The sequence below is a fragment of the Corallococcus praedator genome, assembly GCF_003612125.1.
Lineage (GTDB): Bacteria > Myxococcota > Myxococcia > Myxococcales > Myxococcaceae > Corallococcus > Corallococcus praedator.
In genome coordinates this window covers 1-43,246 of the sequence record NZ_RAWI01000032.1, presented here as the reverse complement: position 1 = coordinate 43,246, position 43,246 = coordinate 1, and the positions used below count along the sequence as shown (strand labels likewise).

Sequence of the window (43,246 nt, the reverse complement as noted above, 5' to 3'; positions counted from 1 at the left end):
GCCCTGGCTCTTCCCGCCCCTCCTTTTCGCAACACGACACTGCGCCGCGCGGCGGTTGGCCGCACACCTCCTCACGTCCATCCCTGGAGGGATGACGCAGGCCGCGAGCCCCGGGCTCGCGACGCGATCTCCATGGGCGCCCACGACCCGGAGGCGCTAGGGTTGCGCCCCCTCTTTCACAAGCGAGCGAACGCATGGCCCAGGCCCTCTACGACATCCCCCTCACCGCCATCGACGGCACCGCGCGCAACCTCGGCCAGTTCAAGGGCAAGGTCCTGCTGGTGGTGAATGTCGCCTCCAAGTGCGGGCTCACCCCGCAGTACGAAGGCCTGGAGAAGCTCTACGAGCAGAAGCACGCCCAGGGCCTGGAGGTGCTCGGCTTCCCCGCCAACGACTTCGCCGGACAGGAGCCGGGCACCGAGAAGGAGATCCAGGAGTTCTGCACCCTGAAGTACGACGTGAAGTTCCCGCTGTTCTCGAAGATCGCCGTCGTCGGCGAGAAGAAGCACCCGCTCTACCACGAGCTCACCCGCGCCCTCCCCGACGCCACCGGAGAAGGCCCCATGCGCGAGAAGCTCAAGGGCTACGGCATCCAAGCCAACCCGAAGCCGGAAGTGCAGTGGAACTTCGAGAAGTTCCTCATCGGCCGGGATGGTCGCGTCGCGGCCCGCTTCGCCCCGGACGTGACGGCGGAGGATCCGCGCCTCGTCCAGGCCATCGACGCGGCGCTGGCGCAGCAGGCCTGACGCGAAGGGGGCTCAGGGCGCGGGGATGAACCGCAGCTCCCCGGGACGCAGGGCGCCCCCCAGGTGCTTCAACCACCCCTCATACTCGGGGTCATAGGAAGCGCGTCGGAGGTAGACGTCTCCGAACGCACCGGAGGTGGGCGAGGCGCGCAGCCACAGGTCCAACGCGCCGTCGTCTCCCATTCGCGCCACGCCGACGGCGCCCGGTGGCGGCGTCCCCGGCAGCGGAGGCAGGGGCTCGACCCCGTCCTCGGGTGAGGCCTGGAGGTTCTGGATCTTCTCCCGCACCGAACCCAGCAGCCACGCGTCCATGTCCGGCAGCGCGCGCAGCCGCGGCTCCTGCGCATCCAGCCGCCCGCTCAGCGCGGGAAGCACCTGGGTGCGGAGGGTCTCCACGGCGCGCGCGTCCCAGCCGAGGTAGCGGGTGCTGCTCTGGAGCGCCAGTCGCAGCCGGCCCAGGTCCTCCATGGACGCAAGGGCCTGGGGCCGGGCCAGCCAGGTTTCATAGAACGCGCGGAGGAACCACTCCTGGTCGTGCCGGATCACCGGCACCGCCTTGCTCCACTCGAACGCGGGAGCGAGTCCGACCTCCCCCAGCTTCCAGGTCTGGAAGCCCATCTGCTCATCGAAGAACTTCGAGAACTCCGCCCAGCGGGCTTCGACCCCGGGCTGGGATTCAATGAAGTCGCGGCAGCGGCGCATGTCCTCCGCGGAGGCGCGCGGATCCCGCGCCACCAGGTCGCACACCTTGTGCCTCGCCCCACCGTCGACCTCGGCGCGGAGCGCGGCCAGCGCCGCCCGTGCCTCCTGCTCGCGGTGGCGTGACGTCGACCCCTCGCCGCCCATGACCGCCAGGAAGGCCGCGCCCGCGCACACCACGAGCGCCACCAGGGGCAGCCCCAGGCCCAGCGGCACCGCCTCCCAGGGACGGTCCGACAGGAAGCGCCGCCAGCCGACCCAGAGCGTGACGAAGGTGGGGAGGACCGCCAGGGCGAAGGCCAGCAGGTTCAACGCCTGATGGAGCGGCGTGGCGTTGTGGCGGTACGCCTCGCTGCTGAAGGCCAGGGTGAAGAAGGCGCCAATCACCAGTGCCACGCCCAGGGCCAGCTCCCCCAGCAGACACACTCCCGCGAAGACAGCGCCCATCGGATGTTCCCCTCAACCCACGGACCAGGGCCCCATGCTCCCGGTCGCGTCGCCCCCGAACCTAACCGAAGCGGGGGACACGCTCCTCCGTCCGGACCGGCACCTTGTCAGCGGCGGCGGCGCGGCGCGGGCTTGGGGGGACGGAGGTCCTCCTTGCTCTTCGGCAGCTTCGGCCCCGAGGCGAGGTCGAACTCGTAGGTGGCACCGAGCAGGAGGCGGAACTGGTAGATTTCACTCAGGCCCTCGGTGACGGCGATGCCCGCGACGGCCTCCAGCACCAGACCGGGGAACGCCTCGTGGCGGACCACGGGAAGGATCTCCACCTGGGTGGCATTGTCCCGCCAGACCGGGGTGATGACGTCCTCGAAGTAGAGGCGGCCCACCACCTCCAGCCCGAGCATCGTGAACTTGTCGAGGTTGTAGGTGGCCGCCAGCGCGAGCTGGACCGCGTCCGGGACATCGAATTCGGGCAGGCTGCCCCGGTCTCGCGTGCCCTGGTGCAGGTAGCTGCCGTTGAGCATGAAGCGCAGGTCCTTGCTCGCGCGCAGCTCTCCGATGAGGGTGCCCTCCCAGTCCCAGGTGCCGTCGGAGAGACTCGGGAGGATGCCGTCCTCGTCGCTCGGCCCCGTGGGCAGCGTGACGCGCCCGTAGGCCGCCAGCGCTGCCGTGCTGGACTCCAGGAACGTCCACTGGAGCCCGAGGGGAATGTCACCGAAGGCGAGCTTGAAGTCGTCGTCCCCGGGAAGTCCCAGCGCCAGCAGCTCCACGTAGAGGTTGGCCTCCAGGTTGTCGACGATGCCGAAGCGCAGGCTGGGCGATATCTGCTGGTAGGGCTGTGACTCGTCGAGATCCAGGGCGAAGAAGCCCTGATAGCGCAGGCCCAGCTCCAGGTTGCCGCTCTTCGTGGTGGACGCGGTGCGCGTCACCATGGCGCGGTAGGGCCGCGCCCACGCACTGGACACGAAGAGCAAGCTGGCGAGGACGACGAGTGGCAGACGGGCGTTCATGGGGCAGGAAGCTAGTCGACGCACCCGTGACGGCGCACGCACGTCCGCTCAGGGTGTGGAAGTGCGCTGCCACCGCGAAGACGATCTTCTAGGGGTCGGCACGATTGCCGCGACATCGTGGCGAATCAGAGCGACACCTGGGGCTCCAGGAAGGGAGCGAACACCATGGCTGGAATCAAGCACCGCACCGTCGAGACAAACGGCATCCACCTGCACCTGGCCGAGGCGGGCGAAGGCCCCCTCGTCCTGCTCCTCCACGGCTGGCCGGAGTCCTGGTACTCGTGGCGCCACCAGTTGCTGGCGCTCGCCGCCGCTGGCTACCACGCGGTCGCGCCCGACGTTCGCGGCTACGGACAGAGCGACAAGCCTCGGGAGATCGAGGCGTACAGCATGAAGCACCTGATGGCGGACTTCGTCGGCCTGCTCGACGCGCTGGGGGAGAAGACGGCGGTCGTGGTCGGCCACGACTGGGGTTCGGCGATGGCGTGGAACCTCGCCGCGCTCCACCCCGACCGCTTCCACGCGGTGGTCGGCATGAGCGTCCCGCACATGGGCCGCACGCCGCTGCCGCCCACGCAGCTCTTCAAGAAGGTGTTCGGAGAGAAGTGGTTCTACATCCTGTACTTCCAGCAGCCCGGGGTCGCCGAGGCGGAGTTCGAGGCGGACATCCCGCGAGCGGTGCGCATGATCCTCGCCGGTGTCCCCGGCTTTGATCCGCAGTCCCCCATCGTCCAGGCCCGGAAGAAGGACGACGGGTTCCTCACGGGGGTGGCCGCGCCCGAAACCCTGCCGGACTGGCTCACGGAGGAGGACATCGCGTACTTCGCGAAGGAGCTGGCCGGCAGCGGCTTCCGGGGAGGGCTCAATCGCTACCGCAACATGGATCGCGACTGGGAGGAGCTGCCCGAACTCGCCACGGCGAAGATTGAACAGCCCGCCCTGTTCATCATCGGGGAAAAGGATCCGGGACGCGCCTTCGCCCCCGTCGAGGCCATGAAGGCGCTGGTTCCGAACCTCCGGGAGCCGCTCGTCCTCCCCGACGCCGGCCATTGGATCCAGCAGGAACGTGCCCCGGACGTGAGCGCCGCGCTGATTGGCTTCCTGAAGTCCCTGCCCGCCTGAGGCCCCTACGGTGACTCCCGCGGGTGGGACTCCAGCCCGCGAAGGGGAGCGTCCTGGCCCGATACGATGAAGGGTGCCCAGTGGTGGGGATGTGGCTTCGCGGCACGCAGCCAGTGCATGGCCTCGCGCAGCGCGGCGGCTCGTCCCCTTCCCGCGAGCAGGTGGCGGTAGTAGGCCTCCATCAGCTCCTGCGTGGTGTCGTCCTTCACCTTCCACAGGCTCATCACCACGGTCTCCGCCCCGGCCACCACGAGCGCCCGGCGCAGCCCGTAGACGCCCTGGCCCAACTGGATGTCCCCGCGTCCCGTATCGCAGGCCGACAGCACCACGAGCTGGGTGCCCCAGAGATCGAGCCCGGCCAACTCCAGCGCTGTCACCAGCGCGTTCTCGGGTGGAGCCGCATGGGGGCTGGAGGCGTCAGGGGCCAGCGCGCGCGCACCCGCGAAGAGGAGGCCGGAGCGCAGCAGGGGATCCTTCGGAGGCGAGGCGGCGGTGTCATCCCCCAAAGCACCGAAGTGGACCACGGAGCGGGAGTTCGGGGACACGGCAGCGTCCTGCAGGAAGAAGCCGTGGGTGGCCAGATGCAGGATGCCAGGGGACGACAATCGCAGCAGGCGTTCCTTGGTGGCCTCGGGGCCCAGGAAGAGCTGGGCCTGGGGAAACAGCCGTTGGATGCTCTCTGCTTCCCTGCGGGTGCCCGGAAGCGGAATGACGTCCCAGTCCCTGTGCACCGGGCGCTCGTGCAGCGAGGAGAAGAAGCGCTCCATGGAGGCGGAGCGCTCGGCCACCGCCGAGGTCTCCGCCTGAGAGGATGCGGGGGCTTGCACCGGAGCACCGAAGGCCGGGTCGGCGAGGACGACGACGGAGTCCGCCGGGGCGATCTGCTGGGGGCGCGGCAGCAGGTCCTTGCCGGAGGTGAGGTAGGTGAAGTCAAAGGCATCCACCAGGAACTGCTTTCCGTCGTGCAGGGCGGCGAAGGGCACCAGGGCCAACTGTCCATCCGGCGCGAGGAAGAGGCGTCGGGTCTTCCCCAACAGCGGGAGCAGGGGTTGGAACGCGAGCCGATAGGCCGACCGGGCCTTGGCCTGGAAGCCGGCGTCCTGGTTGGCCAGGGCATCTCGCAGGCTCGAGGCGGCCAGGTCCAGGGAAGCGGCCGGTCCCAGGTCCACGGTGCGGATGGTCGCATCCGGGAAGAGGACCAGCGCCAGGTAGCGCAGGGGACCAGGACTCGAGGACTCGGGCACGCCGGGTCTGGGCACGAGGGGGTGCTCCGCGTAGGTGATGAACTCGACGAGCGCGCCGTCCCTGGGCAGGGCCTGGGCGACACGGTCGACGATGTCCGCGGGAGATGGCAGCGCGGTCAGTGCGCGCAGCGGTGCGGAGCGATGGGCAAGAGCGGCCTCGAGCGCGTCACCCTCCCGGGCCAGCTCCTTGAGCTGTTGTTGATAGGCCGCGGGGGGCAGCGAGCCCGGACCCTGGAACGTGAGGCTGGCAAGTCGGGTGCGCAGGCTCCGCAAGCGCTCGAAGGTTTCGAGCTCCCCCGCGCCCAGGCTCCGGTAGACAGCGCGGGAGATGTTGGCGGTCTCCTCGATGGAGCGGCCCTTGAGGAGCAGGGCCGCGCTCAAGGCCAGGCGCCTCACGTGGGCGTTGTCGGGATGGGCGCGCAGCAGCGCATAGAGACGTTCCTCATCGGCGCGCAGGAACCGGAGGAAATGGCTCAGGCGCGCTTCCGAGAAGTCGAGGGCCTCCTGACGCAGACGCAGCTCCGACATGGCGAAGGCGCGCGTGAAGAGCGGTAGGGCCTCGGGGAGGCGATGCCGGCCCAGGCGAAGCAGTGCAAGGTCATTGAGCGTTTCGGCGACGTCGGGGTGGTTGTCGCCGAAGGCCGCCTCCCGGATGGCGAGCGCACGCTGGGAGAGAGGCTCCGCCCGGTCATACAAACCCTGCCGCGCGTAGAAGTTGGCGAGGTTGTTGAGCGAGGTGGAGACGGCGGGGTGGTCCTTGCCCAAGGCCACCTCCCGGAGGGCGAGCGCACGTTGGAAGAGGGGCTCGGCCCGGCCGTACGCGCCCTGGATCGCATAGATGCTGGCGAGGGAGTCGAGCGGGGCGGCGACATCAGGGTGGCTCTTGCCGAGGGCTGCCTCATCGATGGCGAGGGCGCGCTGGTAGAGCAGCTCCGCCCGGCCATACAACCCCTGGTCCGCGTAGAGGTTGGCGATGCGGTTGAGCGAGGTGGCGACGTCAGGGTGGTTCTTGCCGAGGACCTCCTCCTGGATCGCGAGGGCACGCAGGTAGAGCGGCTCCGCCCGGTCGTACAACCCCTGCGTCGTGAAGAGCAGTGCGAGGTTGTCGAGCAGGGCGGCGACGGTGGGGTGGCTCTTGCCCAGGGTTGCCTCCTTGATGGCGAGGGCGCGCTGGTAGAGCGGCTCCGCCCGGCCGTACAACCCCCGGGTCATGAAGAGCAGGGCAAGGTTGTGGAGCGAGGAGGAGACAAGGGGGTGATTCTTGCCGAGAGTCGCCTCGCGGATGGCGAGCGCGCGCTGGTGCAGCGGCTCCGCCCGGCCGTACAACCCCTGGGTCAAATAGAGGTTGCCGAGGTTGTTGAGCGTTTCAGCGACGCTGGGGTGGCTCTCGCCGAGGGTCGCCTCGCGGATGGCGAGCGCGCGCTGGTAGAGCGGCTCCGCCCGGTCGAGCAAACCCTGTTTCGCGCAGAGATTGCCGAGGTTGCTGAGCGACTGGGCGACGTCGGGGTGACGGGCGCCGAAGGCCGCCTCCCGGATGGCGAGCGCGCGTTGGTAGAGCGGCTCCGCCCGCTCGTACAACCCCCGGTCCGAGTTGAGGTTGGCCAGACTGTTGAGCGAGATGGCGACACGGGGGTGGCTCTTGCCAAGAGCCGCCTCGCGGATGGTGAGCGCGCGCAGGTAGAGCGGCTCCGCCCGGTCATACAGCCCCTGCTCCGCATAGAGGATGGCGAGGAAGTGGAGCGCGTCAGCAACGAGCGGGTGATGCTCACCGAGGGCTGCCTCCCGCAGGGCAATGGCTCTCAGCAAGAGGGGCTCACCCCGTTCGTACAACCCCTGGGCGTCGTAGAGAGAAGCGAGGTTGTAGAGCGTCTGGGCGACGTCGAGATGGCTCTTCCCAAGGGCCGCCTCGCGAATGGCGAGTGCGCGTTGAAGCAGGGGCTCCGCCTGCTCCAGGTGCGTCCCATCCAGCCGCCAGGAGAGCTCGCCTATCAGGTCCAGGGCGCTGGCGACGTCAAGATGCGTGCTTCCGAGCACGGCCTCCCGAAGAGTGAGTGCCTGCTCCGCCCGTGCAAGGGCGTCAGAATACCCGCCTGCGTCCTTGAGCTTCAGCGCGTCGTCAAACGCCGCCTGCGCCTCCAGCAGCCGCGCATCCGGCTTCACTTCGATGACTCCCCCTCCCGTCGCGCAACAGCAGAGAACCCCCAACATCCACAACCATCCGAGTGCCTGACGCATCCTTGTCTCCTGTTTCAGATGGGCGATGCACGCTGCCCGCTACCTGGGAGGGAACGAAGCACAGACGCGCACGCCGACCCTGGCGTCGCGCGCCGTGGGATCACCGGGTGAGAGGTCCGCGCTCGACGCAGCGAAGGCGTCGTAATACCAGGAGCCCCCCCGGAGCACGACGCTTCCGAACTCCGGCGTCGCGGACCGCGTGAGTTCATAGGCATTGCCAGCCATGTCCTCCAGGCCGAAGGGGCTCACCGATGCAGGGTGGGAGCCGACCCCATCGGGGCCGAAGGCCATGGGCGACCGGTCGTAGGTTTCGTCGATGTTGGCGTCATCTGGCTGCAATTGGTCGCCATGCGGGTATTGCCGGCCATCCGCGCCTCGGGCCGCGTACTCCCACTCGTGCTGGCTGCACAGGCGCGCTCCCGGCAGTCGCTTCGTGCGGTGGAGCCAGTCGAAGTAGCCCTCCAGGTCCTGGGCGGAGACGCCGGACAGGGGAAACTTCCTCCAATCGCCCGCGGTTCTCCGGGTCCGCCCCGGATAGACAAAATCCTCGCCCACCCTCGCCGTGCGGAATGTCTCGCTTGAGCGATAGAAGGTGAAGAGCCAGCCAGCGCCAGGATGCCGCCGCAGGGTGACCGCCCCACCGTCGCCGAAGTGGGGTTGTTCGAGGATGCGCCTCGCGGGCGCCTCCGGAGGCAGGTCGTCGAGGTAGGTCATCCAATCCCCGAACGTCACCTCCCTCCTGCCAATCAGATATCCCTCGTTGAAACAGCGCCGATGCATCGGCGGACTGAATGAGAACTTCCGCACCTCCTCCGCCCCGGCGCGGCCCAGGAGGAAACAGCCCGGCGGGACGTAGGCATGACCTTCAGGCAACGCGGAGGGCAGCGCGAGGCGGACCGTCTCGGAGGCCCCGTGCGTGAGGAGCAGTGGCAACTCCACCGGCACGGAGTCCGGCCGCGTGAAGCGAAGCACATAGGAGCCCTCGGGAAGCTGGAGCCGGGCAATGGGGGTCGGGCCCAGGGGAGCGAAACCTGGAACGGACTCGCGGCGGAGCCTCCCGTCCTCCTCCTGGGTGTAGCGCTCGAGTTCGACCCGAGCGCCAGGAGGGGTGGTCACCAACTCAAGTTCAGCCGGCGCCCGGAGCCGTCGCAGCCACTGCGCCCCCTCCTTCGAGGTGTCCGCCTCCTGCTCCAGGCGCCGCACCCACGCGTCACGTTCGCGACGCTGGTGGAAGTCCTCGGCGAGGAGGATGCGTTCGTAGGTGACCTCCGCGATGAGCTGGCGCGCGTCCCCATGGCGGGGGTCCCGCTCAAGGGTCCTGTCCAATGCCTGGGTGGCGCGGGCGTAGGCCGCATCGGACGCGTCGCGCAGGACGAGCACTTCGGTCCATTGCCGCTCGGCGGCCTTCCTGAGTCCTCCGGAGTCCGGCGGGCTCTTGAGGTCCACGGAGGGTGGCGCCCGGTTGTCGAACAGCGCCAGGGCCTCCTCACGCCGCATGCGGGCCTCCTGGGCGAGGGCACGGCCCCCGGCGAGCGACTCGCGCGCCGTGCCAAGCTCCTCGGCGCTCAACCGCGCCTCCACCAGGTACGCCAGCAGCCGATGACCGCCGGAGGCGAGGACGGCGAGCGCGACGACGAGCCCCGCGAGCCGGCGCCTCCAGCGCTCGCGCGTCACGGCGCGGCGGGAGGTCAGGAGGAAGGAACGCTCGCGCGCGCCCAGGGTGGAGAGCTCCAGCAGCCGCACCTCCTCCAACTGCCGCTGTCCCCAGAGGGCGTCACTGGCGTGAAGGAGGCGCTCCCACTCCGCGCTGGCCGTCTCCACCCGCTTGCGCAGCGCGCGCTGGCCGATGTCGTCATCGAGCCAGTCGCGCAGCGTGCCCCAGCTCGCGATGAGCGACTCGTGCGCGATCTCCCAGCGCGGCTGGCCGCCCAGGGTGCGCGTGTGCAACAGGCGGCCCTCGACGAGCGCGCGAAGGGCGGCGCGCGAGGACCCATCCGAGGACTCGACGAGCTCCTCCTCGCCACGCTCGCTGCGCGTCCCCTCCGCCGTCACCAACCGGAGCAGGAGTCGCCGCGCCGACGCGTACTCGGCGGGCCCCAGTCGCCCGAGCACCCCGTCGGCATGGCGGGACAGGGCCCCGGCCACCCCGCCCATCGCATCGAGCGCCTCCCGGGTGATGCGGCCCTGCTCCGGATTGCGCCGCTCCCACAGCTCGGCGAGCGCGAACTGGAGGAGCGGCAGGCTCCCCACGCCGGGCGCCGTGGAGGTGACGAGCGCCTGGAGGACTTCACCGGATTCGAAGGCCACGCCCCGGCTGCGCGCGGGACCGACGATCGCCTCGCGAACCCCCTCTTGCGACAGGGGGCGAAGGATGTAGAGGGCCCGCTCGGCCTCTTCGCCCAGGCCGGGCAGCGCGCACAGGCGGGTCAGGAAGTCGCCGCGCACCGCCAGCAGCACGCGCACCCCCGACGACGGCAGGGCGAGTTCCCCGAGGAGGCGGGCCACATGCGCCGCCTGGACCGGCTCGGAGAGCGTGAGGAGCTCCTCCAGTTGATCCATGAAGAGCAGCAGTCCGCGCCCGCGAGAGTGCGCCTCGCGCAGCGCCGGTCCCAGCCAGCCCGGCGTCCGCGCGAGCGCGGTCACCAGCTCCGCCTCCTTCCGGCCGAGCAGCGGCGCGAGCGCGGCGGCCAGTGCCTCGAGCGGGCGGTGACCGGGCCACAACGTGACCGTGGTCTGCTCACGCCCCGCGTCCAGGGCGCCCGCGGCCACCCGAGGCAGCACGCCGGCGCGACACAACGAGGACTTGCCGGTCCCGGAGTCTCCGGCGACGAGGACCAGGGGCTGGGTGCGCAGGCGCTCGAGCACGGCGCGGATGTCCGCCTCGCGCCCGAAGAACAGCGAGCGGTGCTCGGCCTCGAAGGGCGCGAGGCCGCGATAGGGATTGCCGGAGGACAGTGGCGCGGGCGCGCTGATGCGCTCGAGCCGCTCCAGGGCTTCGCAGAGGGCCTCCGCCGAAGCGAACCGGTCCAGGGGATTGGCCGCGAGGCACCGCGTGATGAGCGTGGCGAAGTCCGGGTCGATGTCGGGCCCGAGCACGGCGCGAGGAGGAGCCACCTGCTGTCCCCGGGAGGTGCGCTGGGGCACCTCACCCGTACACAGTTCGTGGAGGACAAGGCCCAGGGCATAGAGGTCGCTGCGAGGCGTCGCCGGGGCTCCGGCGAGCAGCTCGGGCGCCAGATAGGGCAGTGTCCCGACGAGGGGCTGCGCGCTGGACGTCAGGGCCGTTCCCACCTCGAAGCGCTCGGCCAGGCCGAAGTCGAGCAGCTTCACCTCGCCGTCCCGGGTGACCAGGGCATTGGACGGCTTCAGGTCGCGATGGAGCACGCCCTGTCGGTGCGCCGCCGCGAGCCCCCGGGCCAGTCCGACGCCCAGGGAGAGCACCCGGCGCCACGGCACCGGCAGGGGCAGCTCCGCGAGGCTCTGGCCCACGACGTACTCGGAGACGATGTACGGGTGGCCGTCCACCTCGCCCACGCTGAACACGTTGACGATGTTGGCGTGCTGCAGGCGCGCGAGCGCCCGGGCCTCGGTCGCGAAGTGCTCGCGGACCCGGGCGTCGGGCTGGCTTGAGGCAATGAACTTCACCGCGACACGCCGATCCAGCGACGTGTCATGCGCCAGGAAGACCACGCCCATCCCGCCCCGGCCAATGAGCGCTTCGAGTCGGAACGCGTCAAAAACGTCGGGTGGCGTCCAGGAGGGCACTGGCTCCCGCGAGGCGTCCGCCGGCTCGCGGATCTCCGAGGGCGCTTCCCCCGAGGGCTGGATGCCGGGGGTGAAGGTGGCCAGGAGGGTCCGGCAGTCGTCGCAACGGGTGGCGTGCTGATGGACCCGGGTCAGTTCCTCGTCTGGCAACCGAGCTTCGAGGAGCTCCACCAGGACCTCATCCGTCAGACAGCCGGAGGGGAGCGGATACCTGGGTTGGGAAGTGTTCAAGGGGGCCACGGAGCGGGTGCCCATCAATGGCTGGCGTTGAAGGCAAAGACGAAGTGCGTAGGATGGACCTTCGAATGGAACAGGTGTCCGAGCACGTCGCGACGTTTCTCAAGCATACCCAGGTGCGCTTCGTCCCCCCTACAGAGGTGGAAGCCGCGTCGCTTGACGCGCTGCTGCTCAGCGCGTGGGAGGAGGCTCGCGCGCAGTGGCCCACCGTAAAACTCTCCCTCAATCAATTCGTCATCCATGTCGCTGAACGATTGCCCAAGGTGAGTCCCGACAGCCCCATCGCGCCGCTTCTCAAAATGCTGTCCCTGGCGGAACTCTACCTCACGTGTGGATGTCTTCAGGGTCTGGCCTCCGCGCAGGAGGCCTTCGAAAAAAGCTACCTCGCGAAGCTGCCAGGCAAGCTGCGGGGTCTGAGACAACCCGACGCGATGATCGACGACGTGTGTCAAATCACGCGCGTGAAGTTGTTGGTCACCACCCCGGAGAGCGCTCCCAGGATTGGTGAGTACTCGGGGCGCGGCGCGCTGCTGAGCTGGGTGCTCGTCACCGCCGGACGCATCGCCAACAAGCTGCGGGCCGCGGAGAAGCCCTCGTCCGAGGACAGCGCGGAGGAGATCCTCAAGATGCTGCCGGGGCAGGGAGTGGACCCGGAGCTGGACGTCATGAAGCGGCGCCACCACGCCGAGTTCCGTCAGGCCGTGCATGAAGCCGCCTCCACGCTCTCCGCCGACGAGCGCCACCTGCTGCGCCTCCACTTCGCGGATCAACTCTCGACGTACGAGCTGGCCTCGCTCTTTCGCGTCAATCAATCCACCGTCTCCCGCTGGTTGAAGAGTGCACGGCAGCGCGTCTACGAGGAGACCCGGAGCCGTCTGCAGGAGCGGCTGGGCCTCTCCACCCTGGGCTTCAAGAGCTTCCTGGCGTTCATCGACAGCCAGCTGGACCTGAGCATCAGCCAGATATTGGAGGAGAAGGGCTGACACGGGGGACGTGCTACGGGGCCTTGGCCGCGGAGGCAGCGCCCTTCGGGGCCGCGAACGTCAGGTTGCGCAGCAGCGCGGCCTCGGGGCTCACGTTCATGCGTCGCACCGTGCAGTGCTCCCCTACCCCTTCGCCTGGAGCACCCACCCCGTCTGTCTGGAAGCGGTTGGGGCACTCCTGGAGGATGGTCGCCAGCGCGCGGCCGTCACGGGTGCGCGCCAGGCAGGTGGCCCCGTCGGGTGCCCACGCCGCCTCGAAGGAGGCCTTCGCGGGATCCCATTCCCCCCGCTCCACCATGCCGAACCGGTCATAGACGTCGATGGTGGTGCCCTGGTGCGTGTGGCTCTGGCCATTGCCACAGTAGTCCGCGCGCGCCATACGGGTGCAGGCCTGGTGGAGGTCCGCCAGCGGCTTCCCGTCGCGGCGGTCCCAGGGCTTGTAGCCCCACTGGATGCACTTGGTGATGGCGCCGTTCTCACAGGCGAAGGTGAGCTTGCCCGGGGCGTCCTGGTGGGCCCCACTGGCATCCCAGACGCCACCCACCGCGAGGGCCCGGGGGCTCGCCACGCGGCCCACGGCGACGCAGGGGTTCTCCCACTCCTGGGCCACCGCGTTCCATGCCTCGATGCGGTAGAAGATCATCCCAGGGTCCTCGGGGGAGGGTTCGGCGGCGCAGAGGGCCACCTCCACGGGCTTGCCGTCGCTGTCCGTCCCCTGCAGCACGCTGCCGACGACGCCGCGCAGGGCATCCCCAGCCTCTGGCGCGGGAGAGGCGACCAGGTGCCCGCCGTCGAGCCGCAGGGCCGTCACCCCCGCCTCCGCCCGGCGCAGGGGCGCGAGGTCCGCCGAGACGAGCACGCTGCTGCGCTCCTCGGCCACCTTCTCCGTGTTCCAGTCCCGCCGGGTGCCCCACAGCATCGTCCCCTGGGGCCTGGCGATGCGGCTGCCGGATTGGGCCTGACAGCGGCGCGCGTAGCGCTCGGCGTCCGAAACCCGGCCCGCGGACCGCATGGGGGAGGGCTTCGCGGAGGCCGGAGGACCCGCGTGCGCCAGGGAGGGAAGCTGAAGGAACAGACAGACCAGCAGGAACTTCTCCATCGCGTTTTCTCCGTCGCGTCCATGGGCAGGACAGCTGGACCACGATGAAGAAGAGCCAGGGACTTGAAGAGTCATGCACGGAATCCGCAGGCTGTCCCGTGGCCCCCCAGCCTGGCGACCGCCGCGTGACACCGCCAGGGAACTGGGGCTCACTGCCCGTGTCTGCATTCAAGGGGGAACCATGAGGTGCATGCTCGGGTGGATGGTGGTCGTCGTGCTCTGCTGTTCGGCGGGGGCGGCGACAGCGGAGGCGCCGGGGGATGCGAGGCTTCGCGAGGCGCAGGCTGCTTTTGACGCGGCGACGAAGCTCATGGACGCAGGCCGCTATCCCGAGGCGCATGGACCGGCCGCGCAGGCGCTCGCGCTGAGGGAGTCCGCTCTTGGAAGCACGCATCCAGACGTCGCCGGCGCTCTGGACCTCGTGGGGGAACTCTATCAGCGGCAAGATGACGTCCCCCACGCGGAGCCCCTGCTTCAACGCGCGCTGGCCCTGCGGGAAGCCACGCTCGGCAAGGCCCACCCGGACGTTGCCCTGACGCTCACCCTCCTGGGCATCCTCTACAAGGACCAGGGGCTGTACGCTCAGGCAGAGCCCCTCTTCCTGCGCGCACTCACCCTCCGGGAGACGGGCCTTGGCGCCGCACATCCCCTCGTCGCCAGAACGCTGAGCAACCTCGCCAACCTCTACTCGGACCAGGGAGCGAACGAGCGGGCCGAGCCCCTCTACCTGCGCGCGCTCACCATCCGGGAAAAGGCCTTCGGCAACAACCATCCCCAGGTCGCCACATCGCTCAACAACCTCGCAATCCTCTACAAGGACCAGGGGCTGTACGAACGGGCCGAGCCCCTCTACCTGCGCGCGCTCGCCATTCGGGAAGAGGCCCTCGGCAAGAACCATCCCGAAGTCGCCGCATCGCTCCACGGCCTCGCCAACCTCTATGTGGGTCAGGGTTTGTACGAACGGGCCGAACCCCTCTTCCTGCGCGCGATCGCCATCTTCGAGGCGGCCCTCGGCGACAAACACTCTCACGTGGCCTCCTCGCTCGACGACCTCGCCAACGCCTACTCGGAACAGGGGTTGCACAGCCGGGCCGAACCCCTCCACCTGCGCGCGCTCGCCATTCGGGAGGAGGCCCTCGGCAAGAACCATTTCGAAGTCGGCGTCTCGCTCAACAACCTTGCCCTGCTCTATATGGAGCAGGGGTTGTACGAGCGGGCCGAACCCCTCTTCCTGCGCTCGCTCGCCATCCTGCGAGCAGCGCTCGGCGACAACCACCCTCTCATCGCCACCTCGTTCGAGAACCTCGCACTCCTCGCCAAGGAACAGGGGTTGTACGACCGGGCCGTGACCTTCCATCAGCGCGCGCTCGCCCTCCGGGAGGTGGTGCTCGGCAAGAACCATCCCGACCTCGCCACAACGCTCCACAACATCGCCAACGTCTATCTGGACCAGGGAGGGAATGAGGACCGGGCCGAGCCCCTCTTGAAACGCGCGCTCGCCATCCAGGAAGCGGCGCTCGGCGACACCCATCCCTTCGTGGCCTCCTCGCTCGCAAGCCTCGCCAGGATCCACCTGTCCCGAGGAAGGTATGAGCGGGCCGAGCCCCTCTGGAAGCGTGCACTCGCCATCCAGGAAGCAACGCTTGGCGACACCCATCCCAGCATTGCTCAATCGCTCCACGGCCTCGCCCTGCTCCACCTGGCCCGACATCGCCGCGCCGCGGCCCTGCCGCTCCTGACGCGCGCCTTCGACATCTCCGAACAGCGGCTGCGCCAGGAGGCGCTCGACTTCTCCGAGTCACGACTGGCCCATTTCCTCCAACTCCTGCGCGCGGACGAGCAGGGGCTCTACGCCGTGCTGCGCGCCTGGCCCCAGGACGCCAGCGTGCGGCGTCTGGCCCTCAGCGCCGTGCTCCTGCGCAAGGGCCGCTCCGTCGAGGAGACCGCGGAGATCTCCCGCAGCCTCTCCCGAAGCCTGGGAGCCAGGGACCGCGACACCTTCGAGCGGCTGCGAGGCCTGCGCACCCAACGGGCCGCCCTTTCGCTCGGGGGCCCCGGCGAGCTCACTCCGGTGGACTATCAGCAGCGCCTCAAGTCGCTCGCCGACCAGGGTGATGCCCTGGAGGCCGACCTCGCCAAACGCTCCGCGCCCCTGCGCGCGCTCACCGCGCTCCCACCCACCGCCGAGATCGTCGACCGGGTCGCCGCCTCCCTGCCGCGCGATGGCGCCCTCATCGAGTTCATCGCCTACGAGGACAGTCCCGTCCTCCCCACTCCCGGCAAGCCCCGCGCGAAGAAACCGGGTCCGCTCCGATACCTGGCGCTGGTGCTCTTCCCCGACGCATCCACGCGGGCCCTGGACCTGGGCCCGGCGGCGCCCATCGACCGCGCCGCCACGCGCCTGCGCGATGCACTGGCACGCCGCGACGTCCAATCACAGGCATCCGCCCGGGCGCTCCACGACATCGCGTTCCGGCCCCTGCTGCCGCTGCTGGGCAACACCCGCCGGCTCTTCCTCTCGCCCGACGGACATCTGGGCCTCGTCCCCTTCGCCGCGCTCCACGACGGACGCGACTATCTGGTCGAGACCTGGGACTTCACCTACCTCACCTCCGGCAAGGATCTGCTGCGGCGTCCCCAGGACACCTCCGCCGTGTCGTCCGTCGTCGTCTTCGCCGACCCGGACTTCCAGGCGGCACCTGGAACCGCGCCCCGGGCCCCTTCGCCCGCGGAGCGTTCCGCCCCCCTCGAGCGCTTCTTCTCCACCTCGCGCGCGGAGGACATCGCCGCCACCCCCTGGGCAGCGCTCCCGGGCAGTCGCGCGGAGGCCGAGGACATCCAACGCCTCCTCCCCCAGGCCCAGCTCCTGCTCGGACCCGAGGCCACCAAGGAGCGGCTGCTCCACCTGCCCACGCCCGGCGTGCTGCACCTGGCCACCCACGGCTTCTTCCTCGACGACGCCCCCGCGCCCAGCGACTCCAGGGCCGTGGTCCATTTTGGTGTGTTGGGAGAGGGAGCCCTCACGCGCCCCGTTCCGGATCCGTTGCTGCGCTCGGGGCTGATCCTGGCGGGCGCCTCCGCACCAGCTCCTGACGCGGCCAGGCCTCCGGCGGCCAGCGCGATGGTGACGGCCCTGGAGCTGGCGGGCCTGGACCTGTGGGGCACCCAGCTCGTGGTGCTGTCCGCGTGCGACACCGGACGGGGCGACGTGAAGCCAGGCCAGGGCGTGTACGGCCTGCGCCGCGCCTTCTTCGTGGCCGGAGCGGAGACAGTGGTGATGAGTCTCTGGAAGGTGAACGATGGGGCGACCCACCCTCTCATGGAGGCCTACTACCGCCACCTGCTGTCGGGGCAGGGCCGGGCCACGGCGCTGCGCGAGGCGATGCGCTCCTTCCGGCGGACGTGGCCCCATCCCCACTACTGGGCCCCCTTCATCACCGTGGGCAGCGATGCGCCCCTGCGCGCGCTGGCGACTGGCGCTCCATCCCATCCGGACGCGAAGCCCACGGAGGCTCGCTGATGGTTGGCCGTCCGCGGGCCTGGAACCCGTGGAGCCAGGCGTCAGGGGCACCCGACTCGAGGCCGCGCAACGCGGATGAAGCACTGTCCGGCAACACCCCATCCGACTCCAGGCTGGCCGCATCCGGGCCCAGGGTGGACCGGGCCCCCGAAGTGATCCGCGAGGCACCGCCCCCGAGGCACTGCTTGAACAGGGTGAATGAGACGTTCGTGGTGCCCCCGGGCTGAAGGCTGGGTCTGGGCCCTGGCGGAAGCCGCTGCGAGCAGGAACACGAGTGAGAAGAAGATCGCCGCGGCGTTCAGACTCATGCTCTCGACACTCATCGTGTGACCTCTTGCAATGAAAGCCTCCCGCCTGCCAGATCGACGGCCATAGGCTGAGTGCCCCCGCGAAGGGACAGAGCTGATTCGGGGAAGAATGATGCAGGGAATCCGCGGGCTGCTCGCTGAATCAGCCGCCTGTGCATCATTTGCCGCGTCGCCGGCTCCCCTGTGGTGAAGGAGCCCCAGGCACCTTCACTCCAAATGACGAACTCCTTTGAGGTCAGGATCCTTCGAGCGCCAGAAGAGCTTGGCCATTACCGAAGGCTGCTCTTCGACGCCTACATCCACGAGGCAGGCTGGAATTTCCATCCAGCCAATCCATCCGGAATCCGGATATCGGGTCATGAACTGCGGGATGACCGGGATGACATCGCCATCTGTTTCGGCGTCTTCCAAGAGGACAGGCTGATTGGGGGCGCCAGGCTCTGCGGGAGGCACCAGGGCCAATTCGAGATCCACGGCTACCAACCCCATCGGGACCTGACCTTCCTGAACGCCCCCAATCTGATCGAGGCGAGCCGAGCCGTCCTGCGCTCCGAGTTCAGGGGCAGCGGCGTCTTCCCGTTGCTGGTTCGCCATCTGTTTGAGTTCTGCGAGAACAACCAGTTGTCGGTCTTCACGGTCACCAGCGACCCGTCCGTGATCCGGCTCTACAAGCGGATCGGGATGCCAGCGGTCGAGGGTTGCAGGTTCAAGTTCGAACCCGAGGATCCGGCGGAGGCGCAGCTGTTCCTCGTGGACTCACGGGGCGTGTTGGACACCGTCCTCAAGAACCTGACCCGTTGAACAGGGAGGCGGGAGTCGGTGCGGGTGCCGCGGCGCCCCCCGAAAATCCCTGCATCATTTTCAGATGTGTTGGCTCATTCACATGGGTGGGGGAATTTTCTCGGTCCCATGAAAGCGAACCCGGGGTTCGTCTGACCGAGGCGCGGAGCCGCTACGGCTCCGCGTGACCGAGCTTCATCCGCGCAGCCCCATGTCACTCGCGACGTGACGCCAGAAGAGCTGCGTGGCGCGGCTTGGAAGACGTGCGTCCTGAAGGAGCACTTGCATGTCAGTTTCATCTGTTGGTTTCCCGCGCACGTGGCGGACGCTGCGGAAGGCGGCCGTCGTCCTGTCGGCCCTCACCTTCGGCATCACCGGCTGCAGCACCCAGCCCTCCACCCCTCAGCAGCAGGAGCAGGAGGACTCCGCCACCGCCTCCTTCTCCATCAAGGCCTCGGATTTCTACGACGCCTCCGGCGCCTCCAGGGGTGGCTCGCGCTCCGCCTTCTCCCCGCGCGCCTCCCAGGTCTTCTCCTTCACGGATGTGAGCACCCTGCGCATCGACGTGAAGGACAAGGCCACCAACAGCCCGCTCTACGTCAACTTCGACCTTCGCAACGAGGCTGGCGAGTGGAACGGCACGCTGCCCTTCCTCCCCAGGGACAAGACGCTCGTCTTCTCCGCCAGGGCCCTCAACGCCTCCGGCACCCTGCTCTTCCACGGCACCACCGAGCAGACCCTCGCCATCGGCGGACAGTCCATCATCATCGTCCTGACCGCCGCCAATGACGGTCGCGCCATCTCCATCCCGCGCATCCGGAAGATCTCCGTCCCCTCCGCCTTCGGCTCCGACCAGAGCGGCAATGTGTCCTTCACCGTGGAGGCCAACACCGGAGAGAACCTCGACTACGAAATCATCTCGGCGGGGGGAAGCGGGACCTTCTATCCACCGACGGGCTCCATCTCCCTGGCGGCCACGGTGGGCACCTTCGTCAGCCAGTACGCTCCGCCCACCGTCTCCTCCAACACGGAGTTCGAGCACACGGTGAAGGTCACCAACGAGGCAGGCCACTCCGTCTCCACCACCTTCAAGACCCGGGTCAAGCCGCCCGGCACCACCGATGGTGTGATCGACACGGGCATCCAGGTGCTCTTCAACCCGGTCATCAACACGCTGAATTCGAGCCGTGTGCTCGGCACCGGAAACGTCATCTTCCAGGCCTCCGTGGCCGACAATGAAGCCGCGTCTTCGCTCCAGTACGCCTGGAGCTTCGCGCCCGCCTCCGGCACCAGCTTCGACCCGCTGCCGAGCTTCTCCGGCGCCACCAACCCCGCCACCCTGCGCGACTACACCACCGCCGTGCAGGGCATCATCACGCTCGAAGTCACCGATGGCGATGGCGGCAAGACCACGCTGCGCTACCCGCTCACCCCCAACCAGTTCCCCGACAACCCCACCGTCGAGGGCGGGCTGACCGGCATCAACTCCATCCGCGCCGGCGAGTCCCACACCTGCGTTCTCTTCAACAGCGGCGCCCTGCGCTGCTGGGGGCGCAACACCCTCGGCCAGCTGGGCTACGGCAACACCTTCACCGTCGGCGACAACGAGCAGCCCTACACCGCGGGGGATGTGGCGCTGGTGGGCGTGGGAGCCAGGCTCGCCCTCGGCGGAAACCATACCTGCGCCCTGCTGGACACCGGACTGGTGCGCTGCTGGGGCCAGAACACCCATGGCCAGCTCGGCTACAACACCACCGAGCACGTGGGGGATGGCGAGGCCATCGCCAGCTATGGCTACGTCAACCTGGGCGGCATCGCGGTGAAGCTCGCCGCCGGTTACGAGCACACCTGTGCCCTGATGAATACCGGCAAGGTGCGCTGCTGGGGCCGCAACAACTACGGCCAGCTCGGCCGGGGCGACACCCAGGACGTCGGCGACGACGAGCAGGTTTCCGAGCAGGGCAGCGACGTGGAGGTGGGCGGCGCGGTGAAGAACATCGTCGCCGGTGGCCATCACACCTGCGCCCTGCTGGACACCGGCGACGTGCGCTGCTGGGGCTACAACGGCCATGGCCAGCTGGGCTACGGCGACACCGAGACGGTGGGCAACAACGAGCACCCCTCGGTGGCCGGGAGCGTGGCGGTGGGCGGCCCCGTCATGCAGCTGACGGCCGGCGAGAACCACACCTGCGCCCTGCTCAACACCGGCAACGTGCGTTGCTGGGGCTACAACGGCTTTGGCCAGCTGGGCTACGGCAACACCAACACCCTCCGCGCGCCGACCGGCGATGTGGTGATGGGCGGCCAGGTGCTCCAGGTCTCCGCGGGCAAGCAGCACACCTGCGCCCTGCTGAGCACCGGCGACCTCAAGTGCTGGGGCAGCGGCGCCAGCGGCCGGCTCGGCTACGGCAGCGCCGCGACGCTGCTCGCGCCTCCCGCCTCCGGCGTGGACCTGGACGGCTCCACCGCCTTCCAGGTGACGACGGGCGCCAGTCACACCTGCGCCCTTCTGAGCACGGGGGCCGCCCGCTGCTGGGGTGACAACGCCTTCGGCCAGCTCGGCTACGGCAACGTCCTGGACATCGGCGACAACGAGTTGCCCTCCTCCGCGGGCGACATCCAGGTCCTCGCGCCGTAGCTCCCGCTCCCCATGGCTTCAGGGCGAGGGCTCTCGTGGGCCCTCGCCCCTTTTTCGTGCCCAGGCAGGTGACCTCCATGAAGAACGCCTCTCCTCGACTTCTGTTGGCGCTCGCTCTGGCGCTGCTCACGGGCTGCTCCGCCGCTTCCGACACCGGCGCGGCCCGGCTCGCCGTCTTCCTTCCCCACGCTGGCACTTCCGCCATCGCCCGCGTCTCCGTCACCGCCAGCGGCGCGGACATCCCTTCGGCGTCCGTGGACCTCGCTCCCGCCTCCAGCGTCCAGAGCGGCCGGCTCGGCGATATCCCCGTGGGCTCGCATCGCTCCTTCCTCGCCCAGGCCTTCGACGCTTCGGGCGCCCTGCTCTTCCAGGGCTCCGCCTCCGGCGTCTCCATCTCCGCCGGGCAGTCCTCCTTCATCGGCATCACCCTCCAGGAGCCCAACGCACCCCCGGCCTCCCTGAATGAGCCTCCGGTCATTGACGCCCTGGTCGCCTCCTCCACCTCCGTGCGCGTGGGCAATGCCCTCTCCCTGGCGGTCTCAGCCCATGGGCTCCACCCGGACGAGCCCCTCTCCTATGCGTGGTCCTCCTCCTCGGGCGCCTTCTCCTCGGCCTCCGCCAGCTCCACCGCGTGGGCCGCCTCCAACGACCCCGGCACGCAGACCCTGACGCTCACCGTGACGGACTCCGGCGGCCTCTCCGCCAGCGCCTCCCTGGACGTCACCGTCCTCGCTGGCGATGAGGAGGGCTCGGCACAGGTCACCCTCTCCTTCAACAGCGCGCCCCGGGTGGACTCCCTCGGTGCCACACCCGCGCGGCTGGCCGTGGGGCAGAGCACCGCTGTCTCCGTTTCGGCCTCGGACCTGGAGGGCGACAGCCTTTCCTACGCCTGGAGCGCCTCCTGCGAGGGCTCCTGGGCCAATGCCTCCTCAAGAGCCGCCCGGTTCATTCCCTCCGCGCTCCCCGCCGGCAATTGCAACAACTGCGAGCTCACCGTCGCGGTGTCCGATGGGCGCGGCGGGCAGAGCACCGGCACCCTGTCCCTGTGTGTCGGCACGACTCCCGAGCCCCACCACTTCAATCCCTTCATCCTCCGCTCCTACAGCTCCACCCTCCCGTGGGAGCACATCTCCGCGGCGCAGGTGCTCACCTACGAGGTGGCGGCCAGCGACCCCGAGGGCTCCGCGCTCTCCTTCTCCTGGGCCGCGAACACGGGCTCGCTGGGCACTCCGGCCAACACCGCCTCCCAGAGCCGCACGACCTGGACGGCCCCCTCCTGCGTCGGTGGAGACACGACCCCCATCATCACCGCCACCGTCACCAATGCCTTCAACCTGACGGCCACGAGCAGCTTCACGGTGATGGGGCTGCCCACCTGCATCCTCTCGGAGTGGGTGCCGACGGACGCCATGGCCGCGGCTCGCAGGGACTCCACGGCGACGCTGCTGCTCAATGATCAGGTGCTCGCCGCGGGGGGACAGAACACCACCGCCCTCGCGACGGCCGAGCTGTACACCGCGACCGCGGGCACCTGGAGCTCCGCCGGCGTCATGCGCTCCGCTCGCTACCTCCACACGGCCACGCGACTGCAGAACGGCACCGTGCTCGTCGCGGGGGGCTACAACAGTGGGAGCGGCTACCTCGCGGCGGCGGAGCTGTACACCCCGGGCTCGGGCACCTGGAGCGCGACGGGCGCCATGCGCGCCCCCCGCTATCTCCACACGGCGACGCGGCTGCTCAACGGCAAGGTGCTCGTCGCGGGCGGCTTCAACAGTGCGAGCGCCTACCTGGGGACGGCGGAGCTGTACGACCCGGCCTCGGGCACCTGGAGCACGACAGGCTCCATGGCTTCGCCCCGTGGGTACCACACGGCGACACTGCTGCCCGACGGCAGGGTCCTCGTCGCGGGGGGCCGAGGCACCAGCTTCCTGGCGACCGCGGAGCTGTACGACCCGGCCTCGGGCACCTGGAGCACGACGACCGGCGCCATGGCCTCGATCCGCGCCAGCCATGCGGCGGCTCTGCTGACCAACGGCAAGGTGCTCGTCGCGGGGGGAAGCAACACGAGCACCTCGCTGGCGACCGCGGAGCTGTACGACCCGGCCACGGGCACCTGGAGCGCGACGGGTCCCATGGCCTCGCCTCGCTCCAGCCATGCGGCAGCGCTGGTGCTGAACAACGGCAGGGTCCTCGTCTCGGGGGGACGCAGCGGTAGCTCCTCCCTGGCAACAACGGAGGTCTACCTCCCGGCCTCGGGCACCTGGAGCGCGTCGGGTTCGATGACCTCACCTCGCGCGAACCACACGGCGACCCTGCTCCCCAACGGCAAGCTCCTCGTCTCAGGGGGCGTCCGCGGGAGCACGCCTCTCTCGACGGCGGACCTCTATGCACCCTGAGCCCCGCTGCTTCCTTCCCTCCTCCACGAGGTCTGCCTCATGACAAAGACATCCACCCGCCTGGGGCTGGCACTCGTGCTGGCATTGCTCGCGGGCTGCTCCGCCTCTTCCTCCGGTACCGGCGCCTCCCAGCTTTCCGTCTCCGTGCCCCAGGCGCTCGCCGCCTCCGTCACCCGCATCTCCGTCACCGCCAGCGCCGCGGATTTCCCCTCCGTCTCCGTGGACCTCGCCTCTACCGACGGCGCGTGGGGCGGCGTGCTCGGCAACATCCCCGCGGGCTCCAACCGCTCCTTCCTCGCCCAGGCCTTCGACACCTCGGGCACCCTGCTCTTCCAGGGCTCCGCCTCCGGCGTCTCCATCGTCGCCAACCAGACGGCCCTCGTCGTCATCACCCTCCAGCAGGTCAACGCGCCGCCTCCCTTCCTCAACGAGGCTCCGCTCATTGACTCCCTGGTGGCCTCTTCCACCTCCGTCACCGCGGGCGGCTCGCTTTCCCTCGTCGCCGCCGCGCACGACCCCAACCCAGGCGACACCTTCTCTTTCGCCTGGTCCTCCACCGCGGGCGCCTTCTCCTCGGCCACCTCGGCCTCCACCTCCTGGACGGCGCCTGCCTCCACCGGCCTCCAGACGCTCACCTTCACCGTGACGGATTCCCAGGGCCTCGCCTCCTCCCTCTCCCTTTCCGTCTACGTCACCGACAGCGGGGCGCAGGGCTCCGCGCTCATCTCCATCTCCCTCAACACCTCACCCCAGGTCACCGCCCTCAACGCGTCCCCCACCCAACTGGCCGTGGGGCAGACCACCTTCGTCTCCGCCGTGGCCTCGGACCTGGATGGCGACAGCCTCTCCTACGCATGGAGCGCCTCCTGCGAGGGCTCCTGGGCCAACGCCTCCTCCAGCTCCGCCCAGTTTACGCCCTCCGCGCTTCCCGCCAGCGCCTGCAACAACTGCGGCCTGACGGTCTCTGTCTCCGACGGACGTGGCAGGCAGAACACCGGCACCGTGGCCCTGTGCGTCCGCGAGACCTCCACCCACCACTTCAATCCCGTCATCGTCTCCTCCTCCAGTTCCTCGAACACCGCCTCTCCCGGGCAGGTGCTCACCTTCCAGGTGACGGCTGGCGATCCCGAGGGCTCCGCGCTCTCCTTCTCCTGGGCGGCCAACACCGGCTCGCCAGGCATCCCGACCCACGGCGCCTCCACGAGCAGCACCTCCTGGACGGCCCCCTCCTGCGTCGATGACGGGGTGACGCCCGTCATCACCGTCACCGTCACCAACGCCTTCAACCTCACGGCCACCCGGAGCTTCCCGGTGACGGGGCTGCCGGTCTGTGGCTCCTCGGAGGAGCACTCCCCTCCCATCATCCTCGCCGCCTCCGGCTCCTCGGACACCGCTTCTCCCGACGAGGAACTCACCTTCATGGTGTTGGCCAGTGACCCCGAGGGCTCCGCCCTCTCCTTCTCCTGGGAGGCCAACACCGGCTCGCTGGGCACACCTGACGATGGCGCCTCCACCAGCGGCATCTCCTGGACGGCCCCCTCCTGTGTCGATGAGGGAATGACGCCTGTCATCACCATCACCGTCACCAACGCCTTCAACCTCACGGCCTCCTGGAGCTTTTCGGTGATGGGGCTGCCGGACTGCTCCACCTCGGAGGAGCACGCCCCTCCCGTCATCGTGTCCTCCTCCAGTTCCTCGGGCACCGCGTCTCCCACCCAGGTGCTCACCTTCGAGGTGGAGGCCAGCGACCCCGAGGGCTCCTCGCTCTCCTTCGCATGGACCGCCAACACCGGCTCGCTGGGCACTCCGACTCATGGCGCTTCCACGAGCAGCACCTCCTGGACGGCACCCTCCTGTGCCGATGACGGAGTGACGCCTGCCATCACCGTCACCGTCACCAACGCCTTCGGCCTCACCGCCACCCGGAGCTTCCCGGTGACGGGGCTGCGCAGCTGTGGCACCGAGGGCTGGGCCTTGACGGGCGCCATGGCCTCGCCTCGCTACGAGCACACGGCGACGCTGCTGCCCAACGGCAAGGTGCTCGTCGCGGGAGGAAGCCAGGGCGGCTTCCTGGCCACGGCGGAGCTGTACGACGCGGCCTCGGGCTCCTGGAGCAACACCGGCTCCATGGCCTTGCCTCGCCTCCTCCACGCCGCCACGCTGCTGCCCAACGGCAAGGTGCTCGTCTCGGGCGGACAGAGCGTCGGCCGCAACCTCGCGGAGGCGGAGCTGTACAACCCGGCCTCGGGCACCTGGAGCACGACGGGCTCCATGGCCTCGACCCGCTATGGCCATACGGCGACGCTGCTGCCCAATGGCAAACTCCTCGTCACCGGAGGCGTCAGCGACGGCGTACGTCTGGAGACGGCGGAGCTGTACGACCCGGCCTCGGGCACCTGGAGCACCACGGGCGCCATGGCCTCGATCCGCTATGGCCACACCGCGACGCTGCTGCCCAATGGCAAACTCCTCGTCACCGGTGGCATCGGCGCGAGCGACTACGAGGCGACGGCGGAGCTGTACGACCCGGCCTCGGGCACCTGGAGCACCACGAGCGCCATGACCGCGCCCCGTGGGTACCACACGGCGACGCGTCTGCCCGATGGCAAGGTCCTCATCGCAGGGGGACAAAGTGGCGGTACCAGCTACCTGGCGACGGCGGAGCTGTACGATCCGGCCTCGGGCACCTGGAGCGCCACGGGCGCCCTGGCCTCGCCTCGCGCCGCCCATACGGCGACGCTGCTGCCCGACGGCAAGCTCCTCGTCTCGGGAGGCATCCGTAGCGGCGGCCTCCTCGCGGAGGCGGAGGTGTACGACCCGGCCACCGCCACCTGGAGGACTGCCACCTCCATGGTCCTTCCCCGCATCTGGCACACGGCGACGCTGCTGCCCAACGGCAGGGTCCTCGTCGCGGGGGGCTACGATGAGAGCGGCAAGCTCGCCGCGGCGGAGGTGTACCTGCCGCCCGTGGTGGCTTCGCGTGCCACCGCGGGCTGGTCCTCGGGTGCCCTGTCCCCGCCTCGGCTCCGCCACACGGCAACGCTGCTGCCCAACGGCAAGGTCCTCGTCGCAGGGGGAGACAGGTGGGGCGACAGCCTCGCGACGGCGGAGGTGTACGACCGGGCCTCGGGCACCTGGAGCAAGACAGGGTCCATGACCTCGCCTCGCTACCAGCACACGGCGACGCTGCTGAACGACGGCAGGGTCCTCGTCGTGGGGGGGCGCGGCGAGAGCACCCCCCTCGAGACGGCGGAGCTGTACGACCCGGCCTCGGGCACCTGGAGCACGACGGGTTCCATGGCCGTATTTCGCGACAGACACACGGCGACGCTGCTGCCCAACGGCAGGGTCCTCGTCACGGGGGGAAACCATGAGAGCGGCCCCATGGCGGAGGAATACGACCCGGCATCGGGCACCTGGAGCGCGACCGACTCCATGACCTCGCGTCGCACCGACCACACGGCGACGCTGCTGCCCGATGGCACGGTCCTCGTCGCGGGGGGAGATGACAACAGTTGGGGCAATCGCCTCGAGACGGCGGAGGTGTACGACCCGGCATCGGGCACCTGGAGCGCGACCGGCTTCATGGCCTCGCCTCGCTCCTTGCACACGGCGACGCTGCTGCCCGACGGCAGGGTCCTCGTCGCGGGGGGAACTGGCTGGGACAGTGGCCTCGCGGAAGTGTACGACCCGGCCACGGGCACCTGGAGCGAGACGGGCTCCCTGGCCTGGCCTCGCTCCTTGCACACGGCGACGCTGCTGCCCGACGGCAGGGTCCTCGTCACAGGAGGGCCCTACGGCGATGGGGACGCTCTCGCGGAGGCGGAGGTCTACGATCCGGCTTCAGGCACCTGGAGCGAGACCGGCTCCATGGCCTCGCGTCGCTACAGTCACACGGCGACGTTGCTGCCCAATGGCAGGGTCATCGTCGTGGGACTCGGCGCGGCGGAGCTCTACGACCCGGCTTCGGGCACCTGGAACATGCCCGGCTCCATGGTCTCGCCTCGCTCCGAACACACAGCGACACTGCTGCTCAACGGCAAGGTCCTTGTCGCGGGGGGACACAACGACGATAGCGGCCTCCTCGAGACGGCGGAGGTGTACGACCCGGCTTCGAAAAGCTGGAGAGCCACGGGCGCCATGGCCTCGTCTCGCTCTGGCCACACCGCGACGCTGCTGCCCAACGGCAAGGTCCTCGTCGCGGGGGGAGCTGGCTGGGAAGGTGGCCTCGCGGAAGTGTACGATCCGACCTCTGGCACCTGGAGCGCGACCGGCTCCATGACCTGGTCTCGCCTCCGCCACACGGCGACGCTGCTGCCCGACGGCAGGGTCCTCGTCTCAGGGGGAACTGGCTCGGAAGGTGGCCCCTCGGAAGTGTACGACCCGGCCTCGGGCACCTGGAGCACGACCGACTCCATGTCCTCGCCCCGTGAGAGCCACACGGCGACGCTGCTGCCCGACGGCAGGGTCCTCGTCGCGGGGGGATGGAGCAACGACGGCGCCCTCGCGACAGCGGAGGTGTACGACCCGAGTTCGGACACCTGGAGCGCGACCGTCTCCATGGCCTCGCCTCGCTCCTGGCATACGGCGACGCTGCTCCCCAACGGCAAGGTCCTCGTCTCGGGGGGAACTGGCTGGGAAGGCGGCCTCGCGGAAGTGTACGACCCGGCCTCGGGCACCTGGAGCGCGACCGGCGCCATGGCCTCGCCTCACGATGGCCACACGGCGACGCTGCTGAACGACGGCACGGTCCTCATCGCGGGGGGGTATGGCGAGAACGCCCCCCTCGCGGAGGCGGAGGTCTACGACCCGGCCTCGGGCACCTGGAGCAGGACCGACTCCATGTCCTCGCCTCGCGAGGGGCACACAGCGACGCGGCTGCCCAATGGCACGGTCCTCGCCGCGGGCGGATACGACAACTCTCGCACCCTTGCGACGGCGGAGGTGTACACGCCCGGAACCGCCAGTAACACCGTGGGTTGGGCCTCGACGGGCGCCATGGCCTCGTCTCGCATCCACCACTCAGCGACGCTGCTGAACAACGGCAAGCTCCTCGTCGCGGGGGGAGTCAACGAAAGCGAATTCCCAGCGACAGCGGAGCTGTACGAACCGGCCTCGGGCACCTGGAGCGCGGCAGCCTCCATGGCCTCACCCCGCGCCGGTCATACGGCGACGCTGCTGAACAACGGCAAGCTCCTCGTGTCGGGCGGTTACGACGAGAGCGGCCTCCTCGCGGAAGCGGAGCTGTACGCTCCTGACGCGGACACCTGGAACCCGATGGGCGCCATGGTCTCGCCTCGCCAGGACCACACGGCGACGCTGCTGCCCGACGGCAAGGTCCTCGTCGTGGGAGGGTACGGCGAGAGCACCCTCCTCGCGGAGACGGAGGTGTACGCTCCTGACGCGGGTACCTGGAGCGCTGCTGCTTCCATGGCGTCCCCTCGCCTTCGCCACACGGCGACGCGACTGCCCGACGGCAGGGTCCTCGTCTCGGGGGGAGCCAACGACAGCGGCTCGCTTGCGACGGTGGAGGTGTACGAGCCGGACGCGGGCACCTGGAGCGTGACGGGCACCATGGCTTCGCCTCGCTCCTCGCATACGGCGACGCGGCTTCCCGACGGAAGGATTCTCGTCGCGGGGGGAGAGGGCGACAGCGGCCTCCTCGAGACGGCGGAGGTGTATGACCCGGCCTCGGGCACCTGGAGTTCTACGGGCCCCATGGCCTCACCCCGCGCCAGCCACACGGCGACGCTGCTGCCCAACGGCAAGGTCCTCGTTTCGGGGGGCTACAGCGAGAGCGGCTACCTGGCGGAATCCGAGATGTACGACCCGGCCTCGGGCACCTGGAACGCAACTGGCGTCATGGCCTCGCCCCGCCTCCTCCACACGGCGACGCTGCTGCCCAGCGGTCAGATCCTCGTCTCGGGCGGATACGATGGCCGCTACCTGGCGGCAGCGGAGCTGTGTACGCCCGGAGATTCGAGTGGCTTCGCGGGAGGGGTCTCGACGGGCTCCCTGGCCCCGCGCCGCTCCATCGACCCAGCGACGCTGCTGCCCGACAACAAGCTCCTGCGACGCTATCAGCCCCCTGGCAACGGCGGCGGCGCGGCGACCCGATGGCCGGGCCCTCGTCTCGAGCGGCGCAGGTAGAGACGGCATCCCTGGTGGCGGGGCTCAGTCTACGTACCGAGCCCCGCCAGTCATTGGCTTCAATCCCAGACACCTCGCCGGACCCAGCACACCCGGGTTCGCGGCTTCATTCCCTCCATTGCAAGGAAGTGCCCCATGAAAAGACCGTCCATGCACCTGCTGCTGGCGCTCGCGCTGGCGCTGCTCGCGGGCTGCTCCACCGCTTCCTCCGACACCGGCTCGATGCAGGTCACCGTCTCCGTGCCCCAGGCCCTCTCCGCCTCCGTCACCCGCGTTTCCGTCACCTCCAGCGCCGCCGACTTCCCTTCCGTCTCCGTGGACCTCGTCTCCACCAACGGCGCCTGGGGTGGCCTCCTCGGCAACATCCCCACGGGTGCCAACCGGTCCTTCCTTGCCGAGGCCTTCGACTCCTCGGGCACCCTGCTCTTCCAGGGCTCCGCCTCCGGCGTCTCCATCGTCGCGGGCCAGACGGCCTTCGTCGCCATCACCCTCCAGCAGGTCAACGCGCCGCCTCCCTTCCTCAACGGGGCTCCGCTCATTGACTCGCTGGTGGCCTCTTCCACCTCCGTGCCCCCGGGCGGCTCGCTCTTGCTCGTCGCCGCCGCGCACGACCCCAACCCGGGCGACACCCTCTCCCACGTCTGGTCCTCCACCGCGGGCTCCTTCTCCTCGACCTCCTCGGCCTCCACCTCCTGGACGGCGCCTGCCTCCGCCGGTCTCCAGACCCTCACCTTCACCGTCACGGACTCCGGCGGCCTCTCCACCCTCTTCTCACTGACCATCAATGTCTTGTCTGGCGGCGGGCAGGGGGATGCGCAGCTCTCCATTTCCTTCAACTCCTCACCCCGCGTCGCCGCCCTCACCGCCACCGCCTCTCAATTGGCCGTGGGGCAGACCACCTCTGTCTCTGTCTCGGCCTCGGACCTGGATGGCGATGGCCTCTCCTACGCCTGGAGCGCCTCCTGTGTCGGCACCTGGACCCAGGCCTCCTCCAGCGCCGCCTCGTTCACCCCCTCCGCGCTCCCCGCCGACTCCTGCAACAACTGCAACCTGACCGTCTCTGTCTCAGACGGACGCGGCGGGCAGACCACCGGCACCGTGGCACTGTGCGTTGCCAATACCTCGCCGGCCCCCAACCACCTCCCGCCCCTGATCATCCACACCTACCGCTCCTCGGACTCCGCCTCCGCGGCCCAGGTGCTCACGTACGAGGTGGTGGCCAACGACCCCGAGGACTCCGCGCTCTCCTTCGCCTGGTCTGCCAACACCGGCTCGCTGGGCGCGCCCGTCAGTGGCCCCTCCAACAGCCGCATCACCTGGACGGCTCCCGCCTGTGTCACCGAGGGCACTCCCACGCTCATCACCGCCACTGTCACCAACGCCTTCAACGCGACAGCCACCCAGAGCTTCGCGGTGACAGGGCTGTCGAGCTGTACCCCATAGGGTCGAGCCCCCACGCAGCGGAGCCCGGCGCACGGGGTCCGCTGCTTCATTTCCTCAGCATCGAGGCCTGCCTCATGACAAAGACATCCACTCGCCTGGGGCTGGCACTCACGCTGGCACTGCTCGCGGGCTGCTCCGCCTCTTCCTCCGGTACCGGCGCCACCCAGCTCGCCGTCTCCGTGCCCCAGGCGCTCGCCGCCTCCGTCACCCGCATCTCCGTCACCGCCAGCGCCGCCGAGTTCTCCTCCATCTCCGTCGACCTCGCCTCCACCGACGGCGCCTGGGGCGGCGTCCTCGGCAACCTCCCCGCGGGCTCCCACCGCTCCTTCCTCGCTCAGGCCTTCGACACCTCGGGCACCCTGCTCTTCCAGGGCTCCGCCTCCGGCGTCTCCATCGTCGCCAACCAGATGGCCTTCGTCGTCATCACCCTCCAGCAGGTCAACGCGCCGCCTCCCTTCCTCAACGAGGCTCCGCTCATTGACTCCCTGGTGGCCTCTTCCACCTCCGTCACCGCGGGCGGCTCGCTCTTGCTCGTCGCCGCCGCGCATGACCCCAACCCCGGCGACACCGTCTCCTACGCCTGGTCCTCCACCGCGGGCGCCTTCTCCTCGGCCTCTTCGGCCTCCACCTCATGGACGGCGCCTGCCTCCGCCGGTCTCCAGACGCTCACCTTCACCGCGACGGACGCCCAGGGCCTTGCCTCCTCCCTCTCCCTTTCCGTCTACGTCACCCCTGGCGGGGGGGAGTACTCACCTCCCGTCATCGTCTCCTCCTCCAGTTCCTCGGGCACCGCCTCCCCCGCGCAGGTGCTCACCTTCGAGGTGGTGGCCAGCGACCCCGAGGGCTCCTCGCTCTCCTTCGCCTGGACCGCCAACACCGGCTCGCTGGGCATCCCAACCCACGGCGCCACCACGAGCAGCACTTCCTGGACGGCCCCCTCCTGTGCCGAAGGCAGGGTGACGCCTGCCATCACCGTCACCATCACCAACGCCTTCGGCCTCACCGCCACCCGGAGCTTCTCGGTGACGGGGCTGCGCAGCTGTGCCTCCGAATGGTGGGCCCTGACGGGCGCCCTGGCCTCGCCTCGCTATGGCAACACGGCGACGCTGCTCCCCAATGGCAAGGTCCTCGTCGCGGGGGGCAACGTCGGGAGCGATAACCTGGCGGAGCTGTACGATCCGGCCACAGGCACCTGGAGCGCCACCGGCGCCATGGTCGCACCGCATGTCTGGCACACGGCAACGCTGCTGCCCAATGGCAAGGTCCTGGTCTCGGGGGGATGGGAGGGAAGCGGTGACATAGCGGAGCTGTACGACCCGGCCACGGGAACCTGGAGCGCCACCAGCGCCATGGCCTCGCCTCGCGATGGCCATACGGCGACGCTGCTGCCCAACGGCAAGGTCCTCGTCACCGGAGGCGACGGCGCCAGCGGCTCCGAGGCGACGGCGCAGGTATATGACCCGGCCTCGGGCACCTGGAGCACCACCGGCGCCATGGCCTCGCCTCGCAGCTACCACAAGGCGACGCTGCTGCCCGACGGCAAGGTCCTCGTCTCGGGAGGGTACGACGGGAGCGACGTCCTCGCGGAGACGGAGGTCTACGACCCGGCCACGGGCATCTGGAGCACCACCGGCGCCATGGCCTCACCTCGCGAAAGCCACACGGCGACGCTGCTGCCCGACGGCAAGGTCCTCGTCTCGGGCGGCTGGGGCCAGAGCGACGCCCTCGCGGAGACGGAGGTCTACGACCCGGCCACGGGCACGTGGAGCGCCACCAGCGCCATGGCCTCGCCTCGCGGCGACCACACGGCGACGCTGCTGCCCAATGGCAAGGTCCTCATTGCGGGAGGATGGGGCGAGAGCGACATCCTGGCGGAGACGGAGGTCTACGACCCGGCCACGGGCACTTGGAGCGCCACCGGCGCCATGGCCTTTCCTCGCCAGGACCACACGTCAACGCTGCTGCCCAACGGCAAGGTCCTCATTTCGGGAGGATGGAGCACTGGCGGCTCCATCGCGGAGACGGAACTCTATACGCCCGAAACTCCCAGTGCCTCCTTGAGTCGGCCGTCGCGGGGCTCCATGGCCTCACCTCGCCACAACCCCAAGGCGACAGTTCGGCCCGATGGCAAGCGCCTGCGACGCCATCGGCTCGCTCACGTGGACGGGGCTGTACACGCCATGCGCCCGTGAGTCATTGATTCCAATGACAGCCATGCAGCGAACCCGCTGCTTCGCGTTTTCCCTACCGCGTCGCTGGCTCCTGCGGGACCCGCCTTGAAGCACCCCCGAGTGTATCGTCCACGCAACGCCTCACCCAGGTCCCCATGAAACGAACTTTCCGTGCCGCATCCCTTGTGTTGTTTCCGCTCGTAATTGCCTGTCAGCCGGAGCAGGAGTCCTCCAGTGCGCAGGAGCCCTGTGCCACCTGCAAGCTCGAGGTGGCCATGCCTGAAGTCGTGGGTGTCCCGTTCACCGTCCAGAGCCCGGATGGCCCCATCACCCTGGAGAGGAAGAACGGCACCGCTGTCTTCCAGGGAGACATCGTGCTGACCGAAGCGCAGGTCGAGGCGCTGCGCGGGGGGAAGGGTCCCGCCCAGGCGTCCAGCGTCTCGGCCAGCGGAGCGGGGCTGGCGACCCTCAACACGATGTGGCCGAGCGAGACCGTGTACTACGTCGTCAACAACACCCTGCCCAGCCAGGCGCGGGTGATGAATGCCATCTCCCACTGGCAGACCTTCACGAACCTGCGCTTCGTGCAGCGCACCAACCAGAACAACTACGTGGAGTTCGTCCGGGGCACGGGCTGTTCCTCCAGGCTGGGAATGACTGGCGGCCGGCAGGTGATCACCCTCGAGGATGCTTGCGACAGCGGCAATATCATCCACGAAATCGGTCATGCCATTGGCCTGCTACACGAACAGACCCGCCTGGACCGGGACAGTTTCGTCCGCATCCACTGGAACAACATCCAGTCCGGACAGAGCCACAACTTCGAGCGCTATGACCAGGCGGGGCACAACGGCTTCGATCGAGGACCGTTCGACTTCAACTCCATCATGATGTACCACCCGCATTCCTTCTCCTCCAACGGGCAGCCCACCATCACCCGGCTCGATGGCAGCCTGTTCAGCACCCAGCACACCGCGCTGTCCCCGGGAGACCTGAACATCATCAATTGGATGTACGGGGGGCTGTACGCCAGCGTGCAGGCGGTCGAGACCGAGCGGCGCCAAGACCCCTGGAGTGTCTACGTGGCGACGGACCACTACGTCACCTTCTGGGCCGACCGCGGCCGCACGGTTCCCGCCACGCTGGGCTCCGTCCTCCAACTGAACTATTTCTCCGGGCGCTATGAAGTCATCAGCCATTGGACGATGCTGACCAACCTCAGCACCACCCTGCAGCCCGGCATCCACAGCTACTACCTTGGGAATCAGGTCACCGAGGAATGCCTGTACGGTGCGAACGGCAATCCCGAGCATGTCTGCTACAGCACCTGGCTGGGGCTCCGGGAGGGCTTCAACTACGCCGGGGGCTACTGAGCGCCAATCCATTGACCGGGTGAAGTTTGGTGAGCCTTAGCAGAACTTCGCGCGGACCTTCGGCACAGTGAATCGCCAGCGGGTTTGAAACCGCTGGCGATTCGCTCACTTCGCCCATGCGCTCGTTCTGTGGCGGAGCTCGTCGAGCGTGGGGATGCGCCGCTTGCCCAGACACTGGTGTGAGAGGAGTGAGATTTCCATCTCGGCCTGATTGAGCCAGCTGCCGTGCACGGGGTGTAGTGAAGCGTGAATCGGCGCCAGAGTCGCCGCCCGTCACGCACTCCGTACCGCCCCCACTCCAACAACTGCACGGGCCACTCATCGAAGCAGACGACGGACTCCTTATTGCACTGGGGCTGCTGGTACAGCGCCAGTACGTCCTCCGTGCGCTCGGCGTCCTGGGAGTTCAGGCACGCACCACAATTCTTCCCGCCACGGCTTCGAGTCAGGACGCAGGAGCGACTCACGCACGGATTCCCAGCCCTCCCGTGGCACTCCCCCCTTCAGGGAAGTTGCTTAAGGACGCGGTGCGCTGGGAACCGGCCTGCGTCCTGCGGGTACCCGGCTCATAGTGAGCGCTGGGGCCAGGTTGCCTCAAACTGGATGTAGCCAGCCGACGACGCACACCTCGGCTGGGAACCGGCCTGCATCCTGCGGACATAGCCTTAACGGACTTACCTGAAGCAGGTTAGGCCCCGACGCACTATCTCCTGTGCAATGAGGCGGACCGCCCAGCGAGCGCGGCTTTCAGGCGGCGGTGCGCACACCATGGCTACCACCTCACTGGCCTGCTCCTCACTGAGGCGCCGCGCCGCGCCTGGCCGCAGCCTCTCTCGGAGAGCCATACTGAGCCCTTCCCTCATGCACGAGCAGCACCCAGGCAGCCCGCGCACGAATCTCCTCCCGGTCAAAGGACTGGGCCGTAGCATCCAGGAAACCAACGTCTCCCGTTCGCCGCTTTCAGCCGGATTCGAACTCCCGCTGCAACTTCTGGACTACCTTCTTGAATGAGTTGACGGTTTCCAAGCGCCCCTCGCTGAGATCGTCATGGAAGAAGTCCACGAAGAACTCCTCCGGCCACAAAAGAAGTGAGCCATCTTCATCTTGACGGACGCGCCAATATTCCGAGGCCCGGTTGTCAATAACATTGAACAAACAGGCCGGAACACTGCGGCACACACCAAAGCCATTAAGGATCTGATATTCGGCCCCTCCGCCATAGGGCTCAGTCGGCAGACTAAAGGTGAGTGCAAGGACGAGGTAATCACTGCCTATTTGCAGCTGATATGACGTTGAATGGCCTTGAGCTATTCGCAGCAGGATTTTCTGCTCGTCACTCAACTTGTCAGCAATGCACCTGACCATCATGGCATACCTTCATCCCTGAGCTTGGTCTTCAGTTCTACGACTTGTCCCGTGACTTGATTCTGAGCGGCATGCGTTTCGATTTTTGTTCCATCCTTAGCGACATGATTTCCACCTGAAACTTTCTGCCAGTCGGCTGCGTTGCCTCCGTGCTGGCTTCCCAGTCGAGGCGCATCACGATATGGCGTCTTCGTTCCCGCCCCTGCGATGACCTCTCCCTTACCTGCAAGTATCTTTGATGTCTGCGCTGAGCTTGCGAGTGACTTCTCAAGGTTTACGCCTTGAGCCAAGGATCGAGCTTCCGTACTTACTATCGCGCTTCTGCTGCCGCCCGTTATACCGCCCATGAAGCCGAAGGCTGCAGATTCAGCCGCAGCGCCAAGAACACCGTTTGCTCCCCCCCATTGGACATTCCCAGTGGAGAGATATTGATCCAACGCGTTCAGGCCGCCCCCAACAGCCCCGGCGATGGCCATGGGGGGAAGGAGTGCGAGCAGAACAGGATTGCGCCCATCGGGATCAATGAACCGATATGGGCTGTTGTTGGCGTAGGAGTAACGATTGAAAGCACTCCCCGTATTACTGTCCGTGATCACCGGATCAATGCTCAAGAACCGCGCCGCCACCGGGTCGTAATACCGCTGCTGCATATAGACCAGGCCGGTGTCGCTGTCGTTCACATGCCCCGTGAAGCCGAGGGTCGGCTCCGCACCGCTGTGCGTCAGGCCATACGGTTCATAGAAGGTCCGGCTCTGAATCGTGCGCGCCGAATCCGTGCGCGCCACCACACTGCCCAGGCCATCGGTATGCACGTAGGACACGCCGATATCGGCCAGGAGCGTGCCGCCCAGGTACACATACCTGCTTTCCACGGGCGCCGAGGCTCCCACCGCGGTCGTTTCATAGAGCAGTTGTCCATCCTGCGTGTAGAGCTGGAGCTGCGTCTGGTTGCTGCCATCGGTCTTGACGATCTTGATTCGCCGACCGCGCCCATCGTACGCGTAGGCCGCCTTCCCGGTGGCTGACGTCATGCGGTTGGCCAGATCGAACGCATAGGCCTGCCCGCCGCGCTTCACGATGTTTCCACCGCTGTCATAGGTGTAGCCGAAGCTGTACGACGCGGCATTGCTGCTGATGCTGGTCAAGCGGTTGCGTGCATAGTCGATGGCGTGCGTGCTCGTGCGCGCCGTCGCGCCCGAGGTGACCGTGGTCGAAACGATGTTGTCGAGCGCATCGTTGCCGTAGGTGACATCACCCCACCGCCCAGGTGCACCGACCCGACTCAGGCGGTCGAGCGCGTCGTAGGCCATGTAGCGCGAGTTCGGGCCCTCGAGATCTTCAATGGCAATGACGTTGCCGTTCTCGTCATAGCTGTAGACATCATCCAGCACGCCCGTGTCGCTGACCCGCTCCGGCAAGCCGCGTACCGTCTGCGTCATCGTATGGACGATGCCGTTGGCGTAGGTGAAGCCGGCAATGGCCCCGCTGGGGTGATAGGTGATGGAGCTGGCGTAGCCGCTCACCCCGCTCGGTTCGCCCAGCGCATTGGGGCTGTAGGTGATGGCCGTGCGCGCCGTATCAGGGTAGGTCAGCTTGAGCAGTGACGCGTTGGCGTCATAGGCGCGATGGATGAGGTACGTCCGGCCGCCGTAGTCGAGCTTCTCCTCTTCCAGCAGACGGCGGCGATTGTAGGTGTTGGTCCAGGCCGCGCCGTTGGACGTGTTCGTCAGCGGCAAACCGTCAGCCGTATAGGTTTGCGTGATGGACGGGCTGCCGTCGCCGAAGAGCGTGCTCGTCATGCGATTCAACCCATCGTAGTCGTACGTGATCTTCCTGGAAGGCATGACACTGGCGCTGTCGCAGTTGCCTGGCGACGGCAAGGCCAGGCCACCGGCGCGCCAGGCGATGTTGCCGGCCGCATCGTAGGCTTGCACGGTGGCGCCGGTCTCGGGCTCGATCGTCTTACACAGGCGCTGATGGGCGTCGTAGACGTAGTTGCGCTTGGAGGAAACGCCGCCCACGCCACGGATGATGGCTGTCGTCCGCCCGAACACGTTGCGCGCAATCGTCGTCGTCAGTCCATACGGCTGCACGATGGTGGCCGGAGCCGCTTCCGATGGCTGGTCGAGTGCCCAGAATCGGGTGTCGGACACCTCGCCGCGCGCATTGGTCACGCGCCGCACGAAGCCGTTCAGGTAGTCGGTGGAGGTCGTCAGGTCTCCCAGTTCGCTCGCCGTGGTGATGCTGATGACACGGCCCAGCGCATCGTAGACCGTGTTGGCGCCGTCAGGGCTCTCGCTGATGTCACTGATGCTTCGCTGCGGATACGACTCGAAGGTGGGCTTGCCGTTGAGGTCGAAGCGGCGCAGGACCATGCGGCGCGTGCCCTCCTCGTCGCCTGTGTCGAAAGTGCGCGTCAGCAGCGGGCGGAACAAGGCATCCAGGTAGGTGACCTTGCGCGCGTTGCCTGTCGACACCGTCTGGCGCCAGTGCCCTGCGGGCAGGCCGTACTCATCGGTATCAACGGGTTCCAGCACCATCGAGGTGGCATTCCACGCCACCGTATCGCCGACCGGATACGTGATGAGATTGAGCCTGCCCATCGCATCGTAGCCGTAGCTGGTCGAGAAGCCCGCCGCGTCGGTGGTGGACATGATTTGACCGATGCTGTTGATGACCGAGCTCTCGGTCGCGCCGGTCGGATAGTGGGTGTTCTGCGGCAGGCCTGCCTTGTAGTTCGAAAACGTGGTCGTCTGGTTCCTGCCATCCTTGCGACTGGCCAGCGTGCCGTCCGGGTGGTACGTCAGCGTCTCATCCAGCACGCCAAAGCTGCTGGCCGTCGTCAGCGCCGCGGAAGTCGGGTGATAGGTGTTCAACGCCATCACCTTGCCAGTGCTGCTCTCCGTCACAGTGGCAACCTGTCCCAGCACCCACGCCCCAAGGTTGTCGCTGTAGGTCGTCGTCTCGCCACGGCCATAGCCCAGGCTGTTGGAGCGGGTGACGGACGTAGGGCGGGCGAAGGTGTCGAAGCCGTTCGCGGTCCACTGGAACGTCACGCCCTGCTGCGTGATGACCTGCTGGTCGACCGGCATGATGCGGGCGAGCAGGTCGCCGTCGCCGAGGCTGTAGCTGCCAGCGCCGGCACGCAGGGGGTAGGGCCCTGCGCCCGGCGCCCGGTAGCGCATCGTCCTGGTGCTCAGCGCGGTGTTGCCATTCCAGCCGGTGTCGACCCTCTGCAACTGGCCTTCCGTGACGTTGTAGCTGTTGCCGAAGGTGTACCGCGTCACGTCGTTGCGGGAGTCGACCACCGTCACCGTCTTGGTCGACGGGCAGCCGGCGCCGCAGGGCTCCCAACTGGCATTGGGCGGGCCATAACCGTAGGTCCAGGCCATGCTGGCCACGCCCGGACCCTCAATGGCCTTGCGGGTCAGCGCATAGCTGTAGAAATAGCGCGGAATCAACGCGTACATGGCGCCGCCCGTGATGATGCGACACTGCTTCTCCACATTGGAGCGACCGTGCACGGTGGGCGTCAGCGTGAAGCTGCCGCGCGCGCCCGACGGATGACGCATGGTGCCCGTGACCTCGTACGGATTGAGGTACGCCGGATCCTCACACGAGGCGGCGCTCAGGAACATGAGCTCCTCTGACAGCGGGTCCGTGCCGCTGAAGTCCCAGCTCGTCTGGTCTGGCAGCGTCACCCGATGCAGGTCGGCAATGCCATGATTGGAATCACGATAGCTGTAGTTCCAGGTGCGGACTCCGTCCGAGACCGAGGTGATCAGGTTGGGACTTCTGGCCTCGTTGTAGAACAGTTGAAGGACGCGCCCGTCGCTTCCGCTGATCGTCGTGACGTTTTCGGGATGGGTGGCATCGTAGGTGTATTGCACCGTGTTGCCGAAGCGGTCGGTGATGAGCGTCGGCAGCAGCCACACTTCCTGGCGGGTCAGGATGTAGTGATCGGCGGCCAGCGGCGTGGGGCTTGGCGTGGGTGAGCCGGTCCGTGTCGGGGTGTCGTCGCCGCGCAGCCTGAGGGAATCAAGCGACTTGGTCAGGCCCTTGGCCGAGTAGGTCACGAGCTGATCGAAGCGGTACTTCGTCCCATCGGGCGAAATCACCAGGAAGCCTTCGCCCAGGGTGGTGCTGTTGGCCAGCGTCGGCAGGCAACGGGCCGACCAGAACTTGCTGGTGACCACCGGGTAGTCCTCCACCGGGCCCGGCGCGGCGGTGTTGTCCGGACTGCGCAGCAGCAATTGCTGATCGCCCTGGCCAGGAACGTAGAGGAAGTTGCCCTGCCAGAACTCCTCGGGGTCCCAATGGCCGACGTTGGCGCCGCCCGCGACCGCCCACGGCGCGCCGAAGCTGCTGCAGCGAGCCTGGGTGCCGTCGGCGGCCCTCCATCCATCCCTGCGGGAGAACATGCCGTGGAGGTGCGGGATGTCGAGCTGCCATCTGCCGAAGGGCCGGACACTCGGAGAGTAGGTGTTGGTGATCAACCTGCGCCCGACTGCGACCGGCAGCTTGCTGTTGCCGGGCAGGCTGACGTCGGTCTGCGTGAATTCCAGCTGTCCGTTGTAGAGGTTGATCTGGTCGCCGAACAGGTCGGTGCCGATTGCAGCGACCGCATTCGGCGCCTTGACGGCCTTCGACAGCTCCGCATACGTCGTGGTTTCCTGCGCCTGTGCCACGGCCGCGCAGAGGACGAGCAAGGCGATGGCGGCGTGGCGCATGGGCAGGGAACGCGCCAGCAGTGAATGGACGTAGTAACGGGCAGGCCAGGGGCGGTGCATAAGGCAATGAGCCGCCCAGGTGGAAAACAATGCAGGAAATCCGCTGGCCGCTGGAGGGACTTCGAAGTGCCCGGGCGCACTCGGCCTGCCGTCAAGGGTGTGGGCCCAACGCACGCAGCGGTGTGTCCCGGCCCACGACGATGAAGGGGGCCCAGAAGTGGGGATGGGGCCGGAGCTTCCGGAATGCGCGCATGGCCTCCCGCAGCGCCGTGGCCCGCCCCTGCCCCGCCCACAGGCTCATCACCACCGTCTCCGCTCACGCCATGACGAGGAGATGGTCCTTGCCGAAGGCCACCTCCCGAATGGCCAGCGAGCGTGTGTAGAGCAGCTCGGCCTGGACGTTCATCCCCTGGTCCGAATAGAGGTTGGCGAGGCTGTTGAGTGATGGGGCAACGAGGGGATGATTCCCTCCGAAGTCCGCCTCCCGGTTGGAGAGCCCCCGTTGAAGCAGTAGCTCGGCTCGGGCGAAGTCCCCCTGATGCAAGTGCATCTTGCCAAGAAGCTCCAGGCGGTCGGCGACGTCTGGATGCAAGCCCCCGAGCACTGCCTCCCGCAGCGCGAGCGCATGTTCGAACCGCGCTGCGGCCTCCGCGCAGCTGCCAGCATGACCGAGGGCCTTCCCCTCGTCATAGGCGTTCTGCGCCTCTGGCAGCCGTGCGTCGCGCAGTACAGGACGGCCACAAACATCCACCAAACACCTGCCGCATGGTTCCCCCTTCCATCACCCAACGCCTGCCATCGTATGCGCAATGACCGCCTGCGGCGTGGAACTGCGCGCGCCACCGCGGCCCGAAGATCTTGTGCATCGATTAATTCCTCGTCGGCTCTTTCAATTTGAGGGGGATTTGCTCGGACCCACGAAGTGAAGCCGGGACGAGCCGAACACCTGCTCATGCGGCACCCGTACGACAACGCCTTTGGCACTCAACGACTTGCGTGCCGAATGGCTTCCATCCAATGAAAACCCAGGAGAACGCAATGATGAAGCGACTGTCGATGGTCTCTGGACTCATGCTTGCCATCACGGGGTGCGGAGGGCTCGCTGAGAGCGAGGAGATGAACCCGACCACTGACGCGAAGGGGCTCGCACGCACCGCGGCGCACTGTGTCGCCCAGACGGCCGCGCAGCCGAAGGGGCAGCCCCTGGCGCAGAGTGCCGCGCCGACCCGGGTCGACTGTTTCGACACCTTCGCGGATTCGATCGCCTTCGCGAGCAAGGGGAGCGTTCAGCTCTCCGCCCAGGCCAAGCCCGCGGACCTCAAGCAGGAGGACGTGGACCAGATGGCCAGCCTGGCGACGTATGTCATCGGCGTCGTGTACGAGCACGACTACTACGGTGGCGCCTCGTTCACCTTCACGAGCGACGTTTCCTGCGTGGGCTGGAACCACGGCGCGCCGAACCTCGCCGCGTATGGTTGGGACAACTTCATCTCGTCCTCGCTGTCCTACTCGGGGTGCAACAACACGTACTTCTACGAGAACCCCAACTACACGGGTGCGATCGTGAACTGCGGTACGGGCTGCGGACAGGTCGGAGCGGCGATGAACGACCGCGCCTCGTCCATCATCTGGACCCAGTAACGCGTCAAGCATTGGGGGAGAAATGAAGCGGCCGGCCTCTCCTCGGAGAGGCCGGCCGTGGGCGCTTCTCAAAGACACACACCGGCTGGCGGAGGTCAGGCCACGGCCTGGAGCGCCGCTTCGCGCGGCACCTTCGCGGCGGCGGCGAGCACCACCTCCGGGCCCGCGCCGTCCTGGTGGGCGTTCTCGCTCAGGTGCCGGCGCCACGCGCGCGCGCCCGGCAGGCCCTGGAAGAGCCCCAGCATGTGCCGGGTGATGGCGCCCAGCGGCGCGCCCTGGCTTCGCTGCGCTTCGATGTACGGCAGCATCGCGTCCACCACCTCATGCCGCGTGGGGGGCGCCTGCGTGCCGCCGAAGAAGCGCCGGTCCGCGTCCGCCAGCACATAGGGCGACTCGTAGGGCGCCCGGCCCATCATCACGCCGTCCACGCGGGGCAGGTGTTCGGCCGCCGCGTCCAGCGTCTTCACCCCGCCGTTGAGGCTGATGTCCAGGTGGGGGAACTCCTGCTTCAGCCGGTACACCAGGTCGTACCGCAGCGGCGGCACGTCCCGGTTCTCCTTGGGACTCAGGCCCTTCAGCCACGCCTTGCGCGCATGCACGATGAAGCGCGTGCAGCCCGCCTGCGACACGCGCCGCACGAAGTCCTCCAGCGTCGCCCACTCCTCCATGTCGTCAATCGCGATGCGCGACTTCACCGTCACCGGGATGCGCACCGCCTCCCGCATCGCCGCCACGCCCCGGGCCACCAGGTCCGGCTCCGCCATCAGGCACGCGCCAAACCGGCCGGACTGCACCCGGTCGCTGGGGCAGCCCACGTTGAGGTTGATCTCGTCGTAGCCCCACTCCTCGCCGATGCGCGCGGAGGCCGCCAGGTCCTCCGGCTCCGAGCCTCCCAGTTGGAGGGCGACGGGGTGCTCGGCCGGCGTGAAGCCCAGCAGGCGGTCGCGCTTGCCGTGCAGCACCGCGCCCGTGGTCACCATCTCCGTGTAGAGCAGGGTGTGGCGCGTAATCTGACGGAAGAAGTACCGGCAGTGCCGGTCCGTCCAGTCCATCATCGGCGCGACACACAGCGGCATGGGATAGGCCAGGGCAGTCATCTCCCCTTCCCTATCCGGAATCCCGCCTTCCGCCCAGAGGCCTCCCGGAG

Annotated in this window: 22 protein-coding genes and 1 pseudogene; 12 read left to right on the top strand and 11 right to left on the bottom strand. The window is 68.3% G+C overall.

The window, feature by feature from the left end:
- The first annotated feature begins 194 nt into the window (after window positions 1-194).
- Window positions 195-746: a glutathione peroxidase gene (locus D7Y13_RS06740; protein WP_120531014.1), complete on the top strand. Its 552-nt coding sequence runs from the start codon at window positions 195-197 to the stop codon at window positions 744-746.
- A gap of 12 nt (window positions 747-758) precedes the next feature.
- Here the strand turns inward: D7Y13_RS06740 and D7Y13_RS06735 are convergent, their stop codons facing one another.
- A complete protein-coding gene (locus D7Y13_RS06735) occupies window positions 759-1,892 on the bottom strand; it encodes a hypothetical protein (RefSeq protein ID WP_120582158.1) in 1,134 nt (377 codons plus the stop codon).
- Window positions 1,893-1,999: 107 nt separating this feature from the next.
- Window positions 2,000-2,899, bottom strand: coding sequence for a hypothetical protein (locus D7Y13_RS06730; RefSeq protein WP_120531012.1), 900 nt, complete (start codon window positions 2,897-2,899; stop codon window positions 2,000-2,002).
- A 165-nt stretch (window positions 2,900-3,064) separates the two neighbouring features.
- On the opposite strand from D7Y13_RS06730, the gene D7Y13_RS06725 reads away from it, so the two are divergent.
- Window positions 3,065-4,021, top strand: coding sequence for an alpha/beta fold hydrolase (locus D7Y13_RS06725; RefSeq protein ID WP_120582156.1), 957 nt, complete (start codon window positions 3,065-3,067; stop codon window positions 4,019-4,021).
- A 5-nt stretch (window positions 4,022-4,026) separates the two neighbouring features.
- Here D7Y13_RS06725 and D7Y13_RS06720 read toward each other — a convergent pair whose 3' ends face one another.
- The gene (locus D7Y13_RS06720) at window positions 4,027-7,473 is read right to left on the bottom strand and encodes a CHAT domain-containing tetratricopeptide repeat protein (protein ID WP_120582182.1); all 3,447 of its coding nucleotides are present in this window, start codon (window positions 7,471-7,473) and stop codon (window positions 4,027-4,029) included.
- Between the two features lie 66 nt (window positions 7,474-7,539).
- Window positions 7,540-11,436: a bifunctional serine/threonine-protein kinase/formylglycine-generating enzyme family protein gene (locus tag D7Y13_RS06715; RefSeq protein WP_279637076.1), complete on the bottom strand. Its 3,897-nt coding sequence runs from the start codon at window positions 11,434-11,436 to the stop codon at window positions 7,540-7,542.
- Between the two features lie 122 nt (window positions 11,437-11,558).
- On the opposite strand from D7Y13_RS06715, the gene D7Y13_RS06710 reads away from it, so the two are divergent.
- Complete coding sequence (locus tag D7Y13_RS06710; RefSeq protein ID WP_244222327.1) at window positions 11,559-12,485, top strand: sigma-70 family RNA polymerase sigma factor; 927 nt, start codon at window positions 11,559-11,561, stop codon at window positions 12,483-12,485.
- Window positions 12,486-12,498: 13 nt separating this feature from the next.
- Here the strand turns inward: D7Y13_RS06710 and D7Y13_RS06705 are convergent, their stop codons facing one another.
- Window positions 12,499-13,584 (bottom strand): ADYC domain-containing protein, encoded by a 1,086-nt coding sequence (locus D7Y13_RS06705; RefSeq protein WP_120582153.1) that lies wholly within the window; start codon window positions 13,582-13,584, stop codon window positions 12,499-12,501.
- Between the two features lie 181 nt (window positions 13,585-13,765).
- On the opposite strand from D7Y13_RS06705, the gene D7Y13_RS06700 reads away from it, so the two are divergent.
- The 8 genes from D7Y13_RS06700 (at window position 13,766) to D7Y13_RS06645 (ending at window position 34,363) form a co-directional block, all read left to right on the top strand.
- Window positions 13,766-17,104 (top strand): CHAT domain-containing tetratricopeptide repeat protein, encoded by a 3,339-nt coding sequence (locus tag D7Y13_RS06700; protein WP_120582152.1) that lies wholly within the window; start codon window positions 13,766-13,768, stop codon window positions 17,102-17,104.
- 524 nt (window positions 17,105-17,628) lie between these two features.
- Entirely contained in the window at window positions 17,629-18,213 is a 585-nt protein-coding gene (locus tag D7Y13_RS06695) for a GNAT family N-acetyltransferase (protein ID WP_120531007.1), read from the top strand.
- Window positions 18,214-18,478: 265 nt separating this feature from the next.
- The gene (locus D7Y13_RS06690) at window positions 18,479-20,830 is read left to right on the top strand and encodes an RCC1 domain-containing protein (RefSeq protein WP_120531006.1); all 2,352 of its coding nucleotides are present in this window, start codon (window positions 18,479-18,481) and stop codon (window positions 20,828-20,830) included.
- 77 nt (window positions 20,831-20,907) lie between these two features.
- On the top strand, window positions 20,908-23,226 hold the full coding sequence (locus tag D7Y13_RS06685; protein WP_120582151.1) for a Kelch repeat-containing protein: 2,319 nt from the start codon (window positions 20,908-20,910) through the stop codon (window positions 23,224-23,226).
- A gap of 39 nt (window positions 23,227-23,265) precedes the next feature.
- Window positions 23,266-29,376 carry a Kelch repeat-containing protein gene (locus D7Y13_RS47800; protein WP_233595261.1) on the top strand — a complete coding sequence of 2,037 codons (6,111 nt, stop codon included), beginning with the start codon at window positions 23,266-23,268 and terminating at the stop codon, window positions 29,374-29,376.
- Between the two features lie 135 nt (window positions 29,377-29,511).
- The gene (locus D7Y13_RS06655; RefSeq protein ID WP_147444156.1) at window positions 29,512-30,819 is read left to right on the top strand and encodes an Ig-like domain-containing protein; all 1,308 of its coding nucleotides are present in this window, start codon (window positions 29,512-29,514) and stop codon (window positions 30,817-30,819) included.
- Between the two features lie 74 nt (window positions 30,820-30,893).
- Complete coding sequence (locus D7Y13_RS06650) at window positions 30,894-33,011, top strand: Kelch repeat-containing protein (RefSeq protein WP_120582149.1); 2,118 nt, start codon at window positions 30,894-30,896, stop codon at window positions 33,009-33,011.
- A gap of 254 nt (window positions 33,012-33,265) precedes the next feature.
- Window positions 33,266-34,363, top strand: a complete 1,098-nt coding sequence (locus D7Y13_RS06645; protein WP_158620258.1) for a M12 family metallopeptidase — start codon at window positions 33,266-33,268, stop codon at window positions 34,361-34,363.
- Between the two features lie 674 nt (window positions 34,364-35,037).
- Here D7Y13_RS06645 and D7Y13_RS48995 read toward each other — a convergent pair.
- The 5 genes and pseudogenes from D7Y13_RS48995 to D7Y13_RS06625 form a co-directional block, all read right to left on the bottom strand.
- Window positions 35,038-35,226: a helix-turn-helix domain-containing protein gene (locus D7Y13_RS48995; protein ID WP_369333594.1), complete on the bottom strand. Its 189-nt coding sequence runs from the start codon at window positions 35,224-35,226 to the stop codon at window positions 35,038-35,040.
- Between the two features lie 97 nt (window positions 35,227-35,323).
- Window positions 35,324-35,731, bottom strand: coding sequence for a hypothetical protein (locus D7Y13_RS45130; RefSeq protein WP_147444155.1), 408 nt, complete (start codon window positions 35,729-35,731; stop codon window positions 35,324-35,326).
- Window positions 35,728-40,458 (bottom strand): RHS repeat domain-containing protein, encoded by a 4,731-nt coding sequence (locus tag D7Y13_RS06635; RefSeq protein WP_158620257.1) that lies wholly within the window; start codon window positions 40,456-40,458, stop codon window positions 35,728-35,730. Before D7Y13_RS06635 ends, D7Y13_RS45130 begins: the two co-directional genes overlap by 4 nt.
- A gap of 151 nt (window positions 40,459-40,609) precedes the next feature.
- Window positions 40,610-40,774: pseudogene (locus D7Y13_RS06630) on the bottom strand (CHAT domain-containing protein); the annotation flags it as partial.
- Window positions 40,775-41,209 carry a tetratricopeptide repeat protein gene (locus D7Y13_RS06625; RefSeq protein WP_158622149.1) on the bottom strand — a complete coding sequence of 145 codons (435 nt, stop codon included), beginning with the start codon at window positions 41,207-41,209 and terminating at the stop codon, window positions 40,775-40,777. It abuts the pseudogene before it with no gap.
- A gap of 287 nt (window positions 41,210-41,496) precedes the next feature.
- Here D7Y13_RS06625 and D7Y13_RS06620 point away from each other — a divergent pair, with 287 nt between their 5' ends.
- The gene (locus D7Y13_RS06620; protein ID WP_120530998.1) at window positions 41,497-42,099 is read left to right on the top strand and encodes a beta/gamma crystallin family protein; all 603 of its coding nucleotides are present in this window, start codon (window positions 41,497-41,499) and stop codon (window positions 42,097-42,099) included.
- A 95-nt stretch (window positions 42,100-42,194) separates the two neighbouring features.
- On the opposite strand, the gene dusA is transcribed toward D7Y13_RS06620, so the two are convergent.
- Window positions 42,195-43,196, bottom strand: a complete 1,002-nt coding sequence (gene dusA / locus D7Y13_RS06615; protein ID WP_120530997.1) for a tRNA dihydrouridine(20/20a) synthase DusA — start codon at window positions 43,194-43,196, stop codon at window positions 42,195-42,197.
- Window positions 43,197-43,246: the final 50 nt, after the last annotated feature.

Bases quoted from the DNA above. Each gene is read 5' to 3' on its own strand.
- D7Y13_RS06740 (WP_120531014.1), top strand. From the start codon at position 195: ATGGCCCAGGCCCTCTACGACATCCCCCTCACCGCCATCGACGGCACC.
- D7Y13_RS06735 (WP_120582158.1), bottom strand. From the start codon at position 1,892: ATGGGCGCTGTCTTCGCGGGAGTGTGTCTGCTGGGGGAGCTGGCCCTG.
- D7Y13_RS06730 (WP_120531012.1), bottom strand. From the start codon at position 2,899: ATGAACGCCCGTCTGCCACTCGTCGTCCTCGCCAGCTTGCTCTTCGTG.
- D7Y13_RS06725 (WP_120582156.1), top strand. From the start codon at position 3,065: ATGGCTGGAATCAAGCACCGCACCGTCGAGACAAACGGCATCCACCTG.
- D7Y13_RS06720 (WP_120582182.1), bottom strand. From the start codon at position 7,473: ATGTTGGGGGTTCTCTGCTGTTGCGCGACGGGAGGGGGAGTCATCGAA.
- D7Y13_RS06710 (WP_244222327.1), top strand. From the start codon at position 11,559: ATGGACCTTCGAATGGAACAGGTGTCCGAGCACGTCGCGACGTTTCTC.
- D7Y13_RS06705 (WP_120582153.1), bottom strand. From the start codon at position 13,584: ATGGAGAAGTTCCTGCTGGTCTGTCTGTTCCTTCAGCTTCCCTCCCTG.
- D7Y13_RS06700 (WP_120582152.1), top strand. From the start codon at position 13,766: ATGAGGTGCATGCTCGGGTGGATGGTGGTCGTCGTGCTCTGCTGTTCG.
- D7Y13_RS06695 (WP_120531007.1), top strand. From the start codon at position 17,629: ATGACGAACTCCTTTGAGGTCAGGATCCTTCGAGCGCCAGAAGAGCTT.
- D7Y13_RS06690 (WP_120531006.1), top strand. From the start codon at position 18,479: ATGTCAGTTTCATCTGTTGGTTTCCCGCGCACGTGGCGGACGCTGCGG.
- D7Y13_RS06685 (WP_120582151.1), top strand. From the start codon at position 20,908: ATGAAGAACGCCTCTCCTCGACTTCTGTTGGCGCTCGCTCTGGCGCTG.
- D7Y13_RS47800 (WP_233595261.1), top strand. From the start codon at position 23,266: ATGACAAAGACATCCACCCGCCTGGGGCTGGCACTCGTGCTGGCATTG.
- D7Y13_RS06655 (WP_147444156.1), top strand. From the start codon at position 29,512: ATGAAAAGACCGTCCATGCACCTGCTGCTGGCGCTCGCGCTGGCGCTG.
- D7Y13_RS06650 (WP_120582149.1), top strand. From the start codon at position 30,894: ATGACAAAGACATCCACTCGCCTGGGGCTGGCACTCACGCTGGCACTG.
- D7Y13_RS06645 (WP_158620258.1), top strand. From the start codon at position 33,266: ATGCCTGAAGTCGTGGGTGTCCCGTTCACCGTCCAGAGCCCGGATGGC.
- D7Y13_RS48995 (WP_369333594.1), bottom strand. From the start codon at position 35,226: ATGAGGGAAGGGCTCAGTATGGCTCTCCGAGAGAGGCTGCGGCCAGGC.
- D7Y13_RS45130 (WP_147444155.1), bottom strand. From the start codon at position 35,731: ATGATGGTCAGGTGCATTGCTGACAAGTTGAGTGACGAGCAGAAAATC.
- D7Y13_RS06635 (WP_158620257.1), bottom strand. From the start codon at position 40,458: ATGCGCCACGCCGCCATCGCCTTGCTCGTCCTCTGCGCGGCCGTGGCA.
- D7Y13_RS06620 (WP_120530998.1), top strand. From the start codon at position 41,497: ATGATGAAGCGACTGTCGATGGTCTCTGGACTCATGCTTGCCATCACG.
- dusA (WP_120530997.1), bottom strand. From the start codon at position 43,196: ATGACTGCCCTGGCCTATCCCATGCCGCTGTGTGTCGCGCCGATGATG.